General features: G+C 46.8%; 47 protein-coding genes and 1 pseudogene (1 of these 48 running past the window's edge). 2 read left to right on the plus strand and 46 right to left on the minus strand.

All coding sequences use genetic code 11. The features are described 5' to 3' along the window. The 5 genes and pseudogenes from ABD014_RS21330 to ABD014_RS21350 form a co-directional block, all read right to left on the minus strand. A pseudogene (locus ABD014_RS21330) lies at window positions 1-774 on the minus strand (hypothetical protein); the annotation flags it as partial. A 506-nt stretch (window positions 775-1,280) separates the two neighbouring features. Further along, on the minus strand, window positions 1,281-1,718 hold the full coding sequence (locus ABD014_RS21335) for a hypothetical protein (RefSeq protein ID WP_343864673.1): 438 nt from the start codon (window positions 1,716-1,718) through the stop codon (window positions 1,281-1,283). A 296-nt stretch (window positions 1,719-2,014) separates the two neighbouring features. Next, window positions 2,015-2,743, minus strand: a complete 729-nt coding sequence (locus ABD014_RS21340) for a response regulator (RefSeq protein WP_343864675.1) — start codon at window positions 2,741-2,743, stop codon at window positions 2,015-2,017. Further along, complete coding sequence (locus tag ABD014_RS21345; protein ID WP_343864677.1) at window positions 2,736-3,917, minus strand: sensor histidine kinase; 1,182 nt, start codon at window positions 3,915-3,917, stop codon at window positions 2,736-2,738. Before ABD014_RS21345 ends, ABD014_RS21340 begins: the two co-directional genes overlap by 8 nt. A 47-nt stretch (window positions 3,918-3,964) precedes the next feature. Next, on the minus strand, window positions 3,965-6,706 hold the full coding sequence (locus ABD014_RS21350) for a stalk domain-containing protein (RefSeq protein WP_343864679.1): 2,742 nt from the start codon (window positions 6,704-6,706) through the stop codon (window positions 3,965-3,967). 583 nt (window positions 6,707-7,289) lie between these two features. Between ABD014_RS21350 and ABD014_RS21355 the strand changes: the two genes are divergently transcribed. Then, entirely contained in the window at window positions 7,290-7,961 is a 672-nt protein-coding gene (locus tag ABD014_RS21355) for a PDDEXK family nuclease (RefSeq protein ID WP_343864680.1), read from the plus strand. Between the two features lie 377 nt (window positions 7,962-8,338). Here ABD014_RS21355 and ABD014_RS21360 read toward each other — a convergent pair whose 3' ends face one another. The 36 genes from ABD014_RS21360 to ABD014_RS21535 all read right to left on the minus strand — a co-directional run bounded on the left by ABD014_RS21360 (window position 8,339) and on the right by ABD014_RS21535 (window position 50,569). After that, window positions 8,339-12,274, minus strand: a complete 3,936-nt coding sequence (locus tag ABD014_RS21360; RefSeq protein WP_343864682.1) for a SwmB domain-containing protein — start codon at window positions 12,272-12,274, stop codon at window positions 8,339-8,341. A 183-nt stretch (window positions 12,275-12,457) separates the two neighbouring features. Continuing rightward, a complete protein-coding gene (metK, locus tag ABD014_RS21365; protein WP_343864684.1) occupies window positions 12,458-13,660 on the minus strand; it encodes a methionine adenosyltransferase in 1,203 nt (400 codons plus the stop codon). Window positions 13,661-13,864: 204 nt separating this feature from the next. Beyond that, a complete protein-coding gene (locus ABD014_RS21370) occupies window positions 13,865-14,134 on the minus strand; it encodes an alpha/beta-type small acid-soluble spore protein (RefSeq protein ID WP_343864686.1) in 270 nt (89 codons plus the stop codon). Window positions 14,135-14,275: 141 nt separating this feature from the next. Then, complete coding sequence (locus ABD014_RS21375; protein ID WP_343864688.1) at window positions 14,276-14,836, minus strand: hypothetical protein; 561 nt, start codon at window positions 14,834-14,836, stop codon at window positions 14,276-14,278. A 103-nt stretch (window positions 14,837-14,939) separates the two neighbouring features. After that, on the minus strand, window positions 14,940-17,468 hold the full coding sequence (locus ABD014_RS21380) for a hypothetical protein (protein ID WP_343864690.1): 2,529 nt from the start codon (window positions 17,466-17,468) through the stop codon (window positions 14,940-14,942). Between the two features lie 128 nt (window positions 17,469-17,596). Next, entirely contained in the window at window positions 17,597-20,620 is a 3,024-nt protein-coding gene (locus ABD014_RS21385) for a hypothetical protein (RefSeq protein WP_343864692.1), read from the minus strand. A gap of 516 nt (window positions 20,621-21,136) precedes the next feature. Continuing rightward, on the minus strand, window positions 21,137-21,478 hold the full coding sequence (locus ABD014_RS21390; RefSeq protein WP_127003309.1) for a hypothetical protein: 342 nt from the start codon (window positions 21,476-21,478) through the stop codon (window positions 21,137-21,139). Between the two features lie 167 nt (window positions 21,479-21,645). Then, entirely contained in the window at window positions 21,646-25,569 is a 3,924-nt protein-coding gene (locus ABD014_RS21395) for an S-layer homology domain-containing protein (protein WP_343864696.1), read from the minus strand. Between the two features lie 143 nt (window positions 25,570-25,712). Beyond that, entirely contained in the window at window positions 25,713-26,111 is a 399-nt protein-coding gene (locus tag ABD014_RS21400) for a hypothetical protein (RefSeq protein WP_343864698.1), read from the minus strand. A gap of 252 nt (window positions 26,112-26,363) precedes the next feature. Continuing rightward, complete coding sequence (locus ABD014_RS21405) at window positions 26,364-27,485, minus strand: glycosyltransferase family 4 protein (RefSeq protein WP_343864700.1); 1,122 nt, start codon at window positions 27,483-27,485, stop codon at window positions 26,364-26,366. A gap of 109 nt (window positions 27,486-27,594) precedes the next feature. After that, on the minus strand, window positions 27,595-28,359 hold the full coding sequence (locus ABD014_RS21410) for a WecB/TagA/CpsF family glycosyltransferase (RefSeq protein ID WP_343864702.1): 765 nt from the start codon (window positions 28,357-28,359) through the stop codon (window positions 27,595-27,597). A gap of 7 nt (window positions 28,360-28,366) precedes the next feature. Next, complete coding sequence (csaB, locus tag ABD014_RS21415) at window positions 28,367-29,551, minus strand: polysaccharide pyruvyl transferase CsaB (RefSeq protein WP_343864704.1); 1,185 nt, start codon at window positions 29,549-29,551, stop codon at window positions 28,367-28,369. Next, a complete protein-coding gene (locus ABD014_RS21420) occupies window positions 29,524-31,542 on the minus strand; it encodes a DUF5693 family protein (RefSeq protein WP_343864706.1) in 2,019 nt (672 codons plus the stop codon). Before ABD014_RS21420 ends, csaB begins: the two co-directional genes overlap by 28 nt. Window positions 31,543-32,340: 798 nt before the next feature. Continuing rightward, window positions 32,341-34,059, minus strand: coding sequence for a phospho-sugar mutase (locus ABD014_RS21425; protein WP_343864708.1), 1,719 nt, complete (start codon window positions 34,057-34,059; stop codon window positions 32,341-32,343). A 126-nt stretch (window positions 34,060-34,185) separates the two neighbouring features. Then, window positions 34,186-34,608, minus strand: coding sequence for a 3-hydroxyacyl-ACP dehydratase FabZ (gene fabZ / locus ABD014_RS21430; RefSeq protein WP_343864710.1), 423 nt, complete (start codon window positions 34,606-34,608; stop codon window positions 34,186-34,188). 434 nt (window positions 34,609-35,042) lie between these two features. Then, window positions 35,043-35,246 carry a DNA-directed RNA polymerase subunit beta gene (locus ABD014_RS21435; RefSeq protein WP_343864712.1) on the minus strand — a complete coding sequence of 68 codons (204 nt, stop codon included), beginning with the start codon at window positions 35,244-35,246 and terminating at the stop codon, window positions 35,043-35,045. 12 nt (window positions 35,247-35,258) lie between these two features. Beyond that, window positions 35,259-36,083, minus strand: coding sequence for a flagellar hook-basal body protein (locus ABD014_RS21440; protein WP_343864714.1), 825 nt, complete (start codon window positions 36,081-36,083; stop codon window positions 35,259-35,261). 29 nt (window positions 36,084-36,112) lie between these two features. Further along, on the minus strand, window positions 36,113-37,009 hold the full coding sequence (locus ABD014_RS21445) for a flagellar hook-basal body protein (protein WP_343864716.1): 897 nt from the start codon (window positions 37,007-37,009) through the stop codon (window positions 36,113-36,115). Window positions 37,010-37,113: 104 nt separating this feature from the next. Further along, window positions 37,114-38,112 (minus strand): rod shape-determining protein, encoded by a 999-nt coding sequence (mreB, locus tag ABD014_RS21450; protein ID WP_343864718.1) that lies wholly within the window; start codon window positions 38,110-38,112, stop codon window positions 37,114-37,116. A 355-nt stretch (window positions 38,113-38,467) separates the two neighbouring features. Beyond that, a complete protein-coding gene (gene spoIIID / locus ABD014_RS21455; protein WP_068778933.1) occupies window positions 38,468-38,752 on the minus strand; it encodes a sporulation transcriptional regulator SpoIIID in 285 nt (94 codons plus the stop codon). A gap of 235 nt (window positions 38,753-38,987) precedes the next feature. Further along, window positions 38,988-39,737, minus strand: a complete 750-nt coding sequence (locus ABD014_RS21460; RefSeq protein WP_343864721.1) for a peptidoglycan DD-metalloendopeptidase family protein — start codon at window positions 39,735-39,737, stop codon at window positions 38,988-38,990. A 163-nt stretch (window positions 39,738-39,900) separates the two neighbouring features. Beyond that, window positions 39,901-41,313: a stage II sporulation protein D gene (gene spoIID, locus ABD014_RS21465; RefSeq protein WP_343864723.1), complete on the minus strand. Its 1,413-nt coding sequence runs from the start codon at window positions 41,311-41,313 to the stop codon at window positions 39,901-39,903. Window positions 41,314-41,717: 404 nt separating this feature from the next. After that, a complete protein-coding gene (locus ABD014_RS21470; RefSeq protein WP_343864725.1) occupies window positions 41,718-42,461 on the minus strand; it encodes a CoA-transferase subunit beta in 744 nt (247 codons plus the stop codon). Beyond that, window positions 42,458-43,288, minus strand: a complete 831-nt coding sequence (locus ABD014_RS21475; protein WP_343864727.1) for a CoA transferase subunit A — start codon at window positions 43,286-43,288, stop codon at window positions 42,458-42,460. The genes ABD014_RS21470 and ABD014_RS21475 overlap by 4 nt, the downstream gene beginning before the upstream one ends. 18 nt (window positions 43,289-43,306) lie before the next feature. Then, a complete protein-coding gene (locus ABD014_RS21480) occupies window positions 43,307-44,638 on the minus strand; it encodes a CoA-disulfide reductase (RefSeq protein WP_343864729.1) in 1,332 nt (443 codons plus the stop codon). Window positions 44,639-44,698: 60 nt separating this feature from the next. Beyond that, window positions 44,699-45,130 carry a hypothetical protein gene (locus tag ABD014_RS21485; protein ID WP_343864731.1) on the minus strand — a complete coding sequence of 144 codons (432 nt, stop codon included), beginning with the start codon at window positions 45,128-45,130 and terminating at the stop codon, window positions 44,699-44,701. Then, window positions 45,087-45,359 (minus strand): EutN/CcmL family microcompartment protein, encoded by a 273-nt coding sequence (locus tag ABD014_RS21490; RefSeq protein WP_343864733.1) that lies wholly within the window; start codon window positions 45,357-45,359, stop codon window positions 45,087-45,089. The genes ABD014_RS21485 and ABD014_RS21490 overlap by 44 nt, the downstream gene beginning before the upstream one ends. A gap of 15 nt (window positions 45,360-45,374) precedes the next feature. Further along, complete coding sequence (gene pduL / locus ABD014_RS21495) at window positions 45,375-46,043, minus strand: phosphate propanoyltransferase (RefSeq protein ID WP_343864735.1); 669 nt, start codon at window positions 46,041-46,043, stop codon at window positions 45,375-45,377. Between the two features lie 13 nt (window positions 46,044-46,056). Continuing rightward, window positions 46,057-46,332, minus strand: coding sequence for a BMC domain-containing protein (locus tag ABD014_RS21500; protein ID WP_127003347.1), 276 nt, complete (start codon window positions 46,330-46,332; stop codon window positions 46,057-46,059). Between the two features lie 55 nt (window positions 46,333-46,387). Further along, the gene (locus tag ABD014_RS21505) at window positions 46,388-46,663 is read right to left on the minus strand and encodes a BMC domain-containing protein (protein ID WP_343864738.1); all 276 of its coding nucleotides are present in this window, start codon (window positions 46,661-46,663) and stop codon (window positions 46,388-46,390) included. A gap of 50 nt (window positions 46,664-46,713) precedes the next feature. Next, window positions 46,714-46,989 carry a BMC domain-containing protein gene (locus ABD014_RS21510; protein WP_127003351.1) on the minus strand — a complete coding sequence of 92 codons (276 nt, stop codon included), beginning with the start codon at window positions 46,987-46,989 and terminating at the stop codon, window positions 46,714-46,716. Window positions 46,990-47,044: 55 nt separating this feature from the next. Further along, window positions 47,045-47,545 carry a BMC domain-containing protein gene (locus tag ABD014_RS21515; protein ID WP_343864741.1) on the minus strand — a complete coding sequence of 167 codons (501 nt, stop codon included), beginning with the start codon at window positions 47,543-47,545 and terminating at the stop codon, window positions 47,045-47,047. Next, entirely contained in the window at window positions 47,532-47,831 is a 300-nt protein-coding gene (locus ABD014_RS21520) for a BMC domain-containing protein (RefSeq protein WP_127003355.1), read from the minus strand. Before ABD014_RS21520 ends, ABD014_RS21515 begins: the two co-directional genes overlap by 14 nt. A gap of 26 nt (window positions 47,832-47,857) precedes the next feature. Further along, a complete protein-coding gene (locus ABD014_RS21525) occupies window positions 47,858-48,181 on the minus strand; it encodes a BMC domain-containing protein (protein ID WP_343864744.1) in 324 nt (107 codons plus the stop codon). 27 nt (window positions 48,182-48,208) lie between these two features. Continuing rightward, on the minus strand, window positions 48,209-49,708 hold the full coding sequence (locus ABD014_RS21530) for an aldehyde dehydrogenase family protein (RefSeq protein ID WP_343864746.1): 1,500 nt from the start codon (window positions 49,706-49,708) through the stop codon (window positions 48,209-48,211). A gap of 39 nt (window positions 49,709-49,747) precedes the next feature. Next, window positions 49,748-50,569, minus strand: a complete 822-nt coding sequence (locus tag ABD014_RS21535) for a class II aldolase/adducin family protein (RefSeq protein ID WP_127003362.1) — start codon at window positions 50,567-50,569, stop codon at window positions 49,748-49,750. Window positions 50,570-50,855: 286 nt separating this feature from the next. On the opposite strand from ABD014_RS21535, the gene ABD014_RS21540 reads away from it, so the two are divergent. Then, window positions 50,856-51,620, plus strand: coding sequence for a DeoR/GlpR family DNA-binding transcription regulator (locus ABD014_RS21540; RefSeq protein ID WP_343864748.1), 765 nt, complete (start codon window positions 50,856-50,858; stop codon window positions 51,618-51,620). A 127-nt stretch (window positions 51,621-51,747) separates the two neighbouring features. On the opposite strand, the gene mtnA is transcribed toward ABD014_RS21540, so the two are convergent. The 5 genes from mtnA to ABD014_RS21565 form a co-directional block, all read right to left on the minus strand. Further along, a complete protein-coding gene (gene mtnA / locus ABD014_RS21545) occupies window positions 51,748-52,830 on the minus strand; it encodes an S-methyl-5-thioribose-1-phosphate isomerase (protein ID WP_343864750.1) in 1,083 nt (360 codons plus the stop codon). Next, window positions 52,823-54,043: an S-methyl-5-thioribose kinase gene (gene mtnK, locus ABD014_RS21550; protein ID WP_343864752.1), complete on the minus strand. Its 1,221-nt coding sequence runs from the start codon at window positions 54,041-54,043 to the stop codon at window positions 52,823-52,825. Before mtnK ends, mtnA begins: the two co-directional genes overlap by 8 nt. A gap of 76 nt (window positions 54,044-54,119) precedes the next feature. Continuing rightward, a complete protein-coding gene (locus ABD014_RS21555; protein WP_127003370.1) occupies window positions 54,120-55,112 on the minus strand; it encodes an ABC transporter permease in 993 nt (330 codons plus the stop codon). Between the two features lies 1 nt (window position 55,113). Next, window positions 55,114-56,628, minus strand: a complete 1,515-nt coding sequence (locus tag ABD014_RS21560) for a sugar ABC transporter ATP-binding protein (RefSeq protein ID WP_343864755.1) — start codon at window positions 56,626-56,628, stop codon at window positions 55,114-55,116. Window positions 56,629-56,705: 77 nt separating this feature from the next. Next, window positions 56,706-57,671: the 3' portion of a sugar ABC transporter substrate-binding protein gene (locus ABD014_RS21565; protein ID WP_379339749.1), read on the minus strand. 180 nt of this gene lie beyond the right edge of the window; the window shows 966 of its 1,146 coding nt (coding positions 181-1,146); its start codon lies beyond the right edge, outside the window; its stop codon occupies window positions 56,706-56,708.

Consider the following 57,671-nt stretch of genomic DNA (forward strand, 5'->3'; position numbering starts at 1 on the left):
GGCGACAGTCGCCACGCCCGCGGTAAGCTGCACGCGCCCTTGCAGGTGCGCGTGTTGAACGGCGGAGCGCCACGCCGGGACAAGCTCCGGCAGGCGCTCCACCAGAAGCTGCTGCAGCTCCGCCTCCAGCAGCGAACGCCCCTCCAGCGCGGCTGCAATACGGCCCGCTAGCACCTCCATCTCTGCTTCCTTGGGCTGCGTGATCACCCCTACCAGATTCGCTCCATCCCGCGCCCTCCGCTCTAGCGTCTCTACTTGCAACGACTCAGCCTCCAAAGTCTCTTCGCCCCTAATTCCCCTACTAAAGGTACCTGAAGCTCCGCCATCTCCCCTCCCATACTGCTCCACTATCCTCTCACCAGATCGGGTCAGCCCTTTCCGCCTTGTCCACAACAGATCGCCAGACCTTAATCCCAACAAACCTTCCCCATCGTTAGGCCCACCTGCTCCCCCTTTTCTTTCTTGTTCAAGCTCTCCTTTAAGAGCTCCACGTATGTATTCATGCCATCGCTTCAGCTTCCAGTGATCCATCTCTGGCTTTGATTGAAATAAATCCCGCAGCTGCACTGCCCAACCGAGTGGCATAGACATGGATAACAGAATCATCCCTAAGCCTCTCTCGACCTGAAGCCCAGCTCCTAAACCATGCCCACCTTCCTTCGATATAAGCCATCCTCTCTCTTCCAGACACCAGCCTAGATCCGTACCAATATCGAGACTGATCCTCAACTTCCAGACCTTTTCCAGCCTAACCGCATATACAGCGACCTTCATCGCCTGTCCCTCCTTCAAAGAGTTTTCTTGCCTATCTAATTCTTTTTGCTCCAGTTCTCACAAGGGAACAAAGATATGTAATACGTTAAATGCATATATACACCTATTCGAAGACATTTGCGCTAAACCGATAATTTAACTGCATACGCGCAACTATTCCCTCACTTTCCCCTTACTAGCGACCCAAATCCTACAAATAACTGTATATTGGCATCTATCCGCCTAAAATCCACTCGATAAGCCTAAAATAGTTGCAACTAAGCACTTATATGGTGGACAGCCATCTAAGCATGCCCCGGACCACGCATCGGGTGCACAGGGAGAAATGCGAACGATGCACAAACACAGCCTCTAACAGCAACAACACCTCCCTCCATTTATCAACACAAAAAAGCACACTCCCCCGGCCTAAGCCATGAAAGAGTGTGCTTCACACTTTAAAAACGTTATATTCCGTTGTTATGCTAAAACCGCCGGAATCATAATTTCTGACGGATGCCATCTGGTCACACCTGAACATATGGTATTTTATTCGCCTCCCCAGGCGAACGAAGATCGATATAGAATCGATGCTCTGCCTCGTCCTGCTGCTCTTCCGCGGATAGCATATACCGCTTCATATCCTCTTCACTCACGGCTGCGAGGCGGGTAAGCTTCAGCTCCATCCCATTCTGATGGCCGAGCCGCTCTGCGATCGCTAGCGTATCGTCCTCTGATTCCTCATCTAGGACAGTCACCTTTACCACATTACCGCGCCACTGTCCATACCAAGACAGAGCCCTTAAATACCACTCCATTTGCTGTTCATGATTGTGGGTCACCAGAACATAATGCATCCGCTTATGAGTCCTGGACTGCATACGTAAATATTGTCCGTGTACCAAATGCACCATCGCCGCCGCTATACCGTAACCGAACAGAATCCAACCCATATATGGAAACATGGACTCACCTCCCTGCAGAGGTCGCTTAGACCGCTCACCCTCATCGGGAGGAACGGTTCGAACTCTCGCTTATACCGACAATATATGCCGCTTTCAGGAGGTCGGTTACTGGGCTCATTTGAAATGGACAGATTGCACAAATCACGCTATGATATGTACCCAACTTTACACCTATGCAAAATATCCAAAAGGCTATGAACTCGCCTCTCTTTTCAATTTAATGAATATAATGGAAGGCTCGGGCAACAAAAAGCCAGCTACTCCTATCATTGCCAATGCTCATACATCAGTAATAATTAAAGAGTAACCCATCCGAACTTGATCGCATTAATAACCGCTTGTGTACGATCATCAACATCCATTTTTTGCAGAATGCTGCTCACATGGTTCTTTACCGTTTTCTCACTAATGAACAAATGCTCGCCAATCGTCTTATTGCTACGGCCCTCAGCCATTAGCCTCAGTACCTCGGCTTCTCTGCGTGTCAAAGGATTATTATCACCGGCAACGAACTTGACTCCGGCCTCTCGTATCGCATTATCCTCCGAGATCGCACCTGTCTCACTCAAATATTCCATCCGTCGCAGCTGTTGAATCAGCTTGCCTGTTACCTTTGGATGAATAAAGGCGTTACCTTCGGCAACAGTACGAATCGCATTAATCAGCGACTCTGCCTCCATATCCTTCAATAAATAACCTGTCGCACCTTTGCGTAGGGTCTCGAACACGTAGCTCTCGTCATCATGAATCGATAGTATAATTACCTTCACTTCCGGCAAAGCCTCACGAAGCTCAGCTGTCGCATCGACTCCGTTCAATATCGGCATGTTAATATCCATAAGCACGATTTCCGGATCGTAAAGACGACAGCTCTCTAACACCTGAGAACCGTCACTGCACTCACCAATTACTTCGATATCCTCTTCCATATTTAATATCCGTTTCAATCCCTCACGAAACAATTGGTGATCATCAGCTAAGAGGACCTTTATTGCCTGCCCATCAGTTACATTGTGATTATCCATCTAGGTTCTCCTTTCCCTTATCTGTGTTTGTCGGAATGTGGATAATAATTTTCGTTCCCATGTTTTCCGTTGATTCAATGTCCATTCTGCCTTCCAAGAGTTCTACCCGTTCCCTCATGCCAATCAGCCCGAAGTGGGTATGTCCCTTCGTCTCTTGCTCCAGTTGATCTACTCTGAAACCGAGACCATTGTCTTGTACAACGATCTTGACGAGCTGGGCTTGGTAAGTAATATCCACGCCGACGAAGGTCGGACAGGCATGCTTAGCCGCATTGGTCAGAGCCTCCTGGATCAGCCGAAAAATCGCCGCCTCCATAGGAGAGGTCATCCGCTGTTCCTTGCCCTTCGTCTCAAAGGTAGCTCTGATCTTCGTTCTCTCTTCAAAATCATGTACATACTTCCGCACAGCTGGTATTAATCCCAGATCATCCAGGGCCATCGGACGTAGATTGAAAATGACCTTTCGCATCTCTTCCAAGCTGAAGCGAACTTGTCTTTTCAAATCTATTATTTCGTCCTGTACCATCTTAAATTCCTGCTTTGCGAGCATTCTTTCTACAATTTCCGTCCTAAGAACTAAATTGGCAAGTAGTTGCGCAGGCCCATCATGAATTTCTCGGGAGATGCGTTTGCGCTCTTCTTCCTGTGCCAAAATGATCTTAAGGCCTAACATCTGGCGATTTTTGGCTGATTCAAGGATTCTTGTCACTTGACCAAGCTCACCGGACAGGTACTCAAGAACTACGCCCATTTGCGCACTCACTGTTTCCGCGCGCTCTACTGATTTCTCTACACCGCGCACTCTTTTTTGCAGCTCATCGCGACGGGCCTTAAGATACATTTCTTTTTCCCGGTAGATTAATAGATCCAGTTGAAGCTGTGTAGCCTTCTCATAGGCCTGCTTGATATCCTCTTCATTATACCGCACAAAATCCAGGCTGACTTCCGTCAGCCCGATACGGGATCTGCGATAATTGATTTCGAGCTGGTCCACCTTTTCCACGGTCTCCGCGGTTTCCTTCATAACCTGTTGCAGCTCATTGTTCAGCGTCCTTAGCTCATCACGCGCAGATTCTAGTATTTGCAGGATTTGAATTTTACTATTCTCCATAACGCCTACGGCGTTCTTAATAACGCGATCAATCGCATCAGCCTGATCTTGATAATCCGCCACTTAGACCTACTCCATTTCCAAAAAACCGTCTATTACCAATTATCATATCATGATTCTAGGGTGATGGATTTGGTTTTCTTGTCCCATTTTACCACGATCCCTAGCTGTTCTGATACTAGACGAAGAGGGACCAGAGTCCTACTATCCACGATAATAGGCGATACATCTGCCTGTTTCTTGGAACCGTTAAGAATGAATTCCTTCTTGTTTACAGTAAGCTCAAGTACTGTCGTCTCCCGAGTTACGGTAATTTTCTTAGCCGTATTATTCCAGGTCGCGCTGCCGCCAAAAGAGTCAAGCACATATTTGACCGGAATATATGTCGTACCATTCTTCAACAATGGAGCTACATCCATACTCTTCTTCTGTCCATTGACGAGCATCGTCTTCTGCCCAATGGTCATCACTGCATTGGCGCTAGGCAAACCTGTGCCGCCTCCATCCGCAGCCGGAGCAGTGAAACGAATATTGTCAAAAGATACGCTGCCCGTAAGCGCACGCTCATCCTGGCCCTCTTCAAGATTCACAACATAGAGCCGTTTGAGCTTAGCCGGATATTTCATGGCGCTTGCCGTCAGATCGACCGTCATCGTTCTCCAGCCTGTGAAGTCAATCTGCTTGGTCAAATCGACATAGATGCTCTTGCCGTCCGCATCTGCGAACTCAGCGCGCAGCCAATTCAAGCTGGAATCACCCAGGACATCGATCGTCATCTTGGTGGAATCCTTCGGAATTTCTTTGCCGGTTGTCCCATTCAGCTGGGCGTAGCCAAATTTATTGCCTACCCCGCCAGTCAGATCATAGTCAAGCTTCAGGACTTTCGAATTTGCACGATCATCTGTCCCTTGCACCACCGCTGCAGTTCCTTTCACTTCAGCTGGCAAGCCTGTGAATGATACCGGATACGAGGTATTCTCAAAATTCTCCCAGATTTGCTCGGATGATGTAGTAAATACGATTGGCGTTCCGCTGAAGCCATCATATTTAGGTGTTGCATAGCCCATCTTAGCACCCGCATTCACGGATTGCACGGAGAGTACGCCATCCTTCACGCTTGCCTTCATGCCGGTCATTTCCCATTTCACCGCTTCTGCCGGAACCGTCACCGTGCTGCCATTCTTCAATGTAGCCGTTACCGCTACACTAACCGAAGTTCCTGCCTCAAGCGGCGCAGAGGAGATTCCTGCACTCAAGCTGTCCAGATCGCTGCCGCCAAGAACGGTAACATTCATGCTATTCTTGGCATCTCCGCTTACAGCGGTAATTTGCGATTTGCCGGATTTAACGGCTTTGAAGCCATCACCCGTCCAGGTTACATTCCCGTTATCCGACTTCCAGCTCGCTTGAATTCCTGAGGCATCGACTGGATTGTAGTACGTATCATATCCTTTCAAGCTATAGGAAGCTGTCTGCCCAATCAATAGAGTGGACGGACCGCTAACCTTCAGTCCCTTCAGCGTTCCTTGTGGAGCCGTCGAGAACACGCCAAGGCCATTCGCCACGGCACGTTGTCCCGCCGATCCATTCGAGGTCGTAAAAGTCAGTGTAGTTGAAGTCTCGGCAAGTGGACGCGTCGCCATCGTTGTCGACCCACCGCCGTCAAGATTTAGACCTTTCCAGACACCGATGCTAGTCATAAACTTCTGCAGCTCAGCCAGCGTCAAGCCGCTGCTGTTATTGTTCTTCTCCGCCGTAATGATGTACGCTGTCTTACCATCCTTCGAGTAGCCCACTGCAGTTCTCGCTACTGCACTGCTGCCGCTGATCGAAGTCGTCGGGCGGGTAAACTGTGAAGCCTTCCCCTGATCGACCAGCAAAGTATGACCGCCGATCATCATTTTAAGATTAGCTGGGTTGATCTCTTGACCACTAGTCAGAGAACGAAGCTCGTAATTGGTATCGACCTGCTGCCCAACGGATAGGTGGCTGGCAATATAATCCGCTGCTTGTCCATGAGCACGCAAAATATACCCATCCGCAGGCACGGGTCCCGGAATCGCTGATTTCATAGAAATCTGTTGAATAATACCGTTCTGAACCAATACCTCCGTAGGTGTCGTTGAGCTATCTGCAGGACGCGTCTCCGACTTCCACGCGCTCGTGTAGATATACATTTTATTCACATGGCTGTAGCCTTTATCCGGTTCCGTACGATATGCTTCCTGGTTAATGCCAGCTAGCGGGAAGGTCGATCCATCTGCAGCAAATACCGTTCCCGTAAACTCGAATCTATCAATCATTGGTGTCCCGTCATTCGTTACAGCAAACGCATACATCCCTTCCAGCTGAGAAGGGCTCGTGACTACTGTTCCCTGAGACACCGCTCCGCCCATTGCGACGCCTTGGCCGCTCATTGGGAAGAAGTCGCCATTAACCCCAGCTACGGCCCCTGTGTCATTCGTCATGCCTTGGACCGTCTGTCTAGTCGTTAATTGCCCCCCCTTGCCCGTCATAACATCCAGTTGTACATATGGATTGGTTAGATCGACTTCAATCACATCGGTCAACACTTTGACTTGCTTGCCCGAGCGTGTCGTCGTATATTGATATTTTACGAGTCTGGCACCCGATGTAATAATGTCATCACTCAGCTTAACTGTCTGTTCCGCTGCCGCATGTGCCCTCGAAGCATTCCCGCTAAATGGCCCCAGGCTTACTACAGGCTGGATCCATATCAGTCCGGCCATTGTTACCAGCATCAGCTTTTTCCCATGATTCGCTGCCATGCGTACCCACTTGTTCTCTTTTTCCGTCGCCTCTTGTCCAGTTACCTCTCTTCTGACTACCATGAAATTTGCTACTCTCCCATCTTTTATACAATAATCATTCCATCTATCTCTCTCACAACAATCTATTACACTATTAATAGACTACATTTCTCCAAAAAAGTTACGAAAAAGTAGTAATTTTCTTGGGAAAGGAGGAGAATTGGGGTAAGAGCTGGAAAGAAATCTAGAGAAATCCGGAAAAACTCCTTTTCTCTAACTTAATCGCTAGCTACTTTGGGGAATAAATGGAAATCATACAACTATTTCAGACGATACTCGCATTCTTCGAGAATTAGTTGTAAATAGTACAACTAAATTTCCCGTTTTGCTTCAAACTTGGGGTTTCAGATAATTTAACTGTAGGAAATCCAATTTTTTACACCCTTTTCTTATTAGCGAAAATCTAATTGTATAAAATACGATTAATGACCACCTGTCTCCTTATATCCCCATTCTGACTACCTTGCTCACATAGAAATCGGTTCATAAATCTGATAGAATTGAAGTAAATTTACATACCTAATGTGGCGTAGAACGTCCCACCATTTATCAGAATGGTCGGGACGTTTTTTCGTTCCATAATCATTCTCAGGAGGTATTAAGAATGAAATTCGAAGCAGCACATCAAGCCTTTATCGATAAGCATGTAGAACAGCGCACCGGTGAGCGCCGAGGCAGGCTTCTTCGCGGACACGGGCATGGGGAGACTCTATTTCTTAAAAAAGTCTGGTGGCCTCTTTTTGCAAACTTTGAGAATCTGCATCCCGAGTATGAAATCCTGGATTGGCGCAGAAGATCCTATTTTGGTGATTTTGCCTATTTACCCAAAGGCCTGAAGTTAATTATAGAGATTAAAGGTTACGGGCCTCATGTACAAGATATGGATAGGCAAAAATATTGCGATGAACTCAACCGCGAGCTCTTCCTACAAATCGCAGGGTTTCGGGTAATCTCTTTCGCGTATGATGATATCGCCCATCGCCCTGAGCAGTGTATCTGGCTGCTGCGCATGCTGCTCAGTAGATACCATCCTTCACATAAAAGTACCAATCTGTTATCACTTGCAGAACAGGAAATCATTCAATTTGCTATTTCCAGAACAAAGCCTATTCGTCCAGCAGACGTTATCCAACACTTGGACATTAATTACCGTACCGCTATCAAAGTCTTGAAATCTCTTGTCGATCAAGGTAAGCTTCAGGCTGTCTATTCAGGCAATGGAACAAGAATCCGTTATTATAAGTTAAGTGAACGGTTGGAATTCTACGAATTATGAACTGAAAGCCTATATATGCTTGCCTTATAACTAAACCATAGGGTCATAGAGTAAACCATCAACTATCTTTAGAAATAAATGCTTAAATACAACTATTTACCTCCAAACAGCTCATAACGAATGATTTAAGTGCGCATACGCAACTATTTTCTAAATTTCCGTTCTACGCTCCACGAATTCGCAGAGATAAGTGCATATATGCAACTATTCAACAGAAATCTTGGCATTTGTCCAAAATAGGTGTACATAAGCACTTATTCATCCATCGGGTTACTTATGTGTTATTGCGATGCCACTCATTCGCTTGCAAATATAGAGTTACTTACATAATAAAAAGGTTCAACCCACCCATATGGTGGATTGAACCTTCCTAAAACTTAACTATTCAACTTATCCAGCACCCGCTTTAGCATTACTGCAGCTTGAGCACGGGTAGCATTGCCTTGCGGCTGGAAGGTCGTCTGCGTCATCCCTTGGATGATGCCTTCCTGTACAGCCTTGGCGACGGTCTGCTTGTTCTGGATTTTCGCCGCGTCCTTGAATTTCGTCAACGTCTGCGTTCCAGTATTAGTAACCTCATACCCCGCATACTCCATCGCCCGCACCATCATCAGCGCCATTTGCTCACGAGTAATATTACTATTTGGCTTGAATGTTCCATCGGAGTTCCCGTTGATAATCCCAGCCTTAGCTGCTGCCCCAATGTAAGCTCCAGCCTCCGAGCCCGCGATGACATCCGGGAAGCGGCTTGCACTCGATTCATCCTTGGAAAGCCCCAATCCCTTGGCAATGAACATAGCGAATTCCGCACGTGTGATGTTCTTATCCGGTTCGAAAATAGCGCTGTTATTTGATCGCGGTCCCACGATTAATTTCCCAGCTAATTCTGAAATATCATTCTTAGCCCAATGCTTGTTAATATCGCTAAAGTAGCTGTAACCCACTATAGGCATAACGACAGAATTTCCAGTAACTTTTCCGGAAATAACCATGCCGGCTCCTTTATTCATTGCCTTCGATGGGGTATAAACAACTGCTTGCGTATTTGTATCGTATTTGACCAGTGATGCTGTACTTAATGGAACTTGTCTTGTAATTTTATAATATAACTTCCCAGTATGAGAAACTTCAGTCACTGCCGTACTTCCCGTCATTCCAGCCGAAACATACACCTCAACCGGGTTATTTAATTTAGATACGCTTACTCCACTGCTAGAACTTAATGGGGTATTAGTAGTTGAGGTAAGAGCCTCAAGCTGAATCGTAAGGTTCACCGAGCCAAAATACCCCGTATTTAGAGCCCTGGAAATATCCGTGAATGGTATTTCCTTCAGCGGTACCTCATACAACACATCCCCAAATTTTACACCTAACGAAGTAGTGTTCCCCGAGGTGTATGATTCCATTAAAGGATTTAGTGGTATTGAAACCTTAGCGGCCTTCTGCGTATTTGGAACCTCAAACACTAGAATCTTCTGGGGCTCATTAATGCCTGACAAGAAGCTTAACGAGCTTTTTAACTTTGCACTATCTAGAGTATACAAAGAGATGGATTGTCCATTCTTCGACTTGTCTGAAGAGGTCTGAGCAGCGTTAACAGGGAGCGTATAGCCATTGACCCCAAAATCATTATTCGCCCACTTCGTAAGATAACTTGGCTGTCCGTTATCACCAGGCGAAGTTGTCCCATCGGATAAATTCGTTACCGGTAAGTTGGTGTAGCCTTTCATCACATTATTATCATTATCGTATAACAACGTTCCACTGGATGTATATGTCACTACCACGTTCTGACCAGACTTCACTGAATTATATAACTTTATAGTGACAGCATCACCGCTCACGCTCACAGACTGTATGCTCTGGCTCAGACCGTCCACCCCGACGTAGAACTGATTTATCGGAAACACTGTGACCGATCTCAAAGTCTTATTATAACTAATCGTGATCGTATCCCCACGAACTACAGCGGAACGGATCCCTTCAACCACCACATTGTACTGTACAGGTTCCAAATTGATATATCCCGCCAGATTACCGTTCAAGTCAGCAATCCCGCCAATACCAGACACATAGGATACTGTCACATTCTGTCCCTGATTAAACGAAGAAGCTAGCGTCAGAATCACCTGATTAGACACAATTTCTACATTGGTTACATATACAGGTGAGTTGTTAACAAGCACAGAGAACTGACTTTTCATTGGGATATTCGTTGTTTTCAAAGCTTCGTTATAGGACAGAACAATTTTATTGCCTGAACCTTCTGCACTTGTAAACTCCGGTGGCTTCGTATCATAAGTATTGCGAACATAATAATCCTCAAAAGATGGGATATTCTGTCCACGATAATCTTGAAGCGGATAAGAACCAGGGTAATAAGAGACTTTTACATTATCTCCGTTAGATACAGAACTAGTTAGGTAGAGCGTGACCGAAGAACCGCTTTGATAGATACGATCGATCCCTCTGGAATACCCATCTACTGTTACACGGAACTGCTCATAGGCATAGGTTGAGACACTCTTCAGGGTATCGCTAAAATAAAGAGTCAGCGTACTGCCGGAAACAATGCCTTCCTTCGGCTTCGGCAGCACAGAATCAATGCCATTCGTTACATCCTTACTAGAAAAAGATGCAGCCACATTCCCGGATAAATCCTGAATCGGTCTTACTCCATTGGAAGTATATCCGACTCTTACATTTTGCCCTACAGCTACCCCCGTCTCCAAAGTCACATACACGCTCTCACTGGAAATATAAGCATTGCTGATGCGACGCGTCTCTCCGTTTACAGTTACCGTGAAGCTAGTGGTCAGTAGGTTAATGGATGAATCGAGCGTTTTATTGTATAACAGCCGAATCATCGAATTCGTATACATCGTTGCACTTTGCAATACTGGTGCAGTCTTATCTTTTGTTCCTGTTTGGAATGTCCAGCTTGATGAACCGTTTATCCCATTGAAAACTGCCCCCGTAACGGCATCCGCTACGGCACCTGAGGCAATATCGATATAATAGGTTGCACCATCTCTTAAATTAGCGTTTGGAGTAATGTACAGCTTATTACTAGATGCTGTTGTCTTTGCGGCTACAGATGTATTTGAGCCTTGCATCTTTAAAGTTACCTTTGATGCGTCTAGTAACGTGATATTGCGATTAAATGTAGCTGTCATATTGCTTGAGACGGATACATTCGTGCTGCGATCGCTAGGATATAGATTACTTATCGATAAGGTACCTGAGGCAGCCGTCGCAGTCGTAAAGGACCATGAGGTAGAAGGAGTATCGTTACCATCAGCATCCTTAAAAGCACCTTGCGGTACATTTACGGTATAAGTCGTATTATAACTTAGTTCTGGCCAATCAATCGCAATACTTGTTGTTCCCCCACCTTTTACATTAGAGGAAGTAACATCAATATTTGTCTTGCCGTTTTTGGACTCCACTGTAACCTTTCCGGCATTCGGGTATACCGGACGAGTGAAATTCAATTGCCCTTTCGTTTTAATATCAACTCCGCTAGCGCCATTCTTAGGTACTGTAGCGTTAGAGCCATTCCATCCCACTGCTGACCCTTGCACATTGAAATACCAGTCCTGAGCATTGCCAATTCCAGCGAAATACTGGTTATCGATATCTTTATATGCATTCTTATCGATCAATATATAATAACGTTCTCCTGGAACAAGCCGATCTACTGTAAAGGATTCCTTAGTGTCCCCTGCAGCTTTCGGTGTGAGTCTGACAGATTCATTCGTGGATGCTCGAACCAACGACACATTGCCGCCGCCAGCCCAGACAGGTTTATTAAACGTCAAACTGATTTCCTGTGAGGTTCCTGGTATCGTAGTACCCTTTGCAGGAATTAATTGGTCATTAATACTAACGGGTGGTTTACTGTTTGGATCACTTATTGTTGTAAAAGTCAGATTAATCGCTTCTGATTTCACGCTTTCTTTTGTAGCATCTACAAAAGCACCTTCATTCCCCACCACGCTATAAGTAGTGTTGTATTCTAAATCAGAAGGAAGACTTACTTCTATTGATCTAATGACATACCCTTGGGAAATAATCTTCTTCTCTGCAACCAAATTCCCATTATTGAATACTTGTATCGAGCCATCCCCCTCTCGAACATCACGATCAAAGGAAAGCTTGATGGATTTAATTCCAACTGGAACCCCTTTTTCCCCATTAGCAGGAGTCACCGCTACTTTAAACGATGTTTCTTCCGCTGCCGATGCAATCATCCCAAGCACCATATTCAGTACCAGGGTAACAGCTAGTATCACTGATAATCTTCTTCTCACTCTAGCAACCTTCCTCTCTCTATCTTTATGTAAAAAATGCCACACGGCAATGATACGCATACTTACTATTATTAACGGCAAAAAGCAATGCCGAGTTTAGAAGATACGCAAAAATAAAACGGATACTCACTCCCTAATAGAAATGAATATCCGTATATTTTATGTGATGTGCAAATTATAAAATTAAAGTCCAGCTTGCTCTTTCAGAACCTCCACCTTATCGAGACGCTCCCAAGGCAAGTCCACATCTGTACGGCCAAAATGTCCGTAAGCAGCTGTCTGACGATAAATCGGACGGCGTAGATCCAGCATGCGAATAATACCAGCTGGACGAAGATCAAAATTGTTGCGTACAAGCTCAACCAGCTTCTCTTCCGGAACTCTGCCTGTACCGTAAGTATCCACATTAATGGATACCGGACTAGCAACACCGATTGCATAAGCTAGTTGAATTTCTACCTTATCAGCCAAACCTGCAGCTACGAGGTTCTTCGCTACATAACGTGCTGCATACGCGGCAGAACGGTCAACCTTCGTCGGATCCTTACCGGAGAAGGCACCGCCGCCATGACGCGCATATCCGCCATAGGTATCAACGATAATCTTACGTCCTGTAAGACCTGCATCCCCTTGTGGTCCACCAATAACAAAGCGGCCAGTTGGATTAATATAGTATTTAGTCTCTCCATCAAGCAATTCTGCAGGAACTACTGGAAGGATTACTTGTTCTTTAATATCATGTTGAATCTGTTCCAATGTAATATCTTCAGCATGCTGAGTGGATACTACAATCGTATCGACGCGCTTCGGCTTGCCATCGACGTATTCGATAGTAACTTGAGTCTTGCCGTCAGGGCGAAGATAGTCCAGCGTACCATCTTTACGAACCTCGGAGAGACGGCGGGCAATACGATGAGAAAGTGCAATCGGGAGCGGCATTAATTCAGGCGTCTCATTCGTCGCAAAACCAAACATTAGACCTTGGTCGCCCGCACCAATGTTTTCCGTTTCCTTATCCATTTGTGTCGGATCACGATGTTCGAGAGCTGCGTTGACCCCTTGAGCGATATCCGCAGATTGCTCATTTAAGGATGTCAGCACCGCACAGGTATTATAGTCAAAGCCGTATTTGGCACGAGTATAACCAATTTCTTTAATCGTATTGCGTACGATTGAAGGGATATCTACATATTCCGATTTCGTGCTGATCTCACCGATTACAAGTACAAGACCTGTAGCAACGGATACTTCACAGGCTACCCGGGCATTTGGATCATTCGCCAGGAATGCATCAAGAACCGCATCGGAGATCTGGTCACAGATTTTATCCGGATGCCCTTCGGTTACGGACTCGGATGTGAATAAATGTCGCCCTTGAATGGACATTAAATCAACCTCCCCATATGGATAGTATGGCATTATATATTATGGATTAGCACCGAATAACGAGGAGTAAGGTCCAGACAGAACCTAAAAATCAAAAAATGAACCTTTTCCTGGGCGGAAAAGGTTGATTTGACAATCCTCAAAGTCATATTAGCGTATTTAGAAGTTCATGTCAAAATAAAATGGGACAATTCCTGATGGAACTTATAAGGAAAAGTTCCGTTCTGCCTGGGCTACAAGCCGCTTGGTGATTTCTCCACCTACGGATCCGGCTTCACGTGAAGTCAAATGTCCCCAGTAGCTTCCATTTAATGAGCCGCCTAAAGCTCCCAGCTCACCAGCAAACTCCGTATCTGCGCCTCCTGCACCGCCTGAGCTACCCACAGGCAACCCAAACTCTGCAGCGATTTCATATTTCCATTGATTCAGCACTTCACGGCTCTCCGGAACAATCTTACGGTTGCTTCTTGCCATAATTTGATACACCTCCTGATTATTGTGGATCAGGAATAGTATGTGTCCAGTACCTTACGCTAATCATATTAATGTTTGTTACTTATGGAAAAATAGAGGTAATCCAAAAAGTCCACTTGGGCCTTTTTGAATCAGAAATGTTTACTTAATTTGATATCCTCCACGAACCATTACCGTTATATTATGTGTGTTTCCTTCTTGAACCTGAATACCCCGGCCTGCTCTAGGAAATGATAACAAATGATTATTCTTAACCGCGCCGCCGTTTGAAATATCTATTCCATCTGTCAAATCGGCAACACCGTTTTTATCTTCACTATAAATCGCGGCTTTACCGGCTCGAACAACGAACTCCGTCCCTGCCGATGCGATCAGTATCTGTCCCGGCTTCACATCAACAATTTTCACCTCATCAGCAGAGGATGAAGAAGAGCCACTATTTCCACCTTCCGCTGGCGTAGACGGTTTAGAAGGCTCTGTAGGCGTCGTAGGAACTGTTGGCGTGGTCGAGCCTCCACCTCCACCTTTCAGAGCTTGCTGTATAGCTTGATCCACATAACTCTTTGTCACAACGGGATCATCCGAGGTACCTGGTTGATTCGTCACACCTGCCCCCTCTGCCTGTGAATTCATCAGTGATCCTGCCCATACACTTCCGCCAATCAATACCACCGCGGCAGTTACTTTCCATGCTGTCTTCATCATGTTCCTCCTCTATAATCTATTACTTCTAATGATAGTGGTTTTGATAGATTGGAACAAGCAAAAATCCCCATAACGGGGATTTTCGCTTATTCTACTCGAATTAATTAAAAAGATCATTATTTACATAATAAGCTGCTTGTGTTGCGATTTTGGTCTTTTCTCCTCCAAAAGAATCGTAGATAGAGAATTGGAATGCTCCCGATCTTAGGGTAGCAAATATCGGATCGTTAATCACATAAGAGAAACTTTGATTACTACCAACCACAATGTCTTTTTCAATTGTTATTTCCTTCTCAAATCTAGCCCCACTGGAGTCAACAACCTCAAATATGAATTTATGCTGGAATTCACCTATGTCAAAGGTAAGATCCCGTTTTAAGTCATATTTCATTTTTATTTCCAATCCTGAAGAATTAGTACGTCCTTCAATTGAAGGAATACTAATTGTATAAGGGAATAATTGGACATCCTTTAGAGTACTCTTAATATCACGGCTGTCTAGATTCAATTCCATTGCAGAGGCATTCACATAACCTGTAGGTTTACCTTCAGACTCTGTAAACTTATTATCCGTAATACTTTCACCCACTACCAGGTTCCAATTAGACACCGTTATACCTTTTGGTAATTTAGATGAGAATGTTACGATACTTGCCCCTTGAGGACCAACAGCAGTCTTTACCTGATTTACATCCGCTTTGTAATATTGGCCATCTTCGGTTTGGAAATAACCAGTAAGTTGTGATAAATTATTTTGTTTGTTCTCTAAATTTCTCATTATGAGCTCTGTATATATTATGTCATTCGTCGAGCCCTTATAAAGGTATGTTTTACGAGTTTGAAGATCAGCTTTCTTACCTGATGTATTCAAATTATTGTAGGTTCCTTCAGGTACCTTATTGATTTCAGTTGAATTACCAAAATTCGAGAACATGATCCAATTACTCGTCTTATCTGTTCCTGTTTTCTGAAGTAATTGTATCTGCAATTGCGAATACTTTAAATTTGATGGAACATTAGATACGACATACACACTTGTTTTCTCACCAACACCGAGAATTTGTGTAGTGTTACTGTTTACTAATTGAACTGTGTTACTTAGTGTCGTCTGATCCATCTTATAAGCCCCAGCAAAGTCAGGAAGTTTAGCTGCTTTTGTACCTTTATTAGCTATAGTTATTTTAGTTGATAGTATGTTTCCATCACCCCATGGAAGTTTCTGTATACTATCTAATGTTACACCATATGTCCCATCATTATTTTTTACAAGTCGCTCTTTACCTAATGCATAATGCATGTCGGTGTATTCAGGCAAGCTATAAGCAGCAATTGGGTAACTAACGCTAGCCGCTGGTGGTGTTTGCCCACCTTCTGATCCAGAAGAGCTAGTTGGTGTTTTTAGGATCAGATCAATGTCATCCACACTTACTACTACCGGAATCACTCCGTCAATAGAAATAATTTGCTCTTCATCCGGCTCTAATGACATCCCGTCCAGACCACTTGCAGTTAATGGATACAACTTATTCCCAACCTGAATATCAAATCCATAATTTGGGACTATGATTGTTTTGTCTCCTTTATTTTTTATAGCAAACTGAACGGATAACTCACTATTTCCGAAACCTTGATTTCTGGAAATGCTATCGATTCTAGTTGTTATGCTATTATTGTCTACCTTGAGAATTCTTTCTTTATTTACAGCAGTCTTGGATGACTGTCCTTGCTTAGTTCCTAAACTTAATGACGCAACCGGCATGTCGCTTTTAACTGCTTCATCATTTTGAACCATAACAAGCGTTAAATTATTTAGGTTTACCTTTTTGGGTATTTTCGCTATCAGATTTAGTGTTTTGCTTTCTTGAGGTAAAATTTGATAATTTGAGCTTGCAGAATCTGCAGTCAATGCAAACGCTGTTCCACTACTCGTTTGAACCACGTATTTAAAGTTCGGGTTTTCTAAGGTCTTTGCTCCAGAATTCTGTAAATATAGTGATACATTCACATAATTATAGTCCCCTAAACCTAATACATTAACAGCACTTACCTTTGATTTAAGCACATAATCATTTATAAGTAACTTCTGTGTCGTATTCACTGGTGTCGCGACTGAATAACTCGACGGAATATTAATACTTCCCAATACTTTCTCATATCCTGATACACCAAAATCCCATTTAATGATCTGGAAGTTCAGATCACTATATTTCAGATTCTTAGCAATCTTAGTCGTATATGTAACGGTAACAGAAGATCCAGGAACTACTTTTTTCTTGTCTTTATCTGCCCCTACAGCGGTTACACTATACACTGTTCCAGACTTGGTCTTTACCTTAGTCCAGTAATCGATCAAAGACAATGTCTTACTATCATTATTATTGTAGGTCAACGTATATGTTAATACGCTTCCATCATCTTGAGATAGAATATTAACATTACTCAACTTCACCGTACTCTTATTAGTTATCTTTACGGCCTTTAAATCATTCAATGTCTTCACAGTTTGCTTCTGCGTCTTTGTCGTCGTGGGTTGGCTTTTAACTGCTGCTGCGTCAACAATACCTACAAATCCTTGACCAAGCAAAGTAGCCACAGCTATCGACGCGACAATCGTTTTAGCTTTACTCAAATCCAAACCTCCTATATAGAAAAATATCGTATATAGTATATACGCATGAAAATAAGAAAAGTTTGATCTTTATCAATAATTGTTAAAAAAAAGAGCCCCTAAGGGCTCTTTTTTACTTCAACCAAAGATTATTGATTATAAATTTTAGTTTGGTTAAATGTTTTCAATGAGTTTCCATTACCGTCTACAATAGCTCCGGAATTATTATCCAAGGACACTTTTACATAGTCTCCTGTGTTAATTCCACCCTCAACGGTAAAGATAACTTCTAATTTAGTACCATTTGCTTTAACTTCAGTAATTTCAGTTTTCTTTTTGTCGCCACCTAGAGCAGGAGTAACTTCAACAGAGAACAATGATTTAGTGAAGTTTTCAGCCTTATCAGTGATGATCTTAGTTACATCAAAGGAAGCTGTGTACTTAGTTCCTACTGGAGGAGCAACATCAAATGATTTAGCGATCACTTCTGGAGCAATCTTATTAGCCACTTCAAAATCAACTTTTACTGGGTTACCATACACATCACGTGTACGTGCGTCATCGCCACCAGCAGCAACAAGTTTCAAGGATGTATTACTGAATTCAACAGGCAGTTTATCATCCGAGAATTTCAGTGTAAGAGTTTTTCCATCAGCGCTCAAAGAATAATCATTTGGATAAGAAGTTTTATAAGTTGAGTTAGTAGCAGTACCTTTGACCGAGAACTCATTTACATCGACATTGTTCAATGCAGTATCAAATTTAACTGTCAAGGAATCATTTGCTGTAGCTTCTACACTAGTAGTTTTAACAGCATCATTCTTCAGTTTTACTACACTGCTCAGCGTATAACCAGTGCCTTCTGTCAGATATTTACCATCAAGATTGGCAATGTAATCTACATAAAGAGTATCGTCCGTTCCGACTGTAAGATTTTTGCTGTCGACATAGATACGAACCGAAGAAGATGTTACTGGATCAATGTCATCAGCACTCTTAGTCAACGCAACTTTGTTTGTTGTACCTTTTTTAGCAATGCTGTATTTAGCCGGATCCAATGCACTTCCAGCGCCACTCATAACAACAGGAGTGTTAAATTCAACATATACATATTGTCCTCTAGATGCATCTTCAACCCAAACGCGTGAAATTTTGCCGTTTTCTGTACCAGCAGGATTCAGTTTGAAGGATGCCGGAATTATCTCATTGCCAATGTAAGCATTGTCCCGCACTCCAGAAACTTCGAGTGTATACTCTTTATCAAATACTGGTCCAAAGTTAATTTCAACTTTCTTCGTTCTATCATCATATTTGATACCACGGATAGGATGTCCGCTATTATCTACACCTGCGATTTTCGCAACTTTACCATCGCTATCAACCAATTTGTAGTTGTCGGCTTTCTTAGCAACATCAGGTTTAAGCGATTTGCTAAATTGAAGCTCAGCAACATAGTCTGCTCCGTCTTTATGGAAATCTACGTTCGTAACTACTGGGCGAACAGTATCAAGTTCAGGTGTTACTTTACCTTCGCGGTCAGCTTTGTTACCGCTATAGTCAGAAACGCCTTTAAGAACGATTGTGTTCTCACCTTGGTTCAAACGCTTTGTATCTCCATCAAAGAACAACGTTACTTTATTGTCATTGATAACGATTTTAGATGCAGTCTTCGAAGAGTTATTGGCATAAGCGTCGGATACGGATTTGATAGTTTCATCAAATGTAACCGTAACTTTAGTCAAATCACTCGACTTAATTTCCTTAATTTCAGGAGCTGCAGTATCTACTACAGTTGTAAATTTGTTTTCAACTGGAGCTACGCTCAATCCAGAGAAATCAGTCACACCACTTACACGCAAAACATGTTCGCCTTCAGTAATAGGGGTAACTACGATTACAGTGTCAGGATAAGCATATTTTACAGAAGCTCCAATTACTTTACCATCAATACGATAGTTGACGGAAGCAATCGCAACAGATTCCTTGACAGGTTCACTGAATTTTACTTTGATTGCGCTAGTGCCCAAGCCCACAACTTCTTTAACTGTTGGTGCAGTTACATCAATTGGGGTGAATTGAACATCTTGAGTGAAAGTTTTGGTTCCATCTTCATTCTTGATGTTCTTCAAACTAATTGTAGTTTGTTTTTGGTTCACCAGAACAGAATTAGCATCATCAGCCAACAACAAGGTTACACTTGTCTTGTCATCAGAAACTGTTGCACTATCAATGCTCTTGCCTTGGATTGTATAGTTGCTTTCGTTGCCAGCAGTAGCAGAATCAACAGTACCATCAAAAGTTACAATTACTTCTTTGAGGTTTTCAGCTTTTACGCTATCAACCTTTTGAGCAACTGTAGTAACATAAGTTACTTTATGAGTGTAGTCATGACCGTTGTGAGTGAATTTCACTTCAGTTTCTTTGTTAGGCTCAAGAGCTTTTTCCAAAGTTACTTTCACAACTTCTTTGTTGGAGAGTGTGAACTCAACAACTTTACCAGCTTCGGAAACTGTGTAAGAAGCTACAGTTGGAACTTGAGCTGCTTCATAGATTGCATATGCAGCAACGATTGCTTGGGAACGGCTAGCGTTAGCTTGGTAGTTGATACCAGCGTCGATGTATCCGCCCTTAACAGCTGCTTCTACATAGCCTTTAGCCCACTCAGTAGCAGTGTTGTTAGTTTCAGTTGGAACTTCAAGTTTCAAAGCGCGAACCAGAACTGCAGCGAGTTCTTGAACGGAAAGGTTGCCACTTGGGTCGAACAATTTCTTCTCAAGGTTCTTACCTTCCATGATGTTCGCTTGAGTTACAGCTTCGATATAAGTACGTGCCCAGTGCTTAGCATAGTTCTTATCGTTGTAAGAAGTAGCGTCTACTGGAGTAAGATCAGTTGCTTTAACGATGATCTTAGCCAATTCAGCACGAGTCAGGCTTCTGTCCAAGTGGGACAATCCATCTGGGAAACCTTCTACGATGCCAGCTTCTTTCAATGTGTTAAATTGTTGCTCTGGTGTCAACTTAGCGTCAGCACCGAATGCTACAGTAGCAAACATGGAGAATGCCATTGCTGTAGACAAAGCTACGGATAAAATTTTCTTCATAACCTTTTTTTCTCCTCCTTGATTAACTATCACATGAGAGTTTTCTTTAATTGAATAGCTCTTGTTACTCATTAGCCATTGCACCCCCTTTCCAGAGTCTGAGCAGATTTCCTATAAATTAGGTCTGCGACAGAGCCGCAGAAACTTATAAACTATGAGCAGGTTAATAGAATGTAGAAATAGACTAGTTTCCTAATCCTACCTAAACATTATACAATGAGTCCCAGGTGCCGTAAAGATAATTTTTCTAAAAGATAGACAAGTTTCCCTACGAGGAACATGTTGGGATGTCTAAATTTGGTCGTCATCGTCATGCTCACCATCTTAAACGCAGCAGAACAAAAAAAGTTGCGCCTATTTTAAAAAAAAATTGCAAGATTGTTACTTTTTCTAGTCTTCTCCTGCATTTCATCATTTTGTCACGCATTCCTGCTGACGGAAATTAGTATAACACCCCTGAATCTCCCAAGTCATCGTACAAGTTTTTCCAGCTCAATATTCTAAATATATGTATGAGAAGCACAAATAAGACGTCCAATTTTGGACGCCTTATGAGGCAAAATAAACTACTATGATTGCAATTTATTATTATCTAACTCTCATCGCCAGTTGAATAATCCGGCTGCGCATCTTAGGATCGGAGTTCAGCTTCAGATACATATCATCGATCGCCTGCTTGTTATCCTTGTATTCCTTCTCATGCTTCATTGTATTATGCGACCATTCAATTAATTCATTCTCAGCATTGCGCAGATCGTTGAAAGCTTCGTGGAAGCCACTCTCTACAACAAGACCTTCCATGATCTCCTGCGTAACTTCTTGTTCCTTAGCAATCTCTTCAATTCTCTTCTCCAATACCTTGGATCTATCCTCAAACTTTCTCTTTGCCTTCGAATATCCTAGTTGCGCTTTTGACAATATCGGTTTCATCAGTTCAAATTCACCCTTTTTGCAAAAAATGTTCTACTGAGTATTCTGCTTGATATTTATTACTCTGCCTATTGTAACTTAAACCCCAACAAATTACAAAAAGATGTAATTGGAAAAAAAACGAATCCTGCCCAGAAACAGATTCTGGACAGGATTAAAACACGTCTCTAACTTAGATTTTTAGGGAAAACATTTGTACTCTTCTTCAATAGCTCCACTGCTATTTTCCCTGCTTCTGCCCGAGTCATATTCGACTTAGGATTAAAGTTATAGGCCGCCTTCTTGCTTCCAGCTGGCGTAGATGGAGTGCCTGACATAATCTTAGCTTTGTATACAGCCTGAACTGCCGGCTGTGCATAAACTTCAATTTGCCCTGAATCCAAGAAAGTCTTGGCAAGCGCGTCTTTCAACTTCTGATCATTGGCTGGCAACTTCAATTTTAGCGCTCTGGCGATCATTACCGCCGCTTGCTCTCGAGTGATCGGCTGATCGGCCCCGAAAATCCCTTCACTCAATCCAGTAACGATCCCTGCCCGTGCAGCGGTCTCGATATGCTTATAATCCCATGTAGCTGAGCTGGAGCCAGGTACTAACTCGCTAAATGTTGGATTATTATCATAATTCAACGGAAGATTTAATCCCTTAACCAGTAAAGTGGCGAACTCGCCTCTGGTTGTCTGATCATCCGTACCGAATTGTTCAAATCGGATGTTATTCATAATTCCTTTTGAATAGAGAGCATTCAAAATATTTCTCGCCCAGGAATGGTTAGTAATATCGCTATAGCCGCGGCTCATTTTCATAACCATATAATAACCGAACTCATCGAACGGAACCGTAATCGTGTGGTTCTTCGTATTTACTTCTCCGCCGATATTCTCCCAACGGCGATTCTCATTATATCGGAATACTGTAACTATTGTGCCTGCTTCATCTACGACACTCTTGTCGAAGGCAATCGTCAATTTGCCACGACTGGAAGGAGTGATTTTACGTTCAGAAGGCGTCTCGGGATCGCCAAACAGCCCTTCGACTGAATATGGGACCAATCCATTGGTTGCTGCTTTATAATTGGCTGTTCCTCTCTCCCCTGATTCTCCAAGACCACCGCTAACCCAGTAAACATTAGAAATCCTTACGAAATTCCGGCGATCAAAATTCGAACTGAAGTAACCCAAATATTCATCCGGAAGAATCCAAGACGGATAGCCGCTTTCAACTCCAGTTCCTGTAAATCCAATCACATTACCATAGTCATTTCGACGTTCTACGATACCTGTATTAGGATCCGCGATACCAAACAACAGCTTCGTATCAGGATACGATTTCGTAATGCCTCTTGTATCCGTACTTTGCATAATGGATCCCTTATCAAAAGTTAACTCAAGGGATTTGTTAAACGCGCTATACTTGTTGGATACCTTCGGAGCCATATACTGCGAATCGACTCCTATAGCTCCGGTATAAAACACTTCGATTGTATCATTCGTCTTCGTATTGCCTCTAGTAATTTGAATCTTGATTTTATTCGACTTATCTTGCTTCAATCCGACATAATCAAGAACAAATCGGTTCTCTCCAAGATCCGTTCGTCTCTCAGCAGCTTCTTTATCGATAATTACCTCAGTCGCACCCTCAGCTTCAATATCAAAATGAACAAAGTTCTTGGTCACAACAATTTGATTCCCCACTGTTGGCTGCGGAGACAATATACGATAGGCCCCTACTTCTCTAACGATCTCTAACTTCTGAGTCGTCTTGGCGCCAGTATCGTTAATTAATTCCAAAGTATAAATGTATGTGCCCGGTTTATCCGAGATAAAATCTTGGATACGCATGATGAAATCGCCTTGATTGCCAGCGAAATCATAATTGTATCTATCGCTTGCAAAGGTTACATCCGCACCGTCCTGAGAGTTGGCTGGAATGCTCGCAGATAAAATATTTTTGGTTCCCATGTTCAAGTTCATTTTGACTGCTCCGGAACCTCTTAGAACGATGTCGAATTCTCGTAGACTTGTTGTATAAACTTTATCTTTGTAAATAAACTCCGGCGTCAAGTTAAAGATCTTCGCCAGTTGAGGATCATCAGAACCAAAATCCCGCGCCGGGAAATCAGGTCTATCTCTACCTACTGCAGGCTGAAAATTCGTAATTGTCGACACGTTGTTGTCTACGATATAAATACGCAAAACTTTTGTGACTTCTCTAGCCTGTCCTTTCTCATCAACACCCGTTCCCGTGAAGACAATTCTGTTCTCTCCGAAAACTAACGGTCCGTTGTCGATCGAAATATCTAGATTAATGTCAAATTTCCCGGTATTTTCCAACCAACCCGAATCCAGATTTTCTGAAGGGACATTTGATTTTACCTTAATCCCGTTAGCGAACACCTCGGCAAGGAAATATTGGCTGTCCAAAGTGTCAAAATCAACATACTCACCTTTAATGTTCAATGATCTTCCATTCGCGGTTACATCATAAGTCTGACCGTCCATCAGATTTTCAATGTATATATAGTTTTTAGATGCAAATGAAACTCTCGCATCTTTGTAAGCATTGGAGAGTGCATATTGGAATCTTACAGTCTGATTCCCATTCTTGAATCCTGTAATCTTATAAATATGCTGTGTATCCGATGGCGACGATACATAAGAATAAGTAATTGGCTGTGATGCCAATGGCAAATAATTAATCTCTAGACCCGTTGCAGAGTCAGGTTTGCTATTTGTAACGACCATTACGTAAAAATCACTGGAGTCAACCTTGGCACCATTCAAGGATGTACCCGGAGGGATATTTGTACCACCATCATACCCCTCTAAATACTTCAGATCAGTAATGACAGTATGACCCGGCATATACTGGAAGTCGACACTTTTGTTAATCGTCTTCGTTCCGTAAGTCACGGACAAATTATGCCTCTGATCCTTCAGGATGCTGCCCGGGTTCTGAGTATCTTCGTTTAGAAGAAGTGAAGTCAACTCAAAAGTAACCAGACGATATGCTGGCGTATTAATTTTCACGCTTGGAATAAATATTTCGCTTCCTTGTTCGGCGTTGATCTTTCCATCACCACTAACTTTGAAGCCTTTATAATATTTAACCTCGGAACCGACAACTTCTTTGCCATCTAGCTTTAATTCAGCAGATGTATTGAAATCCGTATTATTATAATCCGGGATTAAGAGCTGAGCAAAAACTCTGGCTGTTGTTTTGCTTTCTGTAAAGACAGGCTGATTGCTATCAAGCAAGCTTTGTGCATTTCCGGTAGAATCAACGAGATACAAACCTACAAAAGGCGTCTTCTCATCATAGAAATAGAGTGAATACTTGAACGTTAACGTATCCGACCCATTGGCTACAACGACTACCAAATCGTTAACCCCCGGGTTCAACTTCATTTGCTGCGAATAAAAAGTACCATCCTGCAGCAATGTAGTGGCAAGTGCAGATCCTCCGTTGATCGACGTGGTAATCTTCGTGGCGTTCTGAGCGTTGCCTTCTAATGTAATAATATCTTTAGCTACGACAATTTGTGCTCCCTCATTCAGATCCAGCTTATCAGCCCCACCTAGAACCTGCAGCTTCTCCAAATAAGGTACATTATCGTACAATACATAGAACGACTCCGAACGTTGAACCAAGCCTTGAGTTCCTGTAAAAGTAAGCCGGTTCATGCCGGAATGCAGGGTGATCGTCGCTTCAAAGCGATTATCCGGACTGTCCAGATCCGGTTGAATCACGCCGGGATTAATCCGGGTCGTATCTTCTACCCACTTGCTATTCAGTTGTTCCCAGTTCAACTGCTGGGCTTGTATGGACAACGTAGAATTGGTCACCTTGGAGAATGTACCTTTAATTTTAATTTGCGGTACAGTTACTTTATATACATTTTCCCGGGTCAACTGGTTGCTGCCCTTATCCAAAGTCAAATCTACAGTATTCCGCAAGTCTTTGTTATCAGGTGTGAAATAACTGGTTGGTTTGTCCCCTGCCGCCTTTGCAACTGGTAGTGCAGCATTTGGGATCAATGAAGCAATCAAAGTAAATAAAAGCAACCAAATAAATGGCTTCTTGCATCGTTGCATTACAAGTCTCCCCCTCACATTCTTAATATATTGTTTATCGGTCAATCGGCCATAATTTTGAAGAATATCGTAAAAAATACGGCAAAAAACCTATTCGATCCTAAAGAAAGAATAGGTTTAATAATAAATTTATTCTATTCAAGCTATTTCGCTCTCCGCAAGGCCGAAATGTCTGTCTCCTGCTCGATCGAACGAAGAGAGAGTTTCTCGAGGATTCTCTCATGGCGCTCTTGGCCTTCCTTGAGGTGGGTGAGTTCACCATGCAGCTTATGAACATCCATGCTTAGAGCATCAAGCTTGGAGTCTGTCTCTTCCTGACGATCCCGGATGGCCCGGACAATGGCATTTGTCTCACTCAGCTGCGACTGCATCAGGGCTTGTGTCTCTTTTAGTGATCCCAGTTCAGATTTCATCGACCCTAGTTCAGATTTCATTGATCCTAGTTCGGATTTCATAGAACCCATATCTGACTTCATCGCTTGCTGCTCATTTTCAATTCTGTCGAGTTTCTGTATGATCTGTTGAAGTAATTGCTCGCTCATAGACAATCCCTCCCTTGAGCTTATCAAAGAACATGCATGTCCTTAGTATAACAAATGCCACGAAATTTAGTAAGCAGCCCAATCTAACCACACTCCAGTGTTGAACTGCATAGTATAGAAAAAAACAACCCCTTTCAGCACCCAAGCACTGATAGAGGTTGTCCCATCCAAACATTTTATATAAACATATAATTTCTGTAATCTATAGTTCCAATCTTGCTAAATCTAAAAGTCCAAGGTTCTGCAGCTACTTTATTTCGAGCCTCGTTCTTCGCCGACCTTCATGCGCAAGCGCGCCAGGAAGTTCAGTAGTGGCCGTTTGGTCTTGCCGATCAGGCCGATGACCTCTGCCCCGATTTGCAGGAAGAAGACCATGACGCAGATGACTACAAAGGTAACCCAGTTGGCATTATACATAGCTGCCGAGGATTGGATAACCGCCAGTACTCCGAAGAAAGCGGCGATGCCGTAAATGATCAGCACCGTCTGACGGTGGCTGAATCCAAGCTCGCGCAAGCAGTGATGCAGATGCCCTTTGTCCGGTGAGAAGATCGGCTTCTTCTGCATCCAGCGACGAATGATCGCGAACAGCGTATCCGAGAGCGGCACGCCGATCAGAATCAACGGAGTCAGGAAGGATACGATCGCTACCTGCTTAAATCCAAGCAAGGACAGCAAGGCCAGACAGAAGCCAAGGAATAACGCACCCGAATCGCCCATGAAGATCTTGGCCGGGTGGAAATTGAAATGCAGGAAGCCAAGGATGCTTCCGAGCAACAGCAAGCTCATCAAGGCAACAACCTCATTGCCCATAATAAACGCCATCACCGCGATCGTTGCTAGCGAGATGCCGGAGACTCCAGCTGCAAGTCCATCCAAACCGTCGATCAGATTGATCGCATTGGTTACCCCGACGATCCATAGAATCGTGAACGGAATAGCGATCCAGCTCTCAACTGAAGCATAGGTATGGAATGGAATATTTGCGAACTCCAGTCGCACGTCAAACCCGAAGACGACGATACAGGCTGTCGCAATCTGCACGACAAATTTCAGTTTAGCCGGCAAGTCGAAACGGTCATCCAGCGCTCCTAGTAGAACTGTCAATGTACCGCCAACAAGAAATGCCTTAATAAAATTCATCTCACGTACTGAGAAAGATTCCGGAACAAACCATACGATTATCAGAAAAGCTACTATAAAAGATAAATAAATGCCCAATCCACCGAGTCTCGGCATAATCTTAGTATGCACTTTACGTGCGTTAGGCACGTCCACAGCGCCGACCTTAAAAGCGAACTTCTTAACGAGCGGCGTCAGAGCAAGCGCCAAACCAAGCGCGACGATAAACCCGATGGTATAGATCATCCACATGTGTATTAACCCCCAATTGTTCTGCCGGAATGATTATACTCCGTTTCAAATGAAACACCAACCCCGTATTTAAGCAATAATACGCTGTTTTCCGCAATATTTCAATTAATTATCGTATTTTGGTCAGGTTTTCTCCTTCGCGCATAACCCTTACGGTAAATTTCGGCAGCGCCAGCATTCTAGGCAGCCGGGATGGTTGTCTTAATAGACGGTATAACCATTCAAGCCGAAGCTTCTGGAATACAAGCGGAGCCCGCTTGGTCTTGCCGGATATGACATCGAAACTGCCACCGACGCCCATCATAATGGGTACGCCTAGGGACTGCTTATATTTTGCGATCCAAGGCTCCTGTGTATCCGCACCTCTAGCAACAAATAACAGATGCGGCGCAGCTTCCTTAATCGCCTGGACAACTTCCTCATCTTGTTCTGGGCCAAAATATCCGTCCCGATAGCCTGCAATGATCAGGCCAGGATACTGCCGGGATAATCGCCCAGCCGTCTCTTCAATAACTTCTGGCGTTGAACCTAGCAAATAGACTCTCCATTGTTCCTTCACACCTTGCAGCAGCAGCTCATGCATCAGATCGATACCTGCCACTCGCTCCGCTACAGGATCGCCGCCTTTCTGGGCGGCCCAGACCACACCGCTTCCATCGGGTACGATCAATTCAGCAGCCTGCATCATCTGCTTGTATTCCGGGCTCTCCAGAGCGGACATAATCATAATTGGATTTGCGGTGATAATCTGATGCGGTGTCCCGGAAGCGACCACCTGAGACAAGTACTCTACGGTGTCCTTCATTCCCCATTTACATACAGGAATGCCGAACACGGATACCGTCGGTACCGCTGTATCATGTGTTAACGTCATTTTCGGATCACCCCTTGCTCCGTAGAAATTGTGCGATGTTCTGCGCTGGCAGTCGTGCCGCATCCTTCATCGTGTTGATCTTCGCTGAATGCGCTCTCTGCCAAGCCTCACCTTCGGTGAGCAGGCGCTCGGCCTGCGCGGCAACAATCTGCGGATCGAGCTCATTCGTCGTGCCGACCGGAACGCTGCCGACACGGCCGAGGAAATGATCGATCTTCGGATCATACGAGATGCCGAGCAGCGGAACTTCCCGCGAGGCCGCGTAGATCAAGCTGTGCAGCCGCATGCCTATCAGCAGGCTGCACTGGCTGACTTCCCGGAGCATATCCTGCGGATGCTCCGTCTCCGCCGCAATACTCACGATGCTGCCGCTGTCTGCCACATTTCCCATCTGCTCCATAACGAAGCGCGAGGCTTCGTCATCGCCTGGGAAATGAAACGGCAGAAAGCGAATATGCACCGGCTTGCGGCGGCTCAGCGAAGCCAGGCCTTCGGCTAGCTTCGCCAGTTCGGTCCGCGCTTCTGTCCAGAAGCGGACCGACACCCCCACCACCGGCAGCCCGGCAACATTAGCGCCGGCGCCGGTGGTGGCAGCGGACTCGCCCTCTTGCGAGTCCAACTGCGAATCTGCTGAAGCTGCCACCCCATCTTCCGGCAGCTTCAGCCCCATCACCGGATCGGGGACAACCTCGATGTCCCCGCCCGGAATACCCATGCTGCGCAGCAGCTCCGCCGACTCCGCATCCCGCACCGAGATATAATCGCAGCGCCGGAACACTGACGCGATAAACGGGCGGAACAACTTGCGATTTACGGGGCCGACGCCCTGCGCGTATACAAAGGTCGGCTTCCCGAGCCATTGCGCCAGCTTGATCACGCCGAGATAGTACGGGATCGATTTGAATCCCGTTGCATCCTGCAGCAGGCTGCCCCCGCCGCTGATCAACCCGTCGCTATTCTTAATAGCGTTCCTTACTTCCGCAAATTTCATCCGATGTACAGCTTTTACTCCATAGGTACGACTCGTCCATTCGGGATCGATCGACAACACCACCGGATCAATCTGAATCCCGGATGCCCGGCCTTCCTCTTCCAGCGCTGTAAGAATCGCTTGCAGCACTGCTTCATCCCCACTGTTGCGAAAGCCGTAATATCCCGATAGAACTATGGTTTGAGGAGACGCGGCGACCATTTATCCCAGCACCTTTCGATAATATGCCAAATTACAATCGCGATTAAGCCAACGATCAAACCCAATCCCAGACCAAGCAAGCCGCGAATCAGCGACAGAACCGCCGGGGTATGGATATGAGCGAAGGTATCTACCATAGACAACTGCCCCATAACTGCGATAACCATCGCATAGAGCGCCCAACGGTAACGGAACGCAGCGAAGATACCTACCAGGAACAACGGATGCGCAAGCAGGAATTCCTTATTCCTTGGTCTTACGCCAAATGTATTCTCGAGTACAGATCTAAATGTGGCTTCACCAGGCAGTAGCGAGCCGGCGTTCCCTGTCCGGGACAGATAATACATACCAACCACACCCAGAACCGCAGCTGCAACTACCCACAGGAGCGTAATTCGCATCTTCAGCCAACGGTTTAGTTCCTTCCAAACGGATTCGCCTTGGTACAGGAAGACATAAATAGCAATCAGCAGAATAGGTCCCAAATGTAGTAAGCTTACGCCGCGGAACTGATTCAGCACGAGACTGTACGTAATATTGTTAAGCAATGCGATTACAAAAGGAACGGCTGACAGTGAGATTACAGCTGTCTTCACATACAGAACGAGCGTATGCACCAATCTTTTGCTATTTGGAAGCGTCGTCTTGGTATCACTGACTTCATTTACTTTGCGTATGGCCAGCACTACCGCAATCGTCGGCGCACTAATCGCCACGAATAACGCAAGAGCTTGTTCCATTAAAGTTGGTTTAAGCACATATAGCCCTGCGGAGCCGATTAACCCGAGAACAAATACCGCTAAGGTAATAGGCGCAATGAAGTACGAGATGAGCAATGCGATCATCGCCACGCCGCCAAGTACGACCAACGCCTTCAAATACTTTTGCCAGGAAGCATCATACACGTGGAAGGCCTCTGCCTGACCCAGCTCGAAGCCATTATCCTGGATACGCTGGATCGCATTTCCCGGTTCCTGCAGCGAATGAATCAGATTGTCAATCGGATTCGTAATTGCTGCTTTCCCGGCATCCTTAGCTGGAGAAGCGTTCAAGTATATCATCCGAATATTACGGTCCTTCGTTGCCAGAGCGAACCGATCAGCCAAGGTCTCCGTATCCTGAGTTGCTTCAGCATCAGCGAGCGGATGAAGACGAACCACATTATAATCCGTCAGATATGCCAGTTTGTTGAAGCCTTTTTGGGGAGCCTTCAAGTTCTCAATCGCGGCGATGCCGATATTATATTTGTTCAGCAGATCAGCAAAGCCCTGTAAACTATTCATTTCCTCATTGTCCTGGAACCCTTTTACGGCTTCACCATCGAACAGAATGCGATTCACACCATGATCTGCAAAATATTTGAGTTCTTCATCCATCGCCGCTTGATCATAAGGGATATTATCAGACAACCGCGGCAATATAATAAAGCCTTTATCCTGGAGCATAGAGAACGCCATTTTATCAATCGGCATCGGCTTCAGCAGCGCTTCATCCGGAGACATCTCCACGACCAAACCTGGACGCCCCTCATATTCCCAAGGCAGCACTGAAACACCTAATCCGCTAAAAGCTCCTTCAATCATAGGGCGAAGCTGCTTCTCGCTATCATCAGTCGTAAATGCAATATAAGTAAAGTTGCTGTTCGGGGTCACCAATGACTTATTGAACTTGGCGATATCAGCCTCACTAAAGACCATAATTCGTCTTGTCTTCTGATATTCATCGAGCGAGCTCTCGAACATAGCCATCGTTGTAACTCCGGCTTTCTTCAGTCGATCCAATTGTTCATTCATATAGGCCGCTGGATTAGCTTGATAATTCGAGATCTCGACCAATCCGCGATAATTGAATACAATTTCCACTTTATTTGCCGAAGATTCCGTCTCCACCCGTTGATAAATTACAGGTATAGAGGCGACAATCCCCACGATCACCAAAATCCATAGCCATTTGCGGGAAGCTTGATTCCACCGCTGCCAACTTTGTACCACAAAGCTACCTCCTCAACTTAAGAAAAAATACAAATACTACTTCATCCCTCTTCGTTATCGTCTTATTGTTTACCCATCCTATTATCTTACAATCTAACCACTCTAATAATCAAAACTGGAAGATTTTTTAAAACCATCGGTAAAAGAACGCATAGCTGTAAAAGTGCAGTTTTCTATCAGGCCACTACCTGAGAAAAAACTATACTTTTACAGGAATCTCCTGCTTCTAAGGTATAATCTACTGCAGGAATTCCCGATCTTATAAGGGACTCATCAGGCCTGTCCAGAATTGTTACCTCTTGTTACCTCTTCAGACACAGACGATAACAACTTTCATCTCTAACATCAAGACTACTAAGTTCTTGCTTCTGAGTCAAAATTCTTCAATGGTCCGTCCAATCATAAAGGAAAATGTAGGATACTCCAGCAAGCACAATCCAATAATACTTCAATTTTATTGCTAAATCTTATCAAATTGTCACTTTTTGAGCAGTAGTCGACACAAGCGTTCCCGTAATTGCTTCCTTAACTGCAAGTAAGTACAACAAAAAACGCGACTCATCCATTCTAACGTAATTGAATTGCAGAAAGTATACTTAGAATGTAAATTTCCCGTGAAATTACAGGGATAAGCTATTTTAAGGACTCCTTGCCATTCGGATTTCCGAGCTACTACGTCCGTTTTGCCTTATACACAGCATTTAAGTCGACTTGATCAAGTCGACTTAAATGTACGGCTATTCACTTCAAACAGGCCAATGCAGCTTTCAGCAGTATTGCGAAACAGAAGCTTATGCCTTAAGCGTCTATACGCGCTAATACTTCCTCTTCCAGCCGTTTCAATCTAGCCTTAGCATCCTCGTTGGACTCGCCGCAAACGGCGAAATAGCATTTAATTTTCGGTTCCGTTCCAGATGGACGCAGGCAGAACCAGGAACCATCCGCAAGCATAAATTTCAATACATTTTCCTTCGGAAGGCCTTCCAATCCAAGCGAGTAGTCAAGTACTTCCTTCACCTCAGAGCCAGCGATTTGCTGCGGCGGGTTGCTACGGAAGTCTTCCATCAGTGCGCCAATCTTGGCCACGCCGTCTTTGCCCTTCAATGTACGAGAAGCGAGCGACTCGCGATAGTATCCATACTTCGCATAGAGCTCCTCCAGCACATCGATCAGTGTCTTGCCTTGACGCTTATAATAAGCAGCCGCTTCACAGATCAGAGATGCGGCCACGATAGCATCCTTATCGCGGGCATAGTTGCCGGCCAAATAACCGTAGCTCTCTTCATATCCGAATAGATAAGTATGCTCACCAGTCTCATCGAACTGGTTCATTTTCTCGCCGATATATTTGAACCCGGTCAGGGTATTAAATACCGTAGCACCGTAGTGAAGAGCAATGGTCGCACCCATCTCACTCGTTACGATCGTCTTCACCACTGCGCCATTCTCAGGGAACTTGCCTGCTTCCTTCAATTGACCCAGCACGTAGTGAACCAGGATCGCACCCGATTGATTCCCGGTCAAAATCTCATATTCCCCATTCGCGGCTCTAACGACCGCTCCCATACGGTCAGCATCCGGGTCCGTTCCGATCAGAATGTCTGCTCCGACCTGCTTGCCAAGCTCAATCGCCATAGTGAACGCTTCGCGCTCCTCTGGGTTTGGAGATTTAACTGTGCTGAAATTGCCATCCGGCAACTCTTGCTCCTTCACGATATGAACCTGGGTGAAGCCGATCTTATCCAACACACGGCGCACTGGAAGATTCCCTGTACCATGAAGAGGAGTGAATACGACGACCAGATCCTTGGCTGCACCTGCAGCCATCAGCTCGCGATTCACACTGGTTGCCGCCACTGTCTCGGCGAAAGCTTCGTCTTCCGCCTCACCGAGCCAGACGAGCATCCCTTGCTGCTCAGCCTCTTCACGGCTCAGGCGCTTGATCCCGCCGAATGAAGTAACCTCACGAATATTGGCGATAACCTGCTCCGCTTCATGCGGTACCAATTGCCCTCCAAAAGCGTTATAAACTTTATATCCATTATATTCAGGTGGATTATGGCTCGCTGTTACGACAATCCCACCGGTTGCCCCTAATTCACGCACGGTGTAAGATAGCTGCGGCGTTGGACGCAGCGACGGGAACAGCTTGGTTACAATTCCATTGCCAGCGAGTACCAGCGCAGCCTCCAGAGCGAACTCCGGCGAGAAATGACGGCAATCATGGGCGATGACGACAGAAGGCTTCCCTTCCTGTCCGCCATGGGCTTGCAAAATATACTCAGCAAAGCCTTGTGTCGCCCGAGCCACCGTATAACGATTCATCCGGTTGCTGCCTGCACCGATAACACCGCGCAATCCACCTGTACCAAATTCAAGATCACGATAGAAGCGGTCTTCCAGCTCCACCGGATGATTCTCAAGCTGCTTCAGCTCCTGCTTCGTTGCTTCATCGATGGCAGGGTCCTGGAGCCAACTGTCCAGTCTTTCTCTTACATTCGTGCTAAGTTCAGCCATGATTACAAACTCCTCCTAACTATTTCTACGTCCATCCCCCAAATTTAATGGATAGACAGGTCTCCAACTACTAACCAATCTATGAGCTGTGAGAGGAAGCCATGCGTCGGCATCCTAAAACCATATTTATGACAAGGCAAACATAATTACGCCTTCGGCGACGACCTTGTCGTCCACCTTGGCAACGGCTTTGCCTTTACCGATGGAGCCCTTCAAGCGGATAATCTCTACTTCGAGACGCAGCGTATCGCCAGGCACAACTTGACCACGGAAGCGGAATTCATCGAGTCCAGCCAGAAAGCCAATTTTGCCTCGATTACTCTCTAAGTTCAAGATAGCTACAGCACCCACCTGAGCCAATGCTTCAGTAATTAACACACCCGGCATGACCGGATACTCCGGAAAGTGACCCGTAAAGAACGGTTCATTCACAGTAACATTCTTGATGCCGACGGCCCGTTTGCCTTCCTCCAGTTCTATAATACGATCCACCAGCAGGAACGGCGGGCGATGCGGTATAATCTCTTGAATCTGCTTAACATCCAGCATATGTATATCCCCTTTCTTAAATTAAATTATTCTTACTCTGTGTGAGTTGAAAAAGTTCGGTTTTCAGCACCGAGGCTTATGCTTCCGACAAGAAAACCTACCTTTGAATCGCGGTCGCTCAATCTTGAATTGGCCTCGATCCGGTTTTCTTATCAAAAGTGGACTTTTTGAACTACCTCTCTTAGTATAAAAAAAGCTAAAGTCGGTCACACTTTAATTATCCTTCGCAGCTGCAGAAGCGAGGGTTAAGATAAGGGGCTAATCCCGTGCAGCCACCGCTGTATAGGATTTAGCCCTTTCATTTTCGGATGAAAAGTCAAGCGCTTGAGTCCCCCATCATTATACATTCTCCCCACGTAAAAAGAAAACTCCCGTATTCGGGAGTTCTCCAACAATTAATCTAACATCTAGATGCACCTATCACTTTGTTCCCGCTAAGGAGCAAAGACCAGATCAAAGACATGACGCCAGGTGCTCCAGTCTAATACATCGTGAATATCCTGCTTGCCAAGTACAACGTACCCGGCAATCGCCCCACCGATCAAAGCGGCTGCGAAGAAGAGCAGTATAAGCACGATCCGCAGCGGGACAACCCACCATGCACGGTGCTTAACTTCCGGGTTATTCTTCTCTGTCATGAAGCGCTCCACCTACCCGCGTAAGTTATTAGCCAAATTCATCATTGTATCACTAGAAGTCAAGGCACGGGCCGAGAGCTGGTAAGCTCTTTGAACCTGCATTAATTCTGCCATCTCATCGGTTAGATTCACGTTGGAGGACTCCAGCGCTCCCTGACGGAGGCGAGCTTGCTGATCCTGAGGAAGAGCAAAGGTATCTACCAGTACATCCGCTTCCTGCGCGCCCGGAGCTATGACGAATAAGTTGCCATCTCTCTTCTGCAGCGCATCTGTACGAATCGGCGTATACAACTGAATCTGCCCAATCTGTTCGGCAGCTCCAGACCCAGCAACCGCTGTAATCCAGCCATGCTCGTCAATCTGCAGCTTGGAATTAGCAGGAACAACGATCCGTTCCCCATCCGTATTTAACAAGTAGTGACCATCATTAGTAACGAGCCAAGCAGATTCCGCATCATTCGGATCCGGTTGAATCATGAAGTTGCCCGCCCTTGTATAGGCCTTAATATTACCAGCTGTCATCACTGAAAACAAGGCATTTCCTTCAATCGCCAGATCTGTCGGAATATCCGTCTGCTTGATAGAGCCTTGTTCAAAGTTAACCTCCGCTCCAGCCATCATAGAGCCAAATCCCAGATTGAATCCACGCGGGGAGACCCGGCCAGGCAGTTCCATCCCTTTGGCTTGCTGTTGGACACGAGTCAGCGTATCTTCAAAAGTTGCTTCCTTGCGCTTGAATCCAACTGTATTTAGATTGGCCATATTGTCGGCAAGCAAATCCAGACGCTGCTGGATACCGCTCATGGATACCATGGCACTGATCATGGAGTTATTCATGTAGCACCTCCTATATTACTTATACAATGCTATACCTTGCCAACCTCATTAACCGCTTTGTCCAAGCTCTTGTCATAGTACTGAACGATCTTCTGGTTGGACTCATAGGCGCGCTGAGCAGCCATTAAGTCAACCATGGATTGAGCAGGGTCGACATTGGATACTTCAAGATAGCCCTGGCGGACTTCTGCCCCTTCCCGATTCGTCAATGGTCTGACATTAGGACCTAATCCGGCTACTTCACGATATACTCCGTTGCCATCACGAACCAATTCCTGCGGACGGTCAGCAACCGAGATGCCCAGATTACCTACATCCTCACGAATTCCCGCATCATTATAATAGAAGAGCCTTCCGACACTATCACTCTGCAAGGAATCGATCGATACGCCAGCAGGCAGCACGACAGGATTGTGGTCCATATCAAGCACCCGATACCCTTGCGATGTCAACAGAGCTCCATCAGGAGCTACTGTGAAGTTCCCATCTCTCGTATATCGCAATTGGTTGTCCTTATCCATCACAGTAAAGAAAGCTTCCGGACGATAAAATACTTCTCCGTTATCATCCACATATTTGCCCGAGGCATCGAAAGGAATCAATTCCCCGGTTGCAGGATGATTCATACCGATACTCGAGAGTAGCGCGAAGTCCGACCTCTTGCCCGTCTCCTTCAGATCTCCTTGGGCGTAAGATGCCAAGCTCTCTTCCGCAAAGACCCCCGTGGCCAGCTTGCCGATTCTGCGATTATTACCAGACTGCTTGTCTCCAATAATCGAGATTAGCGTCTCCGGGAAAGAATGCGCAACTGAGCTCACCTGCTTATACCCTGGAGTATTGATGTTCGCAATATTTTGTGTAATCGTATCATGACGCCGTTGTTCGGTTATCATTCCTGATGCAGCAGTATAAAGTCCCCTGATCATGGACATGCCTCCAAATTCAAACTTGCTGCCTCGACCGCGGTTCCCCCGTCTTACGCCGATGCAGCACCGATGATTTCATTTGATATACAGAATATATCGGTCGATTAGAATCTTTTCTTAATGGCCTTGTCCAAATTGTCGAGCATAATGCCCGTTCCTTTCACAACGCAATGCATCGGATCCTCGGCAATCAACACCGGAACATGCAGCTCCTCAGCCAATAGCTCGTCCAACCCATGCAGCAGCGCGCCGCCACCCGTCAGAATAACGCCACGATCGATGATGTCTGCTGACAGCTCCGGTGGAGTCCGCTCAAGCACCGACTTGGCCCCGGCCACAATCGTGGCAACCGAGTCGAATAGAGCTTCCTGAATCTCCTTCGATGTAACTGTCACTGTTAGTGGAAGTCCTGACACCATGTCTCTGCCGCGAATGTCCATATCTGCGACACGGCCAGAAGGATGTACCGTACCTACGCCAATCTTGATATCCTCTGCCGTACGTTCACCGATCAAGAGCTTGTACTTTCCTTTAATATATTTAATAATGGCGGAATCAAACTTGTCGCCGGCGATCTTGATAGACGAGGAAGTAACGATGTCCCCCATCGAGAGTACCGCTACATCCGTCGTCCCACCGCCGATATCGACAACCATATTGCCGCTCGGTTCAAAAATATCCATACCCGCCCCGATTGCCGCAGCCTTCGGTTCTTCTTCCATGAAGACTTCCTTGGCGCCGCTTCGCTCGGCGGCTTCTCGAATCGACTTCTGCTCCACCGACGTAATATTCGTAGGAGCGCAGATCAAAATCCGGGGATGGCTGTACCAACTCTTGCCTCCCACGCGATCGATGAAATACTTCATCATCGTCTCAGTAACATCAAAATCAGCAATTACGCCGTCACGCAAAGGTCTGATCGCAACGATATTTCCTGGCGTACGTCCAACCATTCGCCTTGCATCCTCACCTACGGCGAGCACACGCTTGGCGTCATTATCAATGGCGACTACAGACGGTTCGTCAAGAACCACCCCTTTTCCTTTGACATGAATCAGTACATTCGCTGTACCCAAATCAATACCAATATCCTTGCTCATCATTACGATGCTCCCCCAAAGGTTTTTTGTTGACATTTAAAGGGACGGTCTATATGTAACGTGACACCGTTCTCTAATGTCGGCGAACTATTAGTTCAATATAGACTGCCCCAGCCGGCAATTAAGATCATCTTCTTCAAGCCGATGCGTAAGGCAATCCAAGATACTAAACATGGTAAATGCGTCCCAATTTCCTGGTGCAGTCAATCGACAGAACGGTGCCTAAATCCGTGAAAATTCGGGTCCAATGGATAAAAATCCACTTTGTTATACCATATTTAAAAATACCATACTTTGGGGGATGTGTTCAATGATAATCCTAAAGTCCCACTCGTAAATCATGATGAATGTCTGAAATTTAACGTGCTGAGCTAATTACCTCCCGTTTGTTCTGTCCCTTCTTCTTATACTTGATCTTAGTTGCTTCTCCTCCGCGAAGATGTCTGATCGACTTATGGTATTCGAGAATGTGCTTCACCTGATCAGCTAGATCCGGATTGATCTCCGGCAGACGCTCGGTTAAATCCTTGTGCACCGTGCTTTTCGATACGCCGAATTCCTTAGCTATGGTCCGTACCGTGTGCCGAGTCTCCACGATGCAGCGACCAATTTTAATCGTCCGTTCTTTGATGTAATCGTGCACGCTCCCGCCTCCCTACTCGAGATAGTTTGGTACATTATATGAGGGGCGTGCCCATATATTCTTTGTTTCCAAGCCTGACAAGCCTAAGCGAGGCCAAATATTTTAAATAAACCATAAAAAATAACAACAAAAGAAGCAAAGAGCCCTGCTCCTTGCTTCCTGTCATTGCCTGACGAGACGTACATTCCACGCTATTCGCGATTATAATTTGTACGCCGCAAGCCGTAATTATTATTTATTTCTCATTCTTAGGCAATACATTGGCCGGGTTCACCAACTCGTCATTCTCATACACTGCGAAATGAACGTGGTTGCCAAGATCTTTCTCAAGCTCATTGCGTCCAGAGCTGGCGATTACGTCGCCTTGCTTCACTTCAGCGTTCATCTCTACCTTGACATCGGACAAGCTCTCATACACAGTCTTCAAGTTGTTCGCATGAGTAATCTCTACAACATACCCGATCAGCGGAACTTCCTCTGCCCGGGTAACCTTGCCGCTCATCGCCGCTTTCACTTCAAACGGCTGATCATCCTTGCGGGCCAGATCAATACCTGTGTTCGCCCTGAACGTATCATTGTATTGAACGAGCGCCGCTTGATGGTCCTCAGCACTTCCGTCCTTATCATAGAACGGTTTGACAACGGTAACGTCGGCTACGTTAGCAACAGGCCATGCCAGATCCTCAGCGGAAGCGATCGTCTCAGCAGCTTCTTCTCCTTGCTTCCCGTCCACTTTCCCTGTTGTCCCCTGACTGTCTTCAATAGATTGCGAGACACTGGCAGGGGCGTCTTTTGGCTTTTGGCTGGCATCCTGATAGACCCACACTAACGTTAGTATAATTGCCACTGCCGCCACGTAAATCGCCGGGAATACCCATCTTTTCGCGAATACTCTCTTCCACGCGGACACCGGTGCTACCGGTTCTCCCATTGTAATTTTAGGAGATTCCTCATGGTTCTTCTTTTTACTATTTTGTTCATTCATTGCCTCATCACCTCAATAACCATTGTTACCGAGGCTATTGCTTTTATACTTGTCTATACTAATTTTTTTTGAAAATTGGAAGAGGCCAAAGATTACACTCTATTGAACATAGCTATCTTGAGAACAAAGGCAAAACTAGTTGTATGTTATACACTCATTTTCACTAGCTTCTAGTAATCGATCTATGACCTAAAACATCGGATACTTGGTTGAAGGAAACCCCGGTATAGTAGTGTTTGAGAATCTGCGTGGTCGTATAGCCCTGCTTGGCCATCCCGTTCGCTCCCCACTGGCTCATGCCTACACCATGACCGGAACCATAGGTTGTGATCTTCACCTGGGAGCCATCCAGTTCCATGGTGAACTGACTAGAGCGAAGCTCAAGCTTCTCACGGACTTCCCGCCCGCTATAAGTCTTGTCACCGATCTGAATGTTCTTCACCCGACCCCCGGCCGTTACGGACAATACTTTGAACAGGTTAGAGATACCCTTCGAACCGCTGCTTCCAAGCGCTGATATGGCTGGAGCCTGCTGCCCCAGCTTTGCGAATACCTCATAAACGCTCTGTTCCACGGTGACTTCATTCTGCGGATTAAGCTGAAGCTCCCACGGACTGGAGACACTGCGAAGATAGGGCACTGGCTCGGACCAGTAATCCTCCGAATTCTCAGTATGCCCACCGCTGGAGGAGAAGAAGGAGGCCGTAATAGGGCGACCTTGGTAGGTCATAATAATGCCACGCGTCAGTTCAACAGCCTGCTGCAGCTTCTGCAAATCCTTGCCGCGCCCCTCTCTCTTCCATGCTTGCAGCGAGTCACTGGATACATAGGCTTGATGTTCCACCGTGTCTTTTACATCGGCGCTGCCGCCAGGCACGCCGCTCGTATCGCCGGCGGCAAGCCGGCGAACAATGAAGGTGCGGGCGGCAATCGCCTGCGCCTTCAGGGCCGCGAGCTCAAAGTCCGTCGGCATTTCGGCGGCCAGCACGCCGGTGACGTACTCCTCGAGCGGCAGCGTCTCCACCTGGCCCGTGCGTGTCAGATATACGCGCACGGGCGTCTGATCGGGATCGGCCGCCTCACGGCCCGATCCCGCTATCTCTCCTCCGGCCTGGCCTTCGGCCGGCGAATGCACCGCCGCCGCGATGCCGGCAGCGTCCTGCGCCTGCGGCGCCCCGCGCTGTACGAGCAGCGCCGGGAGCAGCACGGCCAGCGCGCCTACGGCCGCAAGCGCAGCCAGCCCACCGAACCTTCTTCCCCCGCTGCCAAGGCGGAAGAAGGTTCGGCCCGCAGATGGCGGCTTCTGTGCCGCCAGGCCTCTATGAGCCGGCCTGTCTATTACCGCGCCTTCTTCTATATCATTTGCCGGAGTCTGAATCTCCGGCTCCCGGTTCCGGCAAGTCCGATTGGTTTGAACGGACACCGCTTTACTATGAGCATTGGCTCCATTGATCCTTCGGTCAGATGCTTTAGTTACTGGCCATCCTTGCTGACCGCTGCCTTCGCTTTCTCTATTAATGCTCTGCCCCCCTCTATCGGATGTTCTTATTCTTAAGGTGCTCCGTCCTTCATTCATCGAGTCTATAACCTCCATCCAAATGCTTATCTGCCTCTAAATCCTCTATTACATATGGAGAGTTCCCATATGTTCCGCGCGAGCATTATCCTTATGGCAACCCTCTCTACTACTTTTTATGCAAAAAGTAGGCTGCACATACCTGAAAAATAAGCGATTGGATTCGGAGATGGCGATGTTTCTCGAACTCTATAAATGAGAAAAAGGCTGGAAGAGTCGGAAATCACGAGAAAAAACGAGAAACATGAGCCTTTAAAGAAATAAAAAATCTGCTAGAAACCAGAAGTATAAATCAAACCAGTAGCTTTTGCAGGGTAGCACATACGATTTGGCTTGGGTTGAAGTCTCAAACCACTAAAAAAGCCTCCCAATATGGCGCATAACCACATCGAAAGGCTTGAATTTTACATCTCCTTGGCACGGTAGTCGAAAGGATCGATTTGCCTTAACATACCTATCTCGCGCTCCGTAGGCAAGGGGGTATAACGGATCTCATCGTATTGCAGCTGGAAGCCCGTGTTCGCGGCAACCTCTTCAAGCGAGGAGGTTGGATGGATGGAATCGAGGTACAGGCTGCCATTCTTGAATTCGAAGACGCATAGATTCGTAACGATCTTCCATAGATTGCCCCGGGTCGTCACAAAATCAACCTTCTCCACAAAGGTACGCTTGTCATGCTTCGTACGCCAGATAATGGCCCGCTTCGCCGTCGGAATCAGCACCGCGCTGCCTGCACCGCCTGGCAGACGAACCTTCGGCTTATGATAATCGCCGATCACCGAGGCATTGACATTGCCCGCAACATCGAACTGGACACCGCCGAGGAAAGCCACATCAAGCCCGCCGCGCATGGACAGATCAAATACATATTCTAGCGGAAAATAAGCTTCTCCGGTCGCCAGCAGCTCAGAACCAGCTGAAGAATAGGACGGCTTCTTGATTGAAGCGGGATTAACCCCGCCGGGAATGTTTAGATGAACAAGATTAGGCGCATGCATATGTTTTGCCAGCGCCATTGCTACCATCGGCATTTGCGAGGATACCCCGTGAAATACACGGTCCTCGTCCTGCAGCAATCTTGCCATGGCGCAGACCATAATATCGCACACTCTTGGCTCGGTGCTTTTATTCATTAGGTTTATATTCATCTCAATCCACCTGCCTTAAAACCTCTATCCTTCATCTCGTATTCGTTCAAATAGATACCTATTTCTTCGGCCTTGAGCTTCTTGAAACGCTCGATAGCCTTGGTATCGGCATCATAAGCCTTCTCTACCGAGCATGGCGCCGCGCCTCTCGGGGCATGTACGACCGCGTTGACCAGAAACCCGGGAATATCAACCTGGTCGGGACGCATGCGAATTTTGCTGCGGGGCACAATCTTCTCCGCTGTTACGATCACTTTGCTTGCCGCACGGCTGATTAGCGCATCCTCGAATTTCGGCCCATGGATGACAGCATTGCCTAGATCATCCGCCTCTTGGACATGAACAACGGCAATATCCGGGATGATTGCCTTAACGACCGTTACAGGCTCGCCGCCGAATGGATCCTGAATCACGCGGAAATAATCGGCCACCTGAAGAAGATCGCCCGCTTTAAGACCGGCGACAGGCATAAACGGCGCGCCCGACGCCGCTGCTCTTAAGGAGCAAATGACGGTGTAACAGGCATGCTCATTGCCGATCACTTGACCGCCTTCCACCGCTTTGCGGTAATGCATCGCCAGGCCGAACTCCGTCTCATAGCTGACAAAGCCCGCATCGACGGATGCAACGCTGCCGGCGGCGCACAGCAGGTCGATATCATGGGCGCCCGCAGTCTTGATAATGCGAAGATTCCTTCGTCGCTGGCGGGCTATTTCCCGTACCATCGCCATTGGGGCACGATGGAGGACATTCCCCCCGAAGGAAATTCGGTCGCCATCGCGGACTAGCCCTGCCGCTTCTTCCAAACTCATTATTTTAGAACTCATCGGTTTCTCCCTCCCTGGCTACTTCGCTGCATTACAAGCAATATGAACGGCATCCCATACTCCGGCAAAAGGCGGCGCATAGCATAGATCAACCATGCCAAGCTCACGGGACGTCATTCCGGCATGGATCGCGACGGCAAAAATATCGATCCGCAGGACGACTCCTTTCTGGCCGATGCCCTGGGCTCCCAACAGAACCTGCGTCCGCTTGTCATAGATCAGCTTGAACTGGATTGGCGTCGGATCAGGATAATATTTCGGGTGATCCCCGGAAGTCACGAATACAGTCGCATAATCGATGCCGAGTCTTTTGGCATCCGCTTCCGACATCCCCGTCCGGCCAAGCTCCAGTCCCAATACTTTAATCGCTGCACTTCCCAGTGTACCGATGAACTTCTCATGCTTGCCAAGTATATTGCTGCCGGCGATCCGTCCGCATTTATTGGCCGTCGTACCGAGCGGAATGAATGTATTCTCCTCCATCACCCGGCTGTACACTTCGGCGCAGTCGCCTGCGGAGTAGATATCCTCGACGCTGGTCCGCATCTCTCGATCAATAATCACGGCTCCGTTGCGTGCCAGAGCAACGCCTGAGCCCTGCAGGAAATCGGTATTCGGCCTGACGCCGATGGACAGGATAACCAGATCAGCTGGATAGCTGCCTTTATTCGTCTGCACGCCTTGTACTTTACCGTCTCCCGTGATCGCCTGCACCATCTCTCCCAGATTTAGCTGGACACCATGCTGAAGCAGTTCCTCTGTTGCCACATCGGTAATCTCTTGATCAAAAGTCTTCAGAATACGTTCGCCAAGCTCGATCACCCGCACACGCTTACCTAGTTCGACCATCGCCTCTGCGACCTCTATTCCGATATAACCCGCCCCCACAATAACGACATCCTGGACACCCGGCTGTGCAACGAACTGCTGCATGGCAATGCCATCCTCCAGTGTCTTTAGCACCTGAACCCCGTCCAGTTCCCTGCCCAACAGGTTCGGGACGATGGGCCTCGTCCCCGTAGCGATCATCAGCTTATCGTAGGATTCCATGAATACCCGGTTGCGCTCCAGATCCTTGACCATAATTTGCTTGCTGCCCGGAATGACCTTGAGTACCTCATGTCTCAGATGCGTCTCAATACCGGATTCCTCGAATTTCTCACGCGGGCGGGCGATCATTTTCGTATAATCATCATTTACACCGGATACATAATAGGGCAAACCGCAAGCTCCATAAGACAGAAAGCTCCCTTTTTCATATACGACTACTTCCGTATTCTGATCGGTACGTTTGAGCTTAGAAGCCGCAGACATGCCGGCTGCAACCCCTCCAATCACAACTACCTTCACGATGACTTCCCCTCTTTCTGCATGGAGAGGATTTCCGCTTCCGCTTGTTGAAGCGCCTCCTCAACCGTCAATTCTGCTTGAAAAGCTTTGCTTATTTATTTTACCGTACAGCACGCCCAGCACCTCGCCGGCATGATCCATCATCGGCAGAGGCCGCGCACAGTTCTCTATCATATGAAGATGGGCAGAGTACCAACCATATCGTTCCGCATCCTTATTATAGGTAGAACGTCTTACCGGTGAACCTGCGCTGCGGCCGATGATTCGTTCCACCTGTGGTGATGTCAAATACTTAAGCAGTGCATTGGCTTCTTTCTTCTTATATGATCTCGAATTGATAGCGAAGCTCCAGGTTACATTCCAGGCTGTTCTTAACGCCGCGAAGCCGATATCCTCGGGCTGCTCGCCAGCACCCGGATCGTCTCTGTCACTTAGGCTCCCTCCCTCGCTACGGCTGTTCGGACAAGTCGATGATCGGCTCGTTATCGACAATTCCTACGACAAGCGCATCGATGGGAGCGTTTTTGGTTAACGCATGTTGGTTGCTCTCCCCGAATGACACGATAACCTGCTGGCCTACACCGGCCCCCATGACATCGGCAGCCACAATAACCTCGGATTTATCTGAATATTGCGGGCGGATGAGCAGCAGCTTATAGCCCTGAAGCGAGTCATATTTGCGGGAAGATACCACATTGCCTATTACTCTACCAATAATCATCCCATTGTCCTCACTTTACGATTTAATAATCTCCACTATATCTCCCGTCTTAAGCCCAAAAGCATTGCCATCGTCAGTATCAATATGCATATCGAGCGCAAAATCATCTCTGACGCGAATCATGACCTCGTCCATCAAACCGCCCCTTGGACCGCTGATCTTCACTTGAACCTTCTGTCCATTCCAGACGCCGAAGGCTTCCGCATCGGCAAGCGTCATATGAATATGTCGCTCGGCTATGATACAGCCTTGATCGATAACGACAGTTCCCTTCGGGCCGACCAGGGTGATGCCAGGTGTTCCTCGATGTACGCCGGATTGGCTTACCGGCGGAGTAACGCCAAGCCTTCTGGCATCGCTGGGGGCTACTTCCGCTTGAGTGTCTTTGCGCAGCGGACCTAGAATACGGACCTTCTCAATCTTGCCTTTCGGACCGATCAAGGTGACTTGCTCATTCGCTGCGAACTGGCCAGGCTGGGATATATCCTTGAACTTGCTCAGCTCATATCCCGGCCCGAACAAAGCATCCAGATGTGCGCGGTTCACATGCACATGCCTGGCGGATATGCCTACCGGCACATATTTCTGAGGCTCCCCAGAGGGAGCCAATCCGACTTTGCTGAGTTCTTCCAGCACAAGCTTCGTAATCGTCTCTGCTAATTCAGCTGTTATTGGTTGTGTCATAGGATCACCGCTACTAGTTCATGCTTGGGAGAAGCTTTACGACATCCCCATGCGGTCTCGGTATAACGTGTACAGCGATAAGCTCGCCGATTCGCTGCACTGCTTCAGCTCCGACTTCAACCGCAGCCTTGACTGCACCAACCTCGCCCTTAACCATAACACTTACCAACCCGGAGCCGATCTTCTCCGTCCCTACAATCTCTACATTCGCTGCCTTCAGCATAGCGTCGGCTGCTTCAATCGCTGCCGTTAAACCTCTGGTTTCAATGACGCCTAAAGATTCGTTCATGCTGTAACCTCCATATTCCATGTTTTTTATGTGCCGCTCAGCACTTTCACAGCAACTATTTCAGCATCGGAAGCAGCTTGGCTACATCGCTATGCGGTCTTGGAATAACATGTACCGCTACCAATTCGCCTACTCGCTGAGCCGCTTCAGAACCCACTTCTGCCGCTGCTTTCACGGCGCCTACATCACCGCGGACAATAACCGTTACTAATCCGGAACCGATCTTCTCTGTGCCTGCGATTTCCACATTCGCTGCCTTCAGCATAGCGTCGGCTGCTTCAATCGCTGCCGTTAAACCTCTCGTCTCGATAATTGCGATAGATTCGTTCATGGGATATGCCTCCTCGATTTTTTATACATTTAATCCTGTCACAGGAACGATTACTTCAGCATTGGAAGAAGCTTGGCCACATCGTTATGCGGTCTTGGAATAACATGTACCGCCACCAGTTCACCGATTCTTTGCGCTGCTTCAGAGCCTACTTCGGCCGCCGCTTTTACGGCACCTACATCACCGCGGACAATAACCGTTACTAATCCGGAACCGATCTTTTCTGTGCCTACGATTTCCACATTTGCTGCTTTCAACATAGCGTCGGCTGCTTCAATCGCTGCCGTTAAACCTCTGGTCTCGATGATTGCGATAGATTCGTTCATAGGATTGATTCCTCCTGGTCATATTGTGTATTATCTGCCTTACGATCCAGCTCCGTTATTTTTTGTTCTTTGTCCCTTTGCTGGTACTGGAAGTCTTTATTTGACCCTGCGACTTTTGCCTCTGGACTGCACCTGCCTGCTTTTGAACCGGTTGTTTGCTGTTCTCTGCCTTCGGCTGTCTAATGTTTGTTTCTACCTGTTCTTCCACCGTCTCTTGTTGTTCTGGCTGTCGTATCTCTGCCGCTGCTTCCATCGCTTCCGCCTCTAGCTGTGCTGGAATAATGAACTTCATGATTTCAGCATGAGGCTTTGGAATTACCAGGCTCATTTTGAGCGGATTACGCGGCTTCTTGGCGCATACTTCTCTGGCAGCTTTGACGGCTGCCGTGACACTGCCAATGCTGCCTCCGACTATCAGCGTGACAAGCCTTCCCCCCAGATACTTCTCGGCACCGAGCAGTTGAACATGAGACGTCTTGCACATCTCATCGACCAGTTCCAGTGCAGTTGCAAAATGCTGGGCTTCTACAACGCCAATCGCCTCATAGCTCTTCATCTTCATTCTCCATTCTGTCCACCGGGATTAAGGAACGGATTCCTTCATAGGGGTTATTGATCGCGTGAACAGCGATGATTTGCCCCGTACGGCCCGCCTCTTCCTCTCCAATCTCTAAAGCAGCCTGTACAGATGCGGTGGAACCCTTGATCAGAACCGTTACATATCCGGCACCTGATTTCTCAAATCCGGCCACTTCAATGTAGGCGCATTTGATCATCATATCCGCGGCACGGATCGCAGCGGTCATTCCGATCGTCTCGACCATTCCTAGGGCTTCTCTCAAATTCATCCCCCCTGCTGGCAATCTGTCTACTTGCGTTTCACCTTCCCGATCGGGAGCAAGGCATGCAATTCACTGGAGCTTGAAGGGATGCAACGGATCATCACCTCATTGGGAGTTACATGCTCACAGGCCGTCTCATACGCAACTTCAAGCGCAATCCTCACATCGCTGATAGGACCGGTGAACTTCACCTGTACCATCACCGGGATGACGGCATTACTCTCATCCGGCGGGTTGTTGCAATCCATGCCGTGAACTGTAATATTGGCAGCCTTGCACGCCTTGTCTGCCGCTGCGAGCGCTACACTGTAGCCTTGAACTTCTAGGAAACCAACCGCGTAACGATCCATCTTTCATCACCTCTTGATAGCTGCAAATTATATGATCCGGAATGCACCCTCAGCCAACACGCAGCGTCTTTGTCTCGTGAAGGTTCTCGCGGAGGTTATGCCCTCGCCCGTCGGTCCTGCAATGGTCATCGTTGTATGCCCCTCTCCGCCAAAGCCGACGCCGGCCAAAGAAGATGCATTCTTCACAAAAATCGTCGTCCCAATAGCACGGGCAAACCGCGTTAAATGGTCAACATTGCGCGAATGCATCATTGCCGTATGGCGGTTTCCATGCTCCGCTTTAACCGCCATGTCTATCGCCTCATCCAGGTTCTTCACCCGTACGATCGGCAGAATCGGCATCATTTGCTCTAATTGGACAAACGGATGATCGAAATCCACCTCACAAATCAGCAGCTCCACCTCTCTGCCCGGATTCACGCCCAACTTGTCCAGGAAGGTCGACGCATCCTTGCCGATCCAGTCCTTCACTGTGTGGTACACTCGCTTCGTATCGAGGGAGCAGCCCCGGGCAACCTGCTGTTCGTTCGCCTCTAGTGCAAAGGCCATGATCTGCTCAAGCTCGTGTTGATCGAGGCGGTATGCCCCGTTGTTCATCATGTGATATATAAGATCGTCGGCTGCGGAATCGACGACGAACACTTCCTTCTCAGCAATACAGAGAATGTTGTTATCGAACGATGCCCCTTTAATAATCTCCTTGGCTGCATGCTCCAAATCCGCCGTCTCATCTACAACGACCGGCGGATTTCCGGCGCCTGCGCCGATCGCTTTTTTGCCTGAGCTCAGCAGCGCTTTGACAAGGCCTGGTCCGCCGGTGCCGACCAGTAATTTCGTCTCCGGAGCAGCTACGATCTGATCAAGTGTATCCTTCGTAGGCTCTTTTACCATCGTCACCAGGTTCTCTGGACCGCCGGCGGAAATGATCGCTTGATTGATCATTTGCACTGCGTAAGCACTGCATTTCTTGGAGGAAGGATGAACATTAAAGACGACCGCATTCCCTGAAGCAATCATCCCGATTGAGTTGTTAATAATCGTCTCTACGGGATTCGTTACAGGAGTCACGGCTCCTATGACGCCGAACGGCCCTTGCTCTACAATTGTCAGACCGCCATCTCCGGAAAATGCTAGCGTTTTCAAATCTTCGGTGCCCGGAGTTTTGGTCGCTGTCAATTCCAGCTTGTCCAGCTTATGCGCCAGCTTGCCGAGCTTCGTCTCGGTCACAATCATCTGCGCAAGTTCTTGCTTGTTCGCAAGCGTCGCTTGGCGAATCGCCGCAATCATGGCTTCGCGGTCTTCCAGCCTGTAGTTCTTCATCAAATCGGCCTGCGCTTGATATGCCGCCTTCACAGCATCCTCAACCTGATTGAACACTCCATGATCTCCGACAGTACCAGCTTCAGCTTGTTGTATCGATTCGGCCTGCGGAGTTGCGGCAGGTGAAACTGTATCCGTCAGCTTCTTCTCGATATTGGTAATAACACTGTTAACAATTTTCTGAACGTCCGCTTCCGTTAAATTCATCGATGCTTCACCTCTCTGATCTTTAACTTTTCGCTTGCTCTAATGTCCCAGAGGAAGTCTTCTCATCACTTCTTCCGTCACCTTGGCTACGATCGTCTGAATCAAATCCTGCTTGTCTGCTTCCTGCACCGCCTGCCCAGGCGTCTGTCCGTCTGGCCGTTCCGGCGAATCCGTACGGCAGGTCAACGTACCGCCTGTCTTGATCCCCATGTTCTCCCTGATCTTAATCAGCTCGGTTAATTGCTCGCAGGTTAGTTCCTGTACCTGATTTGTAATTTTCTTAGTAAGAATGACTGTCATGGCATAATGCTCCAGAGACTCCATACGGAAGTAAGCCTCCATAATGTCCCTGCCCCAAGTCAAGGCACCGTGATTAGCCAGCAATACTGCGTTATAGTCCTTACAGTAAGGAGCGATTGAATCCGGTACCTCCTGCGTGCTTGGTGTTGCATATGGAGCAACAGGCACATTTCCCAGCAAAATGACACCCTCCGGTGAATAAGCCTGATCCAGTCCGATCCCGGCAATAGCGAACGCCGTCGCCGCCTGCGGATGCGCATGGACTACTGCATTGACATTCGGATTCTCCTTGTAAACTCTCAGATGCATCTTGATCTCTGAAGAAGGCTTCAACTTGCCAGCCAACACCTTGCCGTTCAGATCCACCTTCACTAACATATCCGGTGTCATGAAGCCTTTGCTGACACCCGTAGGTGTCGCCCAAATCGCATTCGGTCCGGTTTTCACCGATATATTTCCATCATTCGCCGCTACAAAGCCCTTCGCATAAACTCGTCTGCCAATTTCACATATCATCTTCTTCGCTTCGAAATCACTTAAATATTTCTGATTATCCAGCATGTAGTCACCTCCTGAATTCTCTTGCAAGCAAAAAACATAACTTCATACATCGATTTTCCTACTTTATACACTGTTTGTCAATTGTTTATTTCTGATTATGTGTTATTTTGTTGTTTTCATAGTCGAAAATTCAGAACTGTGTGGGATAATATTTGGAAAATAACAAAATAAGCCCTGTCTTTTTTAAAATATCAAACAACAAATCCCACAAACATAGTAAGTTCCCTCCACAAATATGCTATAATAGCTACAAACGATTACTAAATAAGGAAGTGTTGGTCACTTTATGCTACCTATCGCCCGTAAGGCCAAAATTAAAGATTTAATCATAGAGAAGAAAAATGTGACGGTTGCCGAGCTAACAGAAATCTTCAATGTTACCGAGGAGACAATTCGCAGAGACCTTAAGCAGCTGGAGGATGAAGGGATTCTGATTCGAATTTACGGCGGCGCCTACATATCAGACGGAGTGCAAAATGATGTGAATGTAAATCTGCGCGAACATATCCATGTAGAAGGTAAGAAACGGATCGCCAGCAAATGTGTGGACTTTATCAAAAATGGCGACTCCATCTTTCTGGATGCATCCACGACCTCTTTGTATATAGCCAACATGATTGGAAGCAAGCGGATTACCGTAGTAACCAATTCGATCAAAATCGTTAATACGCTGGTAGATAGTCCGAATGTCCATCTGGTGATTGTCGGCGGCGTTGTGTCGAACAGCTCTATGTCGTCGCTTGGCCGCAATGCGGAACAGAATATGAACAGCTACTACTTTGACCTTGCCTTCATCTCCTGCCGCACCATAAGCATGCAGCATGGAATCACCGATTCCAATGAGCAGCAGGCCGAAGTAAGAAGGCTTGCCGTCGAACGCGCCAATACCGTGTATCTGGTTGCTGACCATACCAAATTCGACCGCACTTCTTTCGCAAGCATTTGCGGCTTTGAGCATATCCATAACATCATCGTCGACGAATCGCTGAGCCAGGAATGGCATGAGTTCCTCGAGGCTAATAATATAGCTCTAACGGAATGTGAGGAATAAGGCTGGCAGCTCATCCAGTCCTGCCTGTAGAACATCTGCAGGCAGGACTTTTTTTACGTTCATGGCTGCAAAACAAGAACATCCCAAAGCCTTAGATGGCTGAGGGATGCCCTAATTTCAAATCCATTTACTTGTCATGCTTGAACATTACTGGCAGACTTTCCTCAAACGGCGCGTAAGCAATCCCGTTCTCCGTTATGATCGCGGTGATCAGGCCGTGATCGGTTACGTCGAAGCACGGATTGTACGTCTGGACGCCCTCCGGCGCTTGCGGTTTGGCATAGAACTTCGTCGTAATCTCCTCGGACGGTCTCAGCTCGATATGAATATCATCACCATGCTTGCAGTTCAAGTCGATAGTGGACAGTGGCGCGCATACATAGAACGGGATTCCATAGTGTTTGGCCAGAATCGCTACACCTGAAGTACCGATTTTGTTCGCCGTATCCCCATTCTTGGCGACGCGGTCGCAGCCGACAAGGACAGCCTGAATCTTCCCTTCCTTCATGACGATGGAAGCCATATTGTCACAGATCAGCGTAACGTCTACCCCAGCCTCTTTCAACTCCCATGCCGTAAGTCTGGCTCCCTGGAGCAGCGGACGCGTCTCATCCGCATATACTTTGAAGTCATATCCCCGCTCCTGGCCTAAGTACATCGGCGCAAGTGCTGTGCCATATTTAGCGGTCGCTATCGTACCCGCATTGCAGTGCGTCAACAGGCCCATGCCTGGCTTAAGCAGAGAGAGCGCAAATTCGCCGATACTTTTACAGATTTGCTCGTCTTCGGAGCGGATCATCTCGGATTCTTCAAGCAGGGCCGTCTTCACTTCGTCCACCGGCTTACCGGCCTCCCGCTTCAAACGGCTCTCCATGCGGTCCAATGCCCAGAACAGGTTCACCGCCGTCGGTCTTGAAGAAGCCAAATATTCCTTCACCTTGAGGAAATCAACATACAGATCATCGTAAGTTTCCGCCCGGGACTGTTTTGTTCCAAGATATACGCCATAACCCGCCGCGATTCCAATGGCAGGAGCGCCGCGGACACGCAAATGATAAATTGCGTCCCATATATCCTTCATCTCCTGTAACGCTAGGAACACCTTCTCATTCGGAAGCAAGGTCTGATCAAGTATGATTAGCGTATCATTGGCGTCGTCCAGTCTGACAGATTGAATTACAGATGATAGAATATCCTGTTGATTAGACATGCTGCACCCCCGCTTTCAAAATCTCCAAGTATTTGGCACCCGTCGTCAACTGCTCTCGCTCCATAATGAACCGCTTACCCACGATCAGGCAGAACTTCTCAGCTTGCGCCCGTCTGGACTCATCAGCGATAGACGTCACATCCTTCACATGGGCCAGGCCAAGAGTTCTGCGAATCATCTCAAGACCAGCTACAGCCGCTGTATCTTTAAGTACATTGTCCAGATAGAAGGATTTGAAGCCTTGGAATCGCGCAACCCGATCCGCCGCCTTCTCATCCCACAGCTTGTTCCACTTGTCTTGGAACAGGTCTATAACAGACTGGATCGTCTCCAGCAACCAAGCGATATGCTTGTCCTTGACGGGACCAGCCCCCATCGTCATTTCTGCGTTAATGTATGCAAAGATCAGGTTAGCGATCACATTGCCGATATCGTAGCCTGCCGGGCCATAGAAAGCAAATTCAGGGTCGAAAATCTTCGTAGAATCTTCCTTAACGAAGATGGAGCCTGTATGCAGGTCGCCATGAATCAGCGACTGCGCATGGGTCATAAATTCAAATTTCAGCTTGGCCGTCTCCAGCAGCAATGCCTTGTCATTCCATATATGCTCTTCAGCAAATGCACGGGTCAGCCCGAACACATCGTTGCGAGAGCAATCATAGAACGGCTCCGTATACACGAGATCCTCTGTAATCTCACATAAATCCTGATTGATGAAGCGCTTGACCAGATCTTTCTTTTCCTTATGATTCATAACTACATCCGAGGTAAGCAGCAATGTACTGACCAGAAAAGTCGTAATATGATCGGCAAAAAGAGGGAACTGCTTATGCTCCATAAGCGCTTTTCTCATAATGACATGATCGGATAAATCCTCCATCACACAGCAATTCATGACGCTGTCAAACTTATAAATTTGCGGCACTGAACCTGGCGCAAGCTCGTATTGAATAGCAAGAATCTCGCTCTCAATCCGGTTGCGGTCAGTAGAAACTGCTATATCGCTTGATATCCTGGCCACCGGACCAGCCTGCTTCACAATAATTGATTTACCCGATTTCTGATCCCAGACCCGGAAGACGAAGTTCAGGTTCCCATCCCCGATCTCCGTACATGCCAGCTCTGCGGCTTGATCAAAAATGTCCAGTTGTGTTGCGCTATAATCAATTGCGTCCGATTCCTTCATTGTAAAATAAGTGCTGAAATCTCCCATTTTCCCCCATGCCTCCTGTAAAAAATGAATAGCCATATTGCGAGAAACGATAGTTATCTTTGCGAGATGAATGAAGTTATCCCTTGTTTCTGTAATAAGTCAGGGCCAACGCCAGCGCTAGGACAGTTCCTTTGACAATGTCCATCGCATAGTATGGAACAGACATCATAACAAGGCCGTTCTGCAGCACGCCGATCAGGATCGCCCCAACAAAAGTACCTATCGCGTTTGGTTTGCCTGAACCGAGAACGGACAAGCCGATAAAGGCAGCGGCTACGGCATCCATCAGATATGGCGCGCCTGCGTTAACTTCAGCCGTCATCACCCGCGATGCGAGAATAATTCCGCCGATCGCTGCGAACAGAGCAGACAAAAGGTAAGCGGCAACGCGATATTTATTCACGGCGATCCCGGACAGCTTGGCAGCCTCCGGATTGCCGCCGATAACGTACATATAGCGGCCATGCTTCGTGTAGTTCAGGAAAATATGAACGATTAACACAACGACGATCATAATAATGATGATCCAAGGAACCTGTCCTAGCTTGGCGAAGATCGGGCTGATTGTACCTGTTGCAAAGCTGCCGTCCGGCATGACCATATTCTCGGATACGGTCGCACCTCTTGTATAAGTCAAGGCAATCCCCTGAACAATGAACATCATGGCGAGTGTCATCAGCATATCCGGAATCCGCAGCTTAACGATTGCGAAGGAATTAAGGACCCCGACAATCAAGCTGACAGCGATCGCTACAATAATGCCCAGAACGATGTTCTGGCCGTACCAGACAAACATGGAAATGACAACTGCATTCGCGAGCGATGCAACGGAGCCGACAGACAGATCAAAGCCGTCTACCGACAGGGAGATCGTAATCCCGATCGCAATAATTGTTACGATAGAGATCGACCTTAAAATATTGATAATGTTGGAGCCTTGCAGGAAGCCATCGGACATGATTCCGAAAAATGCGATCAGAACCACGATGGTGATCAGCGTTCCGTACTTGTATAGAACATCAAAGAAATCAAATTTCCGGGCTGTTTGTGCCGAATTCCCTTTGCTCATGCTACTTGCCTCCAGTCGAGTAGAACAGTATCTCTTCTTCGTTCGTTTTGCTTGTTTCTAGCTCTTTGACGACCTGCCCGTCATAGAGCACGTACATACGGTCTGTGATTCCCAACAGCTCCGACATTTCGCAGGAGGCGTAGATGACGCATTTCCCTTTCGCCGCAAGCCCGGAGATCAGCTCGAAAATGTCCCGCTTGGCGCCGACATCGACGCCTTTGGTCGGTTCATCAAAGATATAAACCTCTGCATCGCCGACGAGCCATTTACCGATAGCGATTTTCTGCTGGTTGCCGCCCGAAAGATTTTTTACCTTCGCTTGTTCATTTGGGGTCTTTACGCCCAGGTTGGCGATCATTTGCCTGGAGATCTCCTTCTCCTTCTTGAAGTTAAGGAAGGTTCTCAAGCTGGTGAACTTACTCAAGCTAACCGCCGTCAAGTTCACAGACACAGATTCGGAGACGAGAATGCCTTCTTTGCGGCGTTCCTCCGGCACAAGGGCAATCCCTTCCTTCACGGCAGCATGCGGCGTTCTATAGGTCAGCTTCTTGCCGTTCAGCACCAGTTCTCCCGTTCTCGTCTTGCTTAGGCCGAACAACGCCTTGCACAGCTCCGTCTTCCCGGCGCCAACCAGACCGCCGAGGCCAACAACCTCGCCTCTGCGTACATACATATTAATTTCATGCACGCTCGCTCCATCGCCGAAGCCTTTGATTTCGAAGCATTTCTCGCCAAGTGTAATATTATGTTTTGGGAACTGCTGGTCCATTTTCTTGCCGAGCATGTATTCAACAACTTGGTTCTGAACCAGATTTCCTATCTTCTCTTTAATGACAAACTTGCCGTCCCGCATGATCGTAATATCATCACAAATTTCAAACAACTCAGGCAGGCGGTGAGAGATGAAGATCACGCCTACATTCGCTTGCTTCAAATCTCTGACTATTCGAAACAGTTCTTCCGTTTCGGCATGACTTAATGGAGCTGTAGGCTCATCAAGAATCAAATATTTGCATTCCTTGGAGATCGCTCTTGCAATAAGCACCATTTGCTTCTCGGCCAAGGTTAACTCACTGGCAAGCTTCTTGGTGGAGACAGGAACATTTAGTCTGGCCAGCACTTCCTTCGATTTACGATGAATCTCCTTCCAGTCCACGAATTGCCTGCCGCCCATATCATTCACAGTCTCATCCAGCATGATATTCTCGCCGACGGTAAGATAAGGGATTAAGGCTGTATCGACCTCCTGATATACGATCTGAATGCCGAGATCCTTGGCATCCTTCGGAGAACGAATATTAACCAGCTTGCCATCCATTAAGATTTCACCTGTATAGTGGTTATAAGCGCCGGACAGCACCTTCATCAGCGTTGATTTGCCAGCACCGTTGGCACCGATCAAAGCATGGCTCACCCCCGACTCTGTAGTAAAATCAACTTCCTTTAACGCCTTCACCCCAGGGAACTCGATTGAGATCTTCTTCATTTCGATTTTGGATCTTTTTATATCGCCCATTCTTGCCACCCTCTAGCCCGCATCGTTGTAAGGAAGCGCCCTCTAGGAGAGCGCTTACAATCGGGGTATTTGTAACTCTACTTCTTATATGCGTCCTTAAGCGCTTTCATCCAGTCTGTCAAGAATGCATCTGTCTCGCCCCAGCCTGGAACGATCTTCGACAGGTTGACCATATTAACCGGCTCTGTGGACTCCTTAAGCTTCTCTTGTGTAATAAGATTTGCTTCCATGTCATAGGTTTGCGGCGTTTCTTCGCCGGCAATTTTATTAAGTAGAATACGGACGTTAACGGCACCAATCATTTTAGGATCAACTGCCGCCGTGGACACCCATGGACTTTCATCCATTTGCAGTAGCTGAAGGTCACTGTTCGATACGTCGATGCCATAGATTTGAATCTCATCACGCCCAGCTTCCTTAATAGCTCTGGTTGCACCGATTGCGAATGCGTCCCAAGCTGCAAATACAGCGTCAACCTCGCCCTTCTTATGTTTAGTGAGCATCGCGGAGACCGCGTTTTGCGTTTGCACGGAAGTATCGCCAGCCGCTACGCCAAAGCGTTCAACTTCTACGATGCCAGGGTATTTCTTCAAGTACTCCTGATACACATTGTTACGTCTCACCATTGGAGGGAAGCCGTCAACCCACAGGTAAATAATCTTCGCGTTTTCGCCCTTTTCCTTGATCAGGTTATCAAGCGTCAATCTAGCCAGCGCCTCGTCATCCTGCGACGTCAAGGTAACACCGGGAATATTCTGCAAGTCGGGATTCGAGTCAAAGGTTACTACAGGGATCCCCTTGTCGACGATCGACTTCACTTCATCCACTGTAGCCGCGTCATCACCATGAGAAATAATAATTCCGTCATATTTTTTGTCTACAGCCTGCAAAATCGCATCATGGAATTTGGCTGTATCTCCATTGGCTGTGAACGTATCCACTGTAACCCCCATCGATTCGCCTTCTTGCTTAGCGCCAGCCAGGTATTGTGCAGTATGATCATCCCCTCCGATTTTACGGACCACCATAAGTCTGATGTTATC

Source organism: Paenibacillus motobuensis (assembly GCF_039521865.1).
GTDB classification, from domain to species: domain Bacteria; phylum Bacillota; class Bacilli; order Paenibacillales; family Paenibacillaceae; genus Fontibacillus; species Fontibacillus motobuensis.

What these genes read in the sequence shown, in the direction of transcription:
- ABD014_RS21510 (WP_127003351.1), bottom strand. Translation starts at nt 46,989, where the DNA reads ATGAACGAATCTATCGCAATCATCGAGACCAGAGGTTTAACGGCAGCG.
- csaB (WP_343864704.1), bottom strand. Translation starts at nt 29,551, where the DNA reads ATGGTCGCCGCGTCTCCTCAAACCATAGTTCTATCGGGATATTACGGC.
- metK (WP_343864684.1), bottom strand. Translation starts at nt 13,660, where the DNA reads ATGTCCATTCAAGGGCGACATTTATTCACATCCGAGTCCGTAACCGAA.
- ABD014_RS21470 (WP_343864725.1), bottom strand. Translation starts at nt 42,461, where the DNA reads ATGAATATAAACCTAATGAATAAAAGCACCGAGCCAAGAGTGTGCGAT.
- ABD014_RS21500 (WP_127003347.1), bottom strand. Translation starts at nt 46,332, where the DNA reads ATGAACGAATCTTTAGGCGTCATTGAAACCAGAGGTTTAACGGCAGCG.
- ABD014_RS21535 (WP_127003362.1), bottom strand. Translation starts at nt 50,569, where the DNA reads ATGCTGGATAATCAGAAATATTTAAGTGATTTCGAAGCGAAGAAGATG.
- ABD014_RS21375 (WP_343864688.1), bottom strand. Translation starts at nt 14,836, where the DNA reads ATGAAGACAGCATGGAAAGTAACTGCCGCGGTGGTATTGATTGGCGGA.
- ABD014_RS21555 (WP_127003370.1), bottom strand. Translation starts at nt 55,112, where the DNA reads ATGAGCAAAGGGAATTCGGCACAAACAGCCCGGAAATTTGATTTCTTT.
- ABD014_RS21525 (WP_343864744.1), bottom strand. Translation starts at nt 48,181, where the DNA reads ATGGATCGTTACGCGGTTGGTTTCCTAGAAGTTCAAGGCTACAGTGTA.
- ABD014_RS21505 (WP_343864738.1), bottom strand. Translation starts at nt 46,663, where the DNA reads ATGAACGAATCTATCGCAATTATCGAGACGAGAGGTTTAACGGCAGCG.
- pduL (WP_343864735.1), bottom strand. Translation starts at nt 46,043, where the DNA reads ATGACACAACCAATAACAGCTGAATTAGCAGAGACGATTACGAAGCTT.
- ABD014_RS21425 (WP_343864708.1), bottom strand. Translation starts at nt 34,059, where the DNA reads ATGGCTGAACTTAGCACGAATGTAAGAGAAAGACTGGACAGTTGGCTC.
- ABD014_RS21440 (WP_343864714.1), bottom strand. Translation starts at nt 36,083, where the DNA reads ATGAATAACTCCATGATCAGTGCCATGGTATCCATGAGCGGTATCCAG.
- ABD014_RS21530 (WP_343864746.1), bottom strand. Translation starts at nt 49,708, where the DNA reads ATGAATTTAACGGAAGCGGACGTTCAGAAAATTGTTAACAGTGTTATT.
- ABD014_RS21335 (WP_343864673.1), bottom strand. Translation starts at nt 1,718, where the DNA reads ATGTTTCCATATATGGGTTGGATTCTGTTCGGTTACGGTATAGCGGCG.
- ABD014_RS21350 (WP_343864679.1), bottom strand. Translation starts at nt 6,706, where the DNA reads ATGGTAGTCAGAAGAGAGGTAACTGGACAAGAGGCGACGGAAAAAGAG.
- ABD014_RS21460 (WP_343864721.1), bottom strand. Translation starts at nt 39,737, where the DNA reads ATGAATGAACAAAATAGTAAAAAGAAGAACCATGAGGAATCTCCTAAA.
- fabZ (WP_343864710.1), bottom strand. Translation starts at nt 34,608, where the DNA reads ATGCTGGATGTTAAGCAGATTCAAGAGATTATACCGCATCGCCCGCCG.
- ABD014_RS21540 (WP_343864748.1), top strand. Translation starts at nt 50,856, where the DNA reads ATGCTACCTATCGCCCGTAAGGCCAAAATTAAAGATTTAATCATAGAG.
- ABD014_RS21340 (WP_343864675.1), bottom strand. Translation starts at nt 2,743, where the DNA reads ATGGATAATCACAATGTAACTGATGGGCAGGCAATAAAGGTCCTCTTA.
- ABD014_RS21390 (WP_127003309.1), bottom strand. Translation starts at nt 21,478, where the DNA reads ATGAAACCGATATTGTCAAAAGCGCAACTAGGATATTCGAAGGCAAAG.
- ABD014_RS21435 (WP_343864712.1), bottom strand. Translation starts at nt 35,246, where the DNA reads ATGACAGAGAAGAATAACCCGGAAGTTAAGCACCGTGCATGGTGGGTT.
- ABD014_RS21355 (WP_343864680.1), top strand. Translation starts at nt 7,290, where the DNA reads ATGAAATTCGAAGCAGCACATCAAGCCTTTATCGATAAGCATGTAGAA.
- ABD014_RS21370 (WP_343864686.1), bottom strand. Translation starts at nt 14,134, where the DNA reads ATGGCAAGAAGCAACCGTAAGATTGTTCCGGAGAGCCGTGAAGTGCTG.
- mreB (WP_343864718.1), bottom strand. Translation starts at nt 38,112, where the DNA reads ATGATGAGCAAGGATATTGGTATTGATTTGGGTACAGCGAATGTACTG.
- ABD014_RS21410 (WP_343864702.1), bottom strand. Translation starts at nt 28,359, where the DNA reads ATGACGTTAACACATGATACAGCGGTACCGACGGTATCCGTGTTCGGC.
- ABD014_RS21445 (WP_343864716.1), bottom strand. Translation starts at nt 37,009, where the DNA reads ATGATCAGGGGACTTTATACTGCTGCATCAGGAATGATAACCGAACAA.
- mtnA (WP_343864750.1), bottom strand. Translation starts at nt 52,830, where the DNA reads ATGTCTAATCAACAGGATATTCTATCATCTGTAATTCAATCTGTCAGA.
- ABD014_RS21560 (WP_343864755.1), bottom strand. Translation starts at nt 56,628, where the DNA reads ATGGGCGATATAAAAAGATCCAAAATCGAAATGAAGAAGATCTCAATC.
- ABD014_RS21385 (WP_343864692.1), bottom strand. Translation starts at nt 20,620, where the DNA reads ATGAGTAACAAGAGCTATTCAATTAAAGAAAACTCTCATGTGATAGTT.
- ABD014_RS21395 (WP_343864696.1), bottom strand. Translation starts at nt 25,569, where the DNA reads ATGCAACGATGCAAGAAGCCATTTATTTGGTTGCTTTTATTTACTTTG.
- ABD014_RS21475 (WP_343864727.1), bottom strand. Translation starts at nt 43,288, where the DNA reads ATGAGTTCTAAAATAATGAGTTTGGAAGAAGCGGCAGGGCTAGTCCGC.
- spoIID (WP_343864723.1), bottom strand. Translation starts at nt 41,313, where the DNA reads ATGAATGAAGGACGGAGCACCTTAAGAATAAGAACATCCGATAGAGGG.
- ABD014_RS21490 (WP_343864733.1), bottom strand. Translation starts at nt 45,359, where the DNA reads ATGATTATTGGTAGAGTAATAGGCAATGTGGTATCTTCCCGCAAATAT.
- ABD014_RS21515 (WP_343864741.1), bottom strand. Translation starts at nt 47,545, where the DNA reads ATGAAGAGCTATGAGGCGATTGGCGTTGTAGAAGCCCAGCATTTTGCA.
- ABD014_RS21400 (WP_343864698.1), bottom strand. Translation starts at nt 26,111, where the DNA reads ATGAGCGAGCAATTACTTCAACAGATCATACAGAAACTCGACAGAATT.
- ABD014_RS21405 (WP_343864700.1), bottom strand. Translation starts at nt 27,485, where the DNA reads ATGTGGATGATCTATACCATCGGGTTTATCGTCGCGCTTGGTTTGGCG.
- mtnK (WP_343864752.1), bottom strand. Translation starts at nt 54,043, where the DNA reads ATGGGAGATTTCAGCACTTATTTTACAATGAAGGAATCGGACGCAATT.